This is a genomic window from Bacillus sp. FSL K6-3154, from assembly GCF_040869395.1.
Lineage (GTDB): Bacteria > Bacillota > Bacilli > Bacillales > Bacillaceae > Bacillus > Bacillus safensis.
This window is the reverse complement of sequence record NZ_CP152033.1, coordinates 915,196-972,866: the sequence shown is the minus strand read 5'-3', so window position 1 is coordinate 972,866 and position 57,671 is coordinate 915,196. Positions and strand designations below refer to the sequence as shown.

Annotated in this window: 58 protein-coding genes and 1 riboswitch (1 of these 59 running past the window's edge); of the genes, 44 read left to right on the top strand and 14 right to left on the bottom strand. The window is 42.2% G+C overall.

Annotated features, from left to right (window positions below; all coding sequences use genetic code 11):
• Positions 1 to 77: 77 nt before the first annotated feature.
• The 3 genes from MHH61_RS05290 (at position 78) to MHH61_RS05280 (ending at position 2,629) form a co-directional block, all read left to right on the top strand.
• Positions 78 to 506 carry a MarR family winged helix-turn-helix transcriptional regulator gene (locus MHH61_RS05290; RefSeq protein ID WP_024423455.1) on the top strand — a complete coding sequence of 143 codons (429 nt, stop codon included), beginning with the start codon at positions 78 to 80 and terminating at the stop codon, positions 504 to 506.
• A gap of 81 nt (positions 507 to 587) precedes the next feature.
• Positions 588 to 731: a small acid-soluble spore protein SspJ gene (gene sspJ / locus MHH61_RS05285; protein ID WP_024423454.1), complete on the top strand. Its 144-nt coding sequence runs from the start codon at positions 588 to 590 to the stop codon at positions 729 to 731.
• A 121-nt stretch (positions 732 to 852) separates the two neighbouring features.
• A riboswitch (Lysine riboswitch) is annotated at positions 853 to 1,031 on the top strand.
• A gap of 191 nt (positions 1,032 to 1,222) precedes the next feature.
• Positions 1,223 to 2,629, top strand: coding sequence for an amino acid permease (locus MHH61_RS05280; RefSeq protein WP_125586087.1), 1,407 nt, complete (start codon positions 1,223 to 1,225; stop codon positions 2,627 to 2,629).
• A 46-nt stretch (positions 2,630 to 2,675) separates the two neighbouring features.
• On the opposite strand, the gene MHH61_RS05275 is transcribed toward MHH61_RS05280, so the two are convergent.
• Complete coding sequence (locus MHH61_RS05275; protein ID WP_125586089.1) at positions 2,676 to 3,614, bottom strand: iron-hydroxamate ABC transporter substrate-binding protein; 939 nt, start codon at positions 3,612 to 3,614, stop codon at positions 2,676 to 2,678.
• Between the two features lie 259 nt (positions 3,615 to 3,873).
• Between MHH61_RS05275 and MHH61_RS05270 the strand changes: the two genes are divergently transcribed.
• From MHH61_RS05270 to MHH61_RS05210, 13 genes are all read left to right on the top strand, one after another.
• Positions 3,874 to 4,926 carry an iron ABC transporter permease gene (locus tag MHH61_RS05270; RefSeq protein WP_125586091.1) on the top strand — a complete coding sequence of 351 codons (1,053 nt, stop codon included), beginning with the start codon at positions 3,874 to 3,876 and terminating at the stop codon, positions 4,924 to 4,926.
• Positions 4,927 to 5,949: an iron ABC transporter permease gene (locus tag MHH61_RS05265; RefSeq protein ID WP_048237425.1), complete on the top strand. Its 1,023-nt coding sequence runs from the start codon at positions 4,927 to 4,929 to the stop codon at positions 5,947 to 5,949.
• A 20-nt stretch (positions 5,950 to 5,969) separates the two neighbouring features.
• Entirely contained in the window at positions 5,970 to 6,785 is an 816-nt protein-coding gene (locus MHH61_RS05260) for an ABC transporter ATP-binding protein (protein WP_024423449.1), read from the top strand.
• 174 nt (positions 6,786 to 6,959) lie between these two features.
• The gene (locus MHH61_RS05255) at positions 6,960 to 7,682 is read left to right on the top strand and encodes a response regulator transcription factor (RefSeq protein WP_024423448.1); all 723 of its coding nucleotides are present in this window, start codon (positions 6,960 to 6,962) and stop codon (positions 7,680 to 7,682) included.
• A gap of 3 nt (positions 7,683 to 7,685) precedes the next feature.
• Positions 7,686 to 9,440, top strand: a complete 1,755-nt coding sequence (locus MHH61_RS05250) for a HAMP domain-containing sensor histidine kinase (protein ID WP_125586093.1) — start codon at positions 7,686 to 7,688, stop codon at positions 9,438 to 9,440.
• 134 nt (positions 9,441 to 9,574) lie between these two features.
• Positions 9,575 to 11,002, top strand: coding sequence for a glucuronate isomerase (uxaC, locus tag MHH61_RS05245; RefSeq protein WP_125586094.1), 1,428 nt, complete (start codon positions 9,575 to 9,577; stop codon positions 11,000 to 11,002).
• A 66-nt stretch (positions 11,003 to 11,068) separates the two neighbouring features.
• Positions 11,069 to 12,079, top strand: coding sequence for a LacI family DNA-binding transcriptional regulator (locus MHH61_RS05240; protein ID WP_125586095.1), 1,011 nt, complete (start codon positions 11,069 to 11,071; stop codon positions 12,077 to 12,079).
• Positions 12,080 to 12,137: 58 nt separating this feature from the next.
• Positions 12,138 to 13,595 (top strand): tagaturonate reductase, encoded by a 1,458-nt coding sequence (locus tag MHH61_RS05235; RefSeq protein WP_125586097.1) that lies wholly within the window; start codon positions 12,138 to 12,140, stop codon positions 13,593 to 13,595.
• Positions 13,592 to 15,085 (top strand): UxaA family hydrolase, encoded by a 1,494-nt coding sequence (locus MHH61_RS05230; protein ID WP_125586099.1) that lies wholly within the window; start codon positions 13,592 to 13,594, stop codon positions 15,083 to 15,085. Before MHH61_RS05235 ends, MHH61_RS05230 begins: the two co-directional genes overlap by 4 nt.
• A 20-nt stretch (positions 15,086 to 15,105) precedes the next feature.
• Positions 15,106 to 16,521: a glycoside hydrolase family 28 protein gene (locus tag MHH61_RS05225; RefSeq protein WP_125586101.1), complete on the top strand. Its 1,416-nt coding sequence runs from the start codon at positions 15,106 to 15,108 to the stop codon at positions 16,519 to 16,521.
• A 147-nt stretch (positions 16,522 to 16,668) separates the two neighbouring features.
• Entirely contained in the window at positions 16,669 to 17,619 is a 951-nt protein-coding gene (locus tag MHH61_RS05220; protein ID WP_024426031.1) for an ABC transporter substrate-binding protein, read from the top strand.
• A complete protein-coding gene (locus MHH61_RS05215; protein WP_024423440.1) occupies positions 17,585 to 18,643 on the top strand; it encodes an iron ABC transporter permease in 1,059 nt (352 codons plus the stop codon). Before MHH61_RS05220 ends, MHH61_RS05215 begins: the two co-directional genes overlap by 35 nt.
• Positions 18,640 to 19,926, top strand: coding sequence for a heme ABC transporter ATP-binding protein (locus MHH61_RS05210; protein ID WP_125586103.1), 1,287 nt, complete (start codon positions 18,640 to 18,642; stop codon positions 19,924 to 19,926). The genes MHH61_RS05215 and MHH61_RS05210 overlap by 4 nt, the downstream gene beginning before the upstream one ends.
• A gap of 166 nt (positions 19,927 to 20,092) precedes the next feature.
• Here MHH61_RS05210 and MHH61_RS05205 read toward each other — a convergent pair whose 3' ends face one another.
• Entirely contained in the window at positions 20,093 to 20,407 is a 315-nt protein-coding gene (locus MHH61_RS05205) for a putative quinol monooxygenase (RefSeq protein WP_103131605.1), read from the bottom strand.
• Between the two features lie 295 nt (positions 20,408 to 20,702).
• Here MHH61_RS05205 and dapA point away from each other — a divergent pair, with 295 nt between their 5' ends.
• From dapA to pdxA, 7 genes are all read left to right on the top strand, one after another.
• Positions 20,703 to 21,602, top strand: a complete 900-nt coding sequence (dapA, locus tag MHH61_RS05200; protein WP_034623861.1) for a 4-hydroxy-tetrahydrodipicolinate synthase — start codon at positions 20,703 to 20,705, stop codon at positions 21,600 to 21,602.
• A gap of 7 nt (positions 21,603 to 21,609) precedes the next feature.
• Complete coding sequence (locus MHH61_RS05195) at positions 21,610 to 22,782, top strand: iron-containing alcohol dehydrogenase (RefSeq protein WP_034623860.1); 1,173 nt, start codon at positions 21,610 to 21,612, stop codon at positions 22,780 to 22,782.
• A gap of 63 nt (positions 22,783 to 22,845) precedes the next feature.
• On the top strand, positions 22,846 to 24,252 hold the full coding sequence (locus MHH61_RS05190) for a sodium:solute symporter family protein (RefSeq protein ID WP_024426026.1): 1,407 nt from the start codon (positions 22,846 to 22,848) through the stop codon (positions 24,250 to 24,252).
• Entirely contained in the window at positions 24,249 to 25,424 is a 1,176-nt protein-coding gene (locus MHH61_RS05185) for an exo-alpha-sialidase (protein ID WP_125586105.1), read from the top strand. The genes MHH61_RS05190 and MHH61_RS05185 overlap by 4 nt, the downstream gene beginning before the upstream one ends.
• Before the next feature lie 147 nt (positions 25,425 to 25,571).
• Positions 25,572 to 27,353, top strand: coding sequence for a sigma-54-dependent Fis family transcriptional regulator (locus MHH61_RS05180; RefSeq protein ID WP_169510656.1), 1,782 nt, complete (start codon positions 25,572 to 25,574; stop codon positions 27,351 to 27,353).
• Between the two features lie 25 nt (positions 27,354 to 27,378).
• Positions 27,379 to 28,722, top strand: a complete 1,344-nt coding sequence (locus tag MHH61_RS05175; protein WP_125586110.1) for a four-carbon acid sugar kinase family protein — start codon at positions 27,379 to 27,381, stop codon at positions 28,720 to 28,722.
• Complete coding sequence (gene pdxA / locus MHH61_RS05170) at positions 28,698 to 29,711, top strand: 4-hydroxythreonine-4-phosphate dehydrogenase PdxA (protein WP_111926701.1); 1,014 nt, start codon at positions 28,698 to 28,700, stop codon at positions 29,709 to 29,711. The genes MHH61_RS05175 and pdxA overlap by 25 nt, the downstream gene beginning before the upstream one ends.
• A 28-nt stretch (positions 29,712 to 29,739) precedes the next feature.
• Here the strand turns inward: pdxA and MHH61_RS05165 are convergent, their stop codons facing one another.
• Positions 29,740 to 30,486: an SDR family NAD(P)-dependent oxidoreductase gene (locus MHH61_RS05165; protein ID WP_024423430.1), complete on the bottom strand. Its 747-nt coding sequence runs from the start codon at positions 30,484 to 30,486 to the stop codon at positions 29,740 to 29,742.
• Between the two features lie 189 nt (positions 30,487 to 30,675).
• Between MHH61_RS05165 and MHH61_RS05160 the strand changes: the two genes are divergently transcribed.
• The 7 genes from MHH61_RS05160 to MHH61_RS05130 all read left to right on the top strand — a co-directional run bounded on the left by MHH61_RS05160 (position 30,676) and on the right by MHH61_RS05130 (position 35,946).
• Positions 30,676 to 31,245, top strand: coding sequence for a cob(I)yrinic acid a,c-diamide adenosyltransferase (locus MHH61_RS05160; protein WP_024426020.1), 570 nt, complete (start codon positions 30,676 to 30,678; stop codon positions 31,243 to 31,245).
• 162 nt (positions 31,246 to 31,407) lie between these two features.
• A complete protein-coding gene (locus MHH61_RS05155) occupies positions 31,408 to 31,800 on the top strand; it encodes a membrane protein (RefSeq protein ID WP_024426019.1) in 393 nt (130 codons plus the stop codon).
• A gap of 15 nt (positions 31,801 to 31,815) precedes the next feature.
• A complete protein-coding gene (liaH, locus tag MHH61_RS05150; protein ID WP_024423427.1) occupies positions 31,816 to 32,484 on the top strand; it encodes a stress responsive protein LiaH in 669 nt (222 codons plus the stop codon).
• A 104-nt stretch (positions 32,485 to 32,588) separates the two neighbouring features.
• Positions 32,589 to 33,458 (top strand): DUF4097 domain-containing protein, encoded by an 870-nt coding sequence (locus MHH61_RS05145; protein WP_125586112.1) that lies wholly within the window; start codon positions 32,589 to 32,591, stop codon positions 33,456 to 33,458.
• Positions 33,459 to 33,461: 3 nt separating this feature from the next.
• Positions 33,462 to 34,253: a cell wall-active antibiotics response protein LiaF gene (gene liaF / locus MHH61_RS05140; protein WP_169510657.1), complete on the top strand. Its 792-nt coding sequence runs from the start codon at positions 33,462 to 33,464 to the stop codon at positions 34,251 to 34,253.
• Positions 34,250 to 35,314, top strand: a complete 1,065-nt coding sequence (gene liaS / locus MHH61_RS05135) for a two-component system sensor histidine kinase LiaS (RefSeq protein ID WP_024426016.1) — start codon at positions 34,250 to 34,252, stop codon at positions 35,312 to 35,314. The genes liaF and liaS overlap by 4 nt, the downstream gene beginning before the upstream one ends.
• Positions 35,311 to 35,946, top strand: coding sequence for a response regulator transcription factor (locus MHH61_RS05130; protein WP_024426015.1), 636 nt, complete (start codon positions 35,311 to 35,313; stop codon positions 35,944 to 35,946). Before liaS ends, MHH61_RS05130 begins: the two co-directional genes overlap by 4 nt.
• 42 nt (positions 35,947 to 35,988) lie before the next feature.
• Here MHH61_RS05130 and MHH61_RS05125 read toward each other — a convergent pair whose 3' ends face one another.
• The 4 genes from MHH61_RS05125 to MHH61_RS05110 are packed head-to-tail and all read right to left on the bottom strand — an operon-like array spanning position 35,989 to position 40,018.
• Positions 35,989 to 36,357 carry a hypothetical protein gene (locus MHH61_RS05125; RefSeq protein WP_024423422.1) on the bottom strand — a complete coding sequence of 123 codons (369 nt, stop codon included), beginning with the start codon at positions 36,355 to 36,357 and terminating at the stop codon, positions 35,989 to 35,991.
• 37 nt (positions 36,358 to 36,394) lie between these two features.
• Positions 36,395 to 37,516: a Ger(x)C family spore germination protein gene (locus tag MHH61_RS05120; RefSeq protein WP_024426014.1), complete on the bottom strand. Its 1,122-nt coding sequence runs from the start codon at positions 37,514 to 37,516 to the stop codon at positions 36,395 to 36,397.
• The gene (locus MHH61_RS05115) at positions 37,513 to 38,607 is read right to left on the bottom strand and encodes an endospore germination permease (protein WP_024423420.1); all 1,095 of its coding nucleotides are present in this window, start codon (positions 38,605 to 38,607) and stop codon (positions 37,513 to 37,515) included. Before MHH61_RS05115 ends, MHH61_RS05120 begins: the two co-directional genes overlap by 4 nt.
• Positions 38,594 to 40,018 carry a spore germination protein gene (locus MHH61_RS05110; protein ID WP_125586114.1) on the bottom strand — a complete coding sequence of 475 codons (1,425 nt, stop codon included), beginning with the start codon at positions 40,016 to 40,018 and terminating at the stop codon, positions 38,594 to 38,596. Before MHH61_RS05110 ends, MHH61_RS05115 begins: the two co-directional genes overlap by 14 nt.
• A 112-nt stretch (positions 40,019 to 40,130) precedes the next feature.
• Between MHH61_RS05110 and MHH61_RS05105 the strand changes: the two genes are divergently transcribed.
• From MHH61_RS05105 to MHH61_RS05095, 3 genes are all read left to right on the top strand, one after another.
• The gene (locus MHH61_RS05105; protein WP_003213147.1) at positions 40,131 to 40,298 is read left to right on the top strand and encodes a YvzF family protein; all 168 of its coding nucleotides are present in this window, start codon (positions 40,131 to 40,133) and stop codon (positions 40,296 to 40,298) included.
• A gap of 89 nt (positions 40,299 to 40,387) precedes the next feature.
• Positions 40,388 to 41,782 carry a class II fumarate hydratase gene (fumC, locus tag MHH61_RS05100; protein WP_024423418.1) on the top strand — a complete coding sequence of 465 codons (1,395 nt, stop codon included), beginning with the start codon at positions 40,388 to 40,390 and terminating at the stop codon, positions 41,780 to 41,782.
• A gap of 154 nt (positions 41,783 to 41,936) precedes the next feature.
• Positions 41,937 to 42,242, top strand: coding sequence for a hypothetical protein (locus MHH61_RS05095; RefSeq protein ID WP_225315506.1), 306 nt, complete (start codon positions 41,937 to 41,939; stop codon positions 42,240 to 42,242).
• A gap of 23 nt (positions 42,243 to 42,265) precedes the next feature.
• Here the strand turns inward: MHH61_RS05095 and MHH61_RS05090 are convergent, their stop codons facing one another.
• Complete coding sequence (locus MHH61_RS05090) at positions 42,266 to 43,144, bottom strand: TetR/AcrR family transcriptional regulator (protein ID WP_024423417.1); 879 nt, start codon at positions 43,142 to 43,144, stop codon at positions 42,266 to 42,268.
• Positions 43,145 to 43,336: 192 nt separating this feature from the next.
• Between MHH61_RS05090 and spxO the strand changes: the two genes are divergently transcribed.
• Positions 43,337 to 43,501, top strand: a complete 165-nt coding sequence (gene spxO / locus MHH61_RS05085) for an anti-adapter protein SpxO (RefSeq protein WP_003212782.1) — start codon at positions 43,337 to 43,339, stop codon at positions 43,499 to 43,501.
• 20 nt (positions 43,502 to 43,521) lie between these two features.
• On the opposite strand, the gene MHH61_RS05080 is transcribed toward spxO, so the two are convergent.
• Positions 43,522 to 44,853: a HAMP domain-containing sensor histidine kinase gene (locus MHH61_RS05080; protein ID WP_034623848.1), complete on the bottom strand. Its 1,332-nt coding sequence runs from the start codon at positions 44,851 to 44,853 to the stop codon at positions 43,522 to 43,524.
• Complete coding sequence (locus MHH61_RS05075; RefSeq protein ID WP_024423415.1) at positions 44,850 to 45,527, bottom strand: response regulator transcription factor; 678 nt, start codon at positions 45,525 to 45,527, stop codon at positions 44,850 to 44,852. The genes MHH61_RS05080 and MHH61_RS05075 overlap by 4 nt, the downstream gene beginning before the upstream one ends.
• A 326-nt stretch (positions 45,528 to 45,853) precedes the next feature.
• On the opposite strand from MHH61_RS05075, the gene MHH61_RS05070 reads away from it, so the two are divergent.
• On the top strand, positions 45,854 to 47,254 hold the full coding sequence (locus MHH61_RS05070; protein ID WP_056765823.1) for a S1C family serine protease: 1,401 nt from the start codon (positions 45,854 to 45,856) through the stop codon (positions 47,252 to 47,254).
• Between the two features lie 46 nt (positions 47,255 to 47,300).
• Here the strand turns inward: MHH61_RS05070 and MHH61_RS05065 are convergent, their stop codons facing one another.
• Complete coding sequence (locus MHH61_RS05065; protein ID WP_125586248.1) at positions 47,301 to 48,140, bottom strand: oxidoreductase; 840 nt, start codon at positions 48,138 to 48,140, stop codon at positions 47,301 to 47,303.
• Positions 48,141 to 48,253: 113 nt separating this feature from the next.
• Between MHH61_RS05065 and MHH61_RS05060 the strand changes: the two genes are divergently transcribed.
• The 3 genes from MHH61_RS05060 (at position 48,254) to MHH61_RS05050 (ending at position 50,000) form a co-directional block, all read left to right on the top strand.
• The gene (locus MHH61_RS05060) at positions 48,254 to 48,700 is read left to right on the top strand and encodes a YusW family protein (protein ID WP_024423412.1); all 447 of its coding nucleotides are present in this window, start codon (positions 48,254 to 48,256) and stop codon (positions 48,698 to 48,700) included.
• 146 nt (positions 48,701 to 48,846) lie between these two features.
• Positions 48,847 to 49,677 carry an ABC transporter ATP-binding protein gene (locus tag MHH61_RS05055; protein ID WP_008347057.1) on the top strand — a complete coding sequence of 277 codons (831 nt, stop codon included), beginning with the start codon at positions 48,847 to 48,849 and terminating at the stop codon, positions 49,675 to 49,677.
• A gap of 71 nt (positions 49,678 to 49,748) precedes the next feature.
• Entirely contained in the window at positions 49,749 to 50,000 is a 252-nt protein-coding gene (locus tag MHH61_RS05050) for a YusU family protein (RefSeq protein WP_024423411.1), read from the top strand.
• A gap of 215 nt (positions 50,001 to 50,215) precedes the next feature.
• Here the strand turns inward: MHH61_RS05050 and MHH61_RS05045 are convergent, their stop codons facing one another.
• Genes MHH61_RS05045 through MHH61_RS05035 form a run of 3 tightly spaced genes read right to left on the bottom strand, consistent with a single transcriptional unit; the run spans position 50,216 to position 50,990 of the window.
• A complete protein-coding gene (locus MHH61_RS05045) occupies positions 50,216 to 50,563 on the bottom strand; it encodes a spore coat protein (RefSeq protein WP_024423410.1) in 348 nt (115 codons plus the stop codon).
• Positions 50,564 to 50,574: 11 nt separating this feature from the next.
• Positions 50,575 to 50,808: a hypothetical protein gene (locus tag MHH61_RS05040; protein WP_224426662.1), complete on the bottom strand. Its 234-nt coding sequence runs from the start codon at positions 50,806 to 50,808 to the stop codon at positions 50,575 to 50,577.
• Between the two features lie 44 nt (positions 50,809 to 50,852).
• Positions 50,853 to 50,990, bottom strand: coding sequence for a YuzL family protein (locus tag MHH61_RS05035; protein ID WP_003212904.1), 138 nt, complete (start codon positions 50,988 to 50,990; stop codon positions 50,853 to 50,855).
• A 199-nt stretch (positions 50,991 to 51,189) separates the two neighbouring features.
• On the opposite strand from MHH61_RS05035, the gene MHH61_RS05030 reads away from it, so the two are divergent.
• The 6 genes from MHH61_RS05030 to MHH61_RS05005 form a co-directional block, all read left to right on the top strand.
• The gene (locus MHH61_RS05030; protein ID WP_024426008.1) at positions 51,190 to 53,577 is read left to right on the top strand and encodes a 3-hydroxyacyl-CoA dehydrogenase/enoyl-CoA hydratase family protein; all 2,388 of its coding nucleotides are present in this window, start codon (positions 51,190 to 51,192) and stop codon (positions 53,575 to 53,577) included.
• Positions 53,578 to 53,589: 12 nt separating this feature from the next.
• Positions 53,590 to 54,765, top strand: a complete 1,176-nt coding sequence (locus MHH61_RS05025; RefSeq protein WP_125586116.1) for an acetyl-CoA C-acetyltransferase — start codon at positions 53,590 to 53,592, stop codon at positions 54,763 to 54,765.
• A gap of 14 nt (positions 54,766 to 54,779) precedes the next feature.
• Positions 54,780 to 56,561, top strand: a complete 1,782-nt coding sequence (locus MHH61_RS05020) for an acyl-CoA dehydrogenase family protein (RefSeq protein ID WP_024426006.1) — start codon at positions 54,780 to 54,782, stop codon at positions 56,559 to 56,561.
• Between the two features lie 111 nt (positions 56,562 to 56,672).
• Positions 56,673 to 57,029 carry an arsenate reductase family protein gene (locus MHH61_RS05015; RefSeq protein WP_024423406.1) on the top strand — a complete coding sequence of 119 codons (357 nt, stop codon included), beginning with the start codon at positions 56,673 to 56,675 and terminating at the stop codon, positions 57,027 to 57,029.
• A gap of 66 nt (positions 57,030 to 57,095) precedes the next feature.
• Positions 57,096 to 57,479 (top strand): glycine cleavage system protein GcvH, encoded by a 384-nt coding sequence (gene gcvH, locus MHH61_RS05010; RefSeq protein WP_008347039.1) that lies wholly within the window; start codon positions 57,096 to 57,098, stop codon positions 57,477 to 57,479.
• A 44-nt stretch (positions 57,480 to 57,523) separates the two neighbouring features.
• A protein-coding gene (locus MHH61_RS05005; RefSeq protein ID WP_024423405.1) for a YusG family protein crosses the window boundary here: on the top strand, positions 57,524 to 57,671 show its 5' portion. It continues 89 nt past the right edge of the window; only the first 148 of its 237 coding nucleotides appear in the window; it begins with the start codon at positions 57,524 to 57,526; its stop codon lies off the right edge, out of view.

Genomic DNA, 57,671 nt, shown 5'->3' with positions numbered 1-57,671 from the left:
AATGGTTGGCTGAATGGAAAAACATTCTATAATAAGGGAGAAGTCATGTTGATACTAACGATAAGGATGCGATTCGGATGGGTAATGCAGACATTTTAAAAGAAATTGTTCTTGTACATTATGAAGTCAGCCGTAAATTAAACCGCAAGTTACTTGAGTTAGAGAAAGACATCACGCCCCCGCAGATATATGCTCTTTCTATTTTGATACAAGGCAAAGTATCACATGCCGAAGAGCTGAAGCAAAGACTCTCTTTAAACCCTGGTGCAGCCTCTATTGCACTCAATAAATTATGTGAGCAGGGTTATATTCAAAGAGAACGGGACAAGGACGATTCATCACTTGTTCGTTTAGAAGTCACGGAAAAAGGGATGGCGATTTATGAAAAGCATACACGTCTTTTCGGAAAAGTGATTCAGCATATGATGTCAGACTTCACAAAGGATGATTTAAAAACCTTTCTGTCGTACTTGCAAAAAATGAGACAGACCTTTCATGATGATTGAGCCTCTTCCCTTGTATAATGCTGAGCGCTGTAGCGCAAATTAAACAGGCAACCGCATTATATGAAAAGGGAGGAAACAGCGATGTCATTTTTCCAAAAGGATAAAAAGGCGAAAAGTGAGAAAAACCATCAGCAGGTAGATCAGCTGTTAGAGGAAGCAAGTAAAGAGCTAGCAGGCGATCCGCTTCAGGAAGCTGTACAAAAGAAGAAAAACAACCAACAATAAGCAGGTAAAGGGCAGAGAAACCGTTCTCTGCCTTTTTTCTATGTTTTTCCCTTTGACAGATGTGAGAATGTTTGATAACCTTCGTGTAGTAAAAATGAATAGAAATCCTCACGCTATGTCTCAGTGAGGTAGAGGTTGCGCGGATGATGAGTCACTCATAGGAGAGATGGAATCGTAGATCATGAGAAAAAAGGCATCAGCGCCGAAGTGTAAAGAGAGCTCCAACTTTCTTTATGCTGGGTCTGCATTGAATAAATGCAGGACTGCCACGTCTTTGAAGCGTGGAGGGCTATCCGGAGATCAAGGTGTATGTTTTGAAAAGCATGGACTTTTGTTCAGGCTTTTTTTTATGTTCTGAGTAACAAAAATAAGGGTATGCTGTGAATAAGTAATCCATGATGAACATAAAGAATGCAAGTCATTGCTTCACAAATATATCAATGAAGATACTGCCGGGTCTGGTCCAAAGTGAATAAAACGGAGGTACGGAAATGGAACAGACAAAAAAATGGGGTTTTTGGTTATTGACGGCTTTTGTCGTCGGAAATATGGTAGGTTCAGGCATTTTTATGCTGCCAAGTACGCTTGCCCAGCACGCCAGTCCTTTAGGTGTGACGATGGCATGGCTTGTCACAGGCGGCGGTGTGCTGATGATTGCGCTTGTATTTGGGCATTTGTCCATTCATAAGCCGCAGCTGACGGCTGGACCACAGAGTTATGCAAGGGCGCTTTTTAAAGATCCGAAAAAAGGGAAAGCGGCCGGTTTTACAATGGTTTGGGGATATTGGGTGGCAAGCTGGATTAGTAATGTCGCAATTATTACAAGCCTTGCTGGTTATTTGACGACTTTTTTCCCTATTCTCACCGTGAAGACTGAAGTTTTTACCTTTGGAAAAGAAGCGGTCACACTTGGCCAGCTCATGACGTTTATCGTATGTACCCTTCTTCTATGGGGAACACATACCATTTTAATCACTAGCTTAAGTGCTGCAAGTAAATTGAATTTTATTACGACCTTTTCGAAGGTGCTTGGATTCGTCCTTTTTATTGTGGCGGGATTATTTGCATTTCAAACGGCATTATTTGAACATTATTACTTCCCAGTTGAAACAGGCGGAAAAGGAGTGCTCGGACTTGGTGGCCAAATTCATCATGCGGCTATTTCCACACTATGGGCATTTATTGGGATTGAATCAGCTGTCATTTTATCAGGAAGAGCATCCTCACAGCGTGATGTGAAACGTGCGACGATTACAGGTCTTTTAATCGCACTTTCGATCTACATGATTATCACATTGATTACAATGGGCGTTCTGCCGCATGATCAATTGCAAGGCTCTGACAAACCATTCGTGGATGTGCTTCAGCTTATTATTGGGCCAGCTGGCGGAATTGTCATGGCACTGCTGGCGATTATTTGTTTGTTTGGTTCGATGCTTGGCTGGATTTTACTTGGTTCAGAAGTACCGTATCAAGCAGCAAAGGCTGGTGATTTTCCAGCAGTATTTGCAAAAACAAACAAAAAAGGAAGCCCTGCTTTCGCTTTGACTGTTACAAATATTATGTCACAGCTGTTTATCTTCTCTGTGATGTCACGTACGATTAATGAAGCTTTTACCTTTTTAACCACATCAGCGACACTTGCGTATCTTATTCCGTATATTGTGTCTTCCATCTACAGCTTTAAGGTCATCATGCAAGGTGACACATATGAGCTTCAAAAAGGAAATCGAACAAGAGACGGTATCATTGCACTTGTTGCGATGGGATATTCAGCTTGGGTCATTATTTCAGGAACAGCCGACTTGAAAACTTTTGGTCTTGGAATCGGTCTATTCTTAGTGGGTATTTTGCTTTATCCACTTATGTCAAAAGGATTTGCCAAAGAAACGGTATAGGATTAGGATAAGGAAGACGTTTCTCCATCTCTGGAGAAACGTTTTTTTATGATGCAGATGTCAATCGGTCCACAATGAACTCTAGCTGACCTTCTAGTGACACTGGGTCATTAAAGAAGTAACCGACGGGATCTATTTCAAATACACGTTTATTTTTGACGGCAGGAAGTGATGTCCAAATGCTGCTTTGATATACTTGGTCACCATTACTTTTTGAGCCGCTCCATGGACCTGTGAAAATATAGTCGCCTGCGAATTCTGGCAGCTTCTCAAGAGAAATGTTTGCATAGCCGACACCGCTGTCGATCGCTTCTTTTTTGACGGCCTTCGGTGCTTTTAATTTCAGCTCGTCATAAATGATTTCGCCCCCGCGGCCGAAGGTGTTTCCAAAAATATAAATACCTTTATCAAATGGCGATACGATCGAAACCGTTTTGCTGCCGACCGCTTTTGTTACCTTTGGTTTCACCTCAGCAATTTTGGTATCCCATTTCGTGATCCATTCTGTTGCTTTTTTTGGTGTACCTGTCATTTTACCGAATTCTTTTAACTGGTCTTTGAAGGAATATTGGTTGTATTTAACCGCTACAGTTGGGGCGATTTTTTTGTATTGATCAAACTTCTCGTCTTCTCCCCATGCAATAATCATATCTGGCTTCAAAGCGGCTACCTTTTCGACTGATGGGGTCCTTCCGAGATTTTCCACTCCATCTGTTTTCCCTTTATAAAAAGGGTTTTTAAAGATGGGTGAAGTTGTAGCAACCGGCGTCTTGCCGAGCGTGACGAGGTCCCCGTAATAGCTTTCTGCAAGAAGCACTATTCGTTTCGGATTTTTCGGTAGCTTCACTTCACCTTTGGCATCCTGATAGGTGATCATGTCATTCTTTTTTGCTGCAGATTGTTTATTTGAAGTGCTGCCGCAGGCGGCTGTAAAGATCATAAGGATGGATAAAGAAATCAAAAGAAATCCAGTTCGTTTTTTCACAAAAGTTCTCTCCTATTCACTTTCCTTTGATAATGATTCTCATTTTCAATTTTATCGTAACATGGTAGGAACAAAAATGCATCGGCTAATTTAGAACCAAAAGAAAAATGATGAAATTCTCACAGTTTTTTGCCGAAAATAAAGAAATTTATCAGAACAGTGATTTCAAAAAGAAAAGAAAGTGATATACTAGACTTCGAGATTGATAATCATTATCACTAATACAGAATAGACATGAACGGAAAGGAAGAGACTGGTTTTGGGCTCACAATCGAATAAACAGCTGCCAGCCAGCGATGATACGATCGATATTGTCACGAAGCCTTTTGGAACAGCAGCTGTTATCATCATAGGAATGATCGCTTTAGCATTTGGTCTTTTTTTATCAGTATCATTAGGAGCGGCAAACATTCATCTACAGACTGTATGGGAAGCCGTTTTTCATTTTGATCCAGATCAAACTTCACATCAAATTATTCGGGAATTGAGGCTGCCGCGTACAGTTGGAGCTGCCCTCGTCGGTGCCTTTTTAGCCGTATCAGGTGCCATTATGCAAGGGATGACAAGAAACGCGCTTGCGTCACCTGAGATTATGGGCGTGACAAATGGCTCCGCATTTGCGATTGCCATTGCATTAGCATTTTTCCCTGGCCAATCTTCTTTTACATTAATTCTTTGGTCATTTGTTGGAGCCGCACTCGGTGCCTCTATTGTATTTGGTGTCGGTACTATGTCAAAAGGGGGGCTGACTCCTGTAAAGCTCGCACTAGCTGGTACAGCGGTTGGAGCACTTTTGAGCTCCATCTCCTCAGCCATTGCCATCCGTTTTGACGTCGCTCAGGATATGAGCTTTTGGTATGCTGGCGGAGTAGCAGGTGTGAATTGGAGTAACATTCATATCATCATTCCAGTTGCCATTGCAGGACTAATCATTGCAATGATCCTTGCCCGTTCGATCACGGTTTTGAGCTTAGGTGAAGAACTGGCGAAAGGACTTGGACAATATACAAAAACGGTCAAGGTGCTTGGTATATTGGTTGTTATTCTTTTAACGGGTGCTGCCGTGTCGGTAGCAGGCTCTATTGGTTTTATTGGGCTTGTGATCCCTCATGTCACTCGATTCTTGGTTGGAGTGGACTACCGCTGGATTATCCCATGCTCCGCTATTTTAGGGGCCACTTTGTTAATTTATGCAGACATTGCTGCAAGACTGGTCAACGCTCCGTTTGAAACGCCAGTCGGTGCCATTACAGCGATTATAGGCGTTCCTTTCTTCTTATACTTAGCTAGACGTGAAAGGAGCGGGATTTAAATGGAAATGGTGCAGCAAGCAAAGAAAAAGAAATATCAACGAACGATGCTCATGATCTTTTTCGCGATCGTAGCTGTGTTTCTCATTAGTTTAAATACCGGAGAAATTCGAATCTCTCCGATGGATACATTGAAAACACTTTTTGGATTCGGAAGTGAAATGGATGAACTCGTATTATTCGAGTTCAGGCTTCCAAGAATGGTCATCGCTTTACTTGTCGGCGCTTCTATCGCTGTATCAGGAGCGATTTGGCAAGGTGTTTCTCAAAATGGTTTAGCTGACCCGGGTATTCTCGGTGTCAATGCCGGTGCTGGTTTTGCCGTTGTGCTATTTATCTTTGCATTTCAAGGCACGATGACAAATTTAGGTGATTTTACGATTTTTGTACTGCCGCTTTTCGCGTTCGTAGGTGCAGGCTTTGCTGCATTTCTCATCTATGTGTTAGCGTGGAAAAAAGGCATCACACCTGTTCGATTGATTTTAACTGGTATTGGTGTGAATGCTGCGTTTTCAGCAGCAATTGTGGTCATCCAGTTGAAAATGAGCCCAAATGATTTTAACCAAGCCATCGTGTGGTTATCTGGAAGCATTTATGGCTCGAGCTGGACGTACGTCTTATCTGTTCTGCCATGGATGCTGATTTTCCTTATATTAGCGCTTGTCAGATCACGCTACTTAAACATTATGAATTTAGGTGATCAGCTGTCCTATGGATTGGGCATTTCTGTTCATAAAGAAAGAAGCCTTCTCATGCTGATTGCCGTTGCATTAGCAGGTGCGAGTGTTGCTGTTGCAGGAAGTATCTCTTTCCTAGGATTAGCCGCACCGCACTTAGCTAGAAAGCTTGTTGGGCCAAAGCATCAAGGAATGATACCGGCCTCCGCGCTGATTGGCGCGCTGTTATTATTACTGGCAGATACAATTGGCCGCGTCATCCTTGCACCATCAGAAGTGCCAGTTGGCCTTGTCGTTTCTGCTTTAGGCGCACCTTACTTCATTTACTTATTGATGAAATCGAACTAATGAGGAAGGAGAGACAACATATGAAATCACTCGAAACAGAAAAGCTTTGTATCGGTTATCAAGACCGTTTGATTGTAGAAGATTTGAATGTCAGTATCCCAAAAGGCAAGGTGACAACACTGATTGGACCGAATGGCTGCGGGAAATCAACCATTTTAAAAACGATGTCTCGTATAATGAAATCCAATCGAGGAGCTGTTTACTTAAATGGCAAGGCTATCCACGAGACGCCGACAAAAGAAATTTCAAAACAAATGGCGATCTTACCGCAAACGCCCGAAGCACCAAGTGGATTGACAGTGTATGAGCTCGTGTCATATGGACGTTTCCCGCATCAAAATGGGTTTGGCCGCTTATCAAATGAAGATAAACGAATCATTAGGTGGGCACTTGAGGAAACGGGAATGATTGCTTTTCATGATCGGCCAATTGAAGCACTTTCCGGTGGACAGCGTCAGCGTGTATGGATTGCGATGGCACTTGCCCAAGAAACAGAGCTGCTCCTATTAGATGAACCTACGACGTATTTGGATCTTGCACATCAGCTCGAGATTCTTCAGCTGTTAGAACGCTTAAATAGGGAGCAGGGCCGAACTGTGTTGATGGTCATCCATGATTTGAATCATGCGGCGCGTTTTTCACATTACATGATTGCCCTCAATCAAGGGAAAGTCATAAAAGATGGTACGCCTCATGAGGTCATGACCAAAGATGTACTCAGTCGGGTATTCCATATTGATGCAGAAATTGTGCTTGATCCTAGAACGAATAAGCCGATCTGTTTAACATATGACTTAATGAATCATGAACGAAAGCTAGAAGCTGTGAATGGATAATAGATGTATAGGAACCCGGTGCAGCTGCCGGGTTTTTTTGCATGTTTAAAACCTCCTAGTCCTGCCATTTTCTCCAGTTGATATTTTTTCGCTTTTATGCAGAAAAGAGGTACTTTTTTACTTTAGACAATGGTAATATACGGTTAGAGATCATGCTAGAAAGGAAAGAGATGCGTGGAAACAGCAAAAATATTGATTGCAGATGACGAAGAAGCAATTGTGAAAATGGTTGAACGCGTATTAAAAAAAGAAGGATTCAAGCATATTTATAAAGCCTACCATGCAGATGAAGCATTAGATATTGTCAAAAACGAGGACATCCACCTCTTACTTCTAGATGTAATGATGCCCGGTAAGTCTGGTTTTGACGTTCTGCCTGAAATCAGAAAGTTAACGAAAGTGCCTATTTTCTATTTAACTGCAAGAACGTCTGATGTCGATAAACTGACGGGCTTTGCACAGGGGGCAGATGATTACATCACGAAGCCATTTAACCCGCTTGAGCTAGTGGCTAGAATTAAGGCTCACCTAAATCGAACATATATCTCCTTACAGGAGGAGCAAGAAGACACTCAAAGCCAATATCATTATGCCCATTTCTCCTATCATCCTCATGCAGCCGAATTGAAAGTAAGAGGAGAGGTGACGGCATGTTCTGCTCAGCTTCTTTCTTTGCTGAAGTACTTTTGTGACCATCCGAATGTGGTACTCTCAAAAGATCAAATCTATGAGAAAGTATGGGGCGTCCCATCATATGGTGATAACAACACTGTCATGGTTCATATTCGAAAGCTGAGAGAAAAGATTGAATTAGATCCGAGTCAGCCAGAATATATTGTGACGATCCGTGGTATGGGATATAAATTTATACCCCACCCTGCAAAGGTCCTTCAATAATTTATGAATTTACGAGCAAAACTTTTCTTTCACTTTGTCGGACAAATGTTTATTGTGATTGCCATTCTGACGATCGGCAATACGTTCTCTGAGAACTTATATTTAAATAAATACTATGAGAACATGACCGAAACTGGTTTAACAAAAGCTGATGGAGATACACTCATGAGCTGGCTTTATTTTAACGAGGATGGAAAAATGGAAGCCGACGATCAGCTCAAGCAAGCAGTGGAAAAAAGAGACGGCTGGCTGCAAGTGATTGATTCAAAGAAGAATACCGTTTATAGCTATCACCGCCCTAAATCAATTCCAACATCTTATCAAAAGGATGAAATGATCAAGATCTTTGAAAAAAGACAATTTAAAGATTACAAGATGTACTTCTGGCCAATTGAGATTGATCAAGAAAGTTTTACTGTGTTATATGGGTTCAAAACGAACAGCACAAAGGTAGCCAATTATCTGAAACAGCACGAGAAAAATTTGGCTGCATTATCTCAATATTCGATTGAAACGAAAGAATTCTTGAAGAGAATGAATGGATCGGTTCATTTGTTCAATGACGAAGGAAAATATTTAAAAGGCATTCGAGCCAACACAGATTTGAAACATAACGTAACAGATGTTGAACTGCTCAAGTATCAATCGAAGCCTTGGGAGTTTAGAAGTGATCTGTCTTATATGAAAGTGAATAAAAACCTGTATATTATTGTTTCGGTACCAAATAAAGTATACAGCCCGGACGAGCTTTACGATAAAGAGAGAGACGCTTTAAATCAATATACAACCATCTTAATTGCAGGTCTTGCACTCACTATTATTATTGTCATGACATTATGGTATTCGTATCGTTATGGGCTGCCAATTTATCACATTATTCGCTGGCTGATTTTCTTATCAAAAAATAAATTGCAGGAACCAACAAATAGAAAGGGAATTCCAGTCAGCAAAAATAAAAAAGGCCGTATTAAACGGGAATACCGATTATTTGAGGATATCCTAAAAACAATGGAGCAGCTTACACTTACATTAAAAGAGAATGAAGCAAACCGAAGAAAAATTCAAACCACAAGGGAAGAATGGATTGCAGGATTGTCTCATGATTTGAAAACGCCTCTAAGTACGATATACGGCTATGGACTCATGCTTGAATCCGATCAATATCAATGGTCCAAGGAAGAAGTCATGGAAATGGGACAGGTGATTCGTGAGAAATCAGAATACATGTCGACACTGATTGAGGATTTAAACCTCACGTACCGATTGAAGAATGGTGCCCTGCCTATTAATCGGAAACCGGTTGAACTCAGTGAATTTTTAGCTTCCATTATGGACGAGTTTTCAAGAAGCTCTTCTTCTGAGGATTATCCATCCTCCTTTGAAGATCAAACAGATGGTGTCATATTTGAGATCGATAAAGCATGGTTCAGACGAGTGATTGAGAACCTGCTGGCGAATGCAGTGAAGCATAACGAAAAAGGCACACATATTACAGCTGTTTTATCTGAAACAAATGAAGAAGTTCGAATCGAAATGAAAGACAATGGCCGCGGAATGGCACAGGAAACGGTGGATCACCTATTTAACCGCTATTACAGAGGGACAAATACAAACGACCCAACGAACGGAACAGGTCTCGGGCTTGCGATAGCAAAAGAGCTCGTCTTGCTGCATGACGGTGATATTCAAGTTGAAAGTGAACTAGGCATTGGAACAACTATTGCGATTATCCTAAAAAAATCATCACCTGTAAAATAGTCAAAAAACGATTTTCTTTTCTAAAGGAGTCGTTTTTTCCTGTTTTAGGATTGAAATCAATTTTGTAAACGATTACAATAAAATTGTTAACGTGAACAAATCGATTTTATCTATAAGAGAGATGGGGGAGTTTGATGAAAGCCTTTTTAGATGAGCATTTTTTACTCAACAGTCAAACGGCGGAAAAGCTATACCATGAGTTTGCAAAGGACCTTCCAATTATAGATTACCATTGTCATTTAAGCCCCAAAGAAATCTATGAGAATAAAACCTTCCATAATATCACCGAAGCATGGCTTTACGGAGATCATTATAAATGGCGTGCCATGAGAGCAAATGGCATACCCGAATCGCACATCACAGGGGATGCCTCAGACTATGAGAAATTTCTGGCGTGGGCGAAGACTGTTCCCATGACCATTGGTAACCCGCTCTATCACTGGACTCATTTAGAGCTGAGACGATATTTTGGAGTTGAAGAACTTTTAAACGAAAAAACCGCACACATCATCTGGCAAAAAGTAAATGAAAAGCTGCAAGGAGAGGGTTTTGGTGCAAGAGACTTCATTGTGAAATCGAACGTTGAAACAGTCGTGACAACAGATGATCCAGTCGATTCGCTTTGTTATCATCAAAAACTGCGGGAAGAAGGATTCACTGTGCAAGTACTGCCCGGATTTCGGCCTGACAAGGCACTAGATATAACGAATCACCTATTTACAGGGTATGTTCACGAACTGGCAGAGGCTTCATCTACTTCAATACAATCCTATCAAGACTTTTTGACAGCTCTCCTCGCAAGAATTGATTTTTTCCATGAACAAGGCTGCTTGATCTCAGATCATGCTATTAACGAAATGACGTTTGAAGAAACGACGGAAGAAGAAGTGGAAGCCATCTTTCATAAAAGAATGTCTGGTCATTCATTGACAGAAAAAGAGAAGATCAAATTTAAAACACAAACATTCATTCAGCTAGGTCAGGCTTACTATGAGCGGGGTTGGGCAATGCAGCTGCATATCAATGCGCTTAGGAACAACAATACGAAAATGTTTGAGCGGCTTGGGCCAGATACAGGGTATGATGCGATGAATGATGAAGACATTGCCAAGCCGCTTTGCAGAATATTAGACCGTTTAGATCAAGAACAGGCACTGCCAAAAACCATTCTCTATTCCTTGAATCCTCGGGACAATGTTGTGATTTCCACATTGGCTGGAAGTTTTCAAGACGGGACGACACCTGGGAAGATCCAGCACGGCACAGCTTGGTGGTTTAATGATACGAAACAAGGGATGACAGAGCAGATGATGGCTCTATCCAGTATTGGACTGATCAGCCGTTTCATTGGGATGCTGACAGATTCACGAAGCTTTTTGTCGTATACAAGGCATGAATATTTTCGAAGACTGCTATGCGATATCATCGGAGATTGGGTAGAAAAAGGAGAAGCCCCTTATGATCTTGAACTGTTAGGGGGAATCGTGAAAGGAATCAGCTATGAAAATGCCAGGCAGTATTTTCAATTTGACCGGGCAAAGCAGCTCCAGCATCCAAACTGAATGACATGAAGAAAATGAAAGCGGTTTTATGATAAGATGGTAAAAAATCATAAAAGGCGGAATAGCATGACAGTCACAATTAAAGACATAGCAAAATTGGCAAACGTCTCTCATACCACGGTATCAAGGGCTTTGAATAACAGTCCTTTTATTAAAGAGAAGACAAAACAAAAGATTTTGTCGATTGCAAAACAGCTGAATTATTCACCGAATGTCCATGCGAGAGGCCTAGTATCACAAAAATCATTCACAATTGGTCTGTTTTTTACGAGTTTAACTGAAGGCACATCTTCAAGCTTCTTTGTGGATGCGTTAAAAGGTGTCAATAGCGTCATGACAGAGCATTATAATCTCTTTGTAAGAGGAATTGACGACTTTCACGATTACACAACCATTCATAAACAACGCTACGATGGCATTTTGCTCATGAGTCAAAGCGAACATGATGAAGCATTTATCCATCATGTGAAAAAACAGGGCATTCCCATCATTGTGCTGAATCGCCGTGTAGAAAGTCATGAGGTCATGAATATATTAGCAGATGATAGTCAAGGAGCTTACCAGGCTGCACACCATTTGATTCAGGAAGGTCATGAACAAATCGCCATCATTGAAGGGAAAGAAGGCTTTAAATCAACTCAAGAAAGAAAAACTGGTTTCCTGCAAGCGCTAATTGATCACCAAATACCTATGAAGAAAGAATATATGATGAAAGGCGATTATCATATGAAAAGCGGCTATGAATCAATGGAATCGCTGCTGGCCCTTGATGAACCGCCAACAGCGCTCTTTTGCTCAAACGATGACATGGCGATTGGTGCAATGAATGCATTATTTGCAAAAGGCAAAACGTGTCCAGGTGATATTTCTATTATTGGTTTTGATGATATTGCTTTTTCGTCCTATACCACACCTGCATTGACAACGGTGAAAAAACCGATTGAAAAAATGTGTGCACTTGGAGCAGAAGCTATCCTTTCAGTAATAAACGGTGAAGAGCAAGAAGAGGATCATATGGAAAAAGTGTATGTCCACACAGAGCTGATGATTAGAGATTCAGTCAAAAAGGTGCCGTAATCAGCACCTTCTTAGAAAAATGTTCACGTGTGCATATTTCTTGGAGAGGGGAATCCATTTGAAACGATTATCAAAAGCCATATACCCGGCGGCTGAGTATCCGGAAACGATTTTGCAGATTGGCGAAGGAAATTTTATGCGAGGATTTATCAATTGGCACATCCAGAAGCTGAACGACTGCACAGATTTTAAAGGAAAAGCGGTTGTTGTCCCTCCACGAAAAGGATCGGTAGCAGCCTTAAATGAACAAGATGGCTTGTACACATTATGTATTCAGGGATATCATGACCAGCAAGAAATGAATGAACGTATGATCATCCAATCAATTAGCAGAGGAATTAGTACGTATACGGATTACGAGGAGTTTTTACACGTAGCGGAAAACCCGAATCTTCGCTTTGTCTTCTCAAACACGACAGAGGCAGGACTTGTGTTTAGAAAAGAAGATCGTTTGGAGGATCGGCCGCAAGCCAGTTTTCCAGGAAAGCTGACATCGTTCTTGTATCACCGGTTTAAAGCATTTGCTGGAGATGAGCAGAAAGGACTGATCATTCTGCCTTGTGAATTGGTTGAACAAAATGGTGATCGATTGAAGAAATATGTGATCGGTATGGCAGCTGAGTGGGAACTGCCGCCTGCGTTTATTACATGGATTATGGAAGCCAACACGTTTTGTAATACACTTGTGGACCGGATTGTCCCTGGATTCTCTAAGGAAGCGGCTGAAATTGTACAAAGGGAGGAAGGGTATATCGACGAATTGCTTGTCACGGCAGAATATTATCATCTTTTTGTCATTGAAGCGCCTGCCTGTGTGCAAAAGGAGCTCCCCTTTCAAGAAGCAGGATTAAATGTACTTTTTGTAGAGGATATTGCGCCTTATCGTATGAGCAAGGTACGAATTTTAAATGGTGCACATACAGCGATGGTGCCGATTGCCTATTCATGCGGTTTAGAAACTGTAAAAGAAGCTGTGGATGATGAGCATGTTGGTCCGTTCGTCCGGCGTATGCTGGAGGAGGAAGTACTTCCAGGGCTTGAACTCCCTGAAGATGAGCTTCTTCTTTATACACAATCCGTTTGGGATCGTTTTTGCAATCCATTTGTAAAGCATCAATTGCTGGATATTGCACTGAATGGGGTATCCAAATTCCGAACCCGTAATCTTCCGTCATTGCTTGATTATGTTGAGCGAAAGAAACAGCTGCCAATGAAACTTGTGTTTTCACTTAGCAGTCTCATTTATTTCTACAGAGCACATGCAGGAAGGGTAAAGGATGATGAAACTGTGCTAACGCTCATGAAGGAAGCGTGGGAAGAGGAAAACCATTCTAATGAAGGAGTTGCAGCGAAAATTCTTTCATGCGAGTCATTATGGGGCAGAAATTTAACAGATATAAATGGATTGAGTCAAGCTGTAGCTGATCAGCTTACCCTCATACAGACGCATGGGATGAGAGCAGCTGTTCATCGAATGAGGCTTCATCAATATGAAAGTCAGGGGGAGAAAGCATGAAAGACTTTATTGTCATCCACCCTTCAGATAATGTCGGTATTGCTTTAAAAGGACTTGAGCAAGGGGAGGAGCTGCAGCATCAAGGACATACGATTATCTTAAAAGAGACCGTCGCCAAAGGTCATAAGTTTGCATTGGCTGAAATCAAGCAGAGAGAGAATATTATCAAATATGGCTATCCCATTGGTCATGCAGTGACTGCCATTTCTGCTGGAGAATGGGTGCATACGCATAATATCAAAACCAATCTATCTGGCAAGCTAGAATACGAATACCAGCCTTCATTATCAGAAAACCCCTATGAAAAAACGAATCTAACATTTAAAGGATATAAACGAAAAAATGGCGGAAGCGGGATCCGCAATGAGCTTTGGATTGTTCCTACCGTTGGATGCGTAAATGGCATCGCCGATCAAATGATCCAAATATTCACCGCTGAAATGGGTGGAAACATCCATCCTTTTGAAACAGCCCTTGTATTAAAGCACAATTATGGCTGCTCACAGCTTGGGGACGATCATGAAAATACCAAAACCATTTTACAAAATGCGGTGAAGCACCCTAACGCTGGAGGAGTACTCGTTCTTGGACTTGGCTGTGAAAACAATGACATTGAGGATTTTCAGTCCACATTAGGTGAATATGACCGTACGAGAGTGAAATTTTTAAGAAGCCAAGAGGTAGGAGATGAGATAGAAACGGGAGTCGCTTTACTCAAGGAAATTTATGATGCGGCGAAAGAAGATCATCGTGAAGACATTCCGTTATCTGAGCTGAAAATTGGCTTGAAGTGCGGAGGATCAGATGGATTCTCTGGTATTACCGCAAATCCGCTTTTAGGCAGACTGTCCGATTTTATTGTTGCTCAAGGCGGCACGACAGTGTTAACAGAAGTGCCTGAAATGTTTGGAGCAGAAACGATTTTAATGGAGAGAGCGGAATCAGAAGCGACTTTCGACAATATTGTGCAAATGATCAATGACTTTAAACAATACTTCATGGATCATCGACAGCCGGTATATGAAAATCCTTCCCCGGGAAATAAAGCAGGTGGAATTTCGACATTAGAGGATAAATCTCTTGGCTGTACACAAAAAGCAGGTACTTCTGAAATTAAAGATGTATTGAAATATGGAGAGCTGCTGAAACAAAAGGGATTGAACCTATTAAGTGCACCTGGTAATGATTTGGTTGCTTCATCTGCACTTGCTGCTTCCGGTTGTCAAATGGTCTTGTTTACAACAGGCCGGGGGACACCATTTGGTACGTTTGTGCCAACAATGAAGATCTCAACCAACACAGCCTTATATGAAACAAAAAAGCACTGGATTGACTTTAATGCTGGAGAACTGCTTGAAGATGTACCGGAAGATGTTGTATTAGAAAAATTTATTTCAACTGTCATTGATGTGGCGAGCGGGAAGCTGTTAAATCATGAAAAAAACAATTTTAGAGAGCTGGCTATTTTCAAAACAGGTGTCACACTTTAAGTCGACTGGGGGATGAGGAAGTGTCTAAAAAACGGGATTTGATGTATATCACAGCAGGAACGGTACTAACTGGAGTTGGAATTGCTCGGTTAGCAAAGCAAGGGAAGAAAGATAAAAAAGTAAACGGAATTGATCAAGTGCTAAAGCAGATAAAAGCACCGCAGTTCCCAGATCGTGAATTGAATGTGGTGCATTATGGAGCAGATGCGGAAGGGCAAGAGCTTTCAACAAATGCTATTCAGTCTGCCATTGATGATGCGCACCGGTTGAAAGGGGGGCGGGTGCTGATCCCAGCAGGGACATTTATGACAGGTGCTTTAGAATTGAAAAGCAATGTAGAACTTCATCTGCATGAGAAAGCCTATGTGACATTCAGCCAAGACCCAAAGGATTACTTGCCTCTTGTACTGACAAGATATGAAGGGGTTGAACTTTATAATTATTCACCTCTCATTTATGCACACCATGCAGAAAATATCGCTATTACGGGAGCAGGAACGCTTGATGGCAGAGGGGATGAGCATCATTGGTGGCCTTGGAAGTATGGGACAAATGGCCAGCCCTCTCAGGATCGGGATCGCCAGCTTTTGTTTGAAATGGCGGAAAAGAGAATACCGGTAGAAGAAAGGGTATTTGGAGAAGGTCATTATTTAAGGTCAAGCTTTATTCAGCCATACCAATGTCAGCATGTGCTAATCGAAGGAGTGACAGTGAAGGATTCACCGATGTGGCAAATTCATCCTGTGTTAAGTGATAACGTCATCGTCCGCGGCGTTAAAATCATTGGGCATGGACCAAACACAGATGGTGTCAATCCGGAGTCTTGCCGGAATGTACTCATTGAAGATTGTTATTTTGATAACGGAGATGATTGTATTGCCATCAAATCGGGCAGAAACGAGGATGGACGGAGAATAGGGATTCCATCTGAAAACATTGTCATTCGTAGAAATGAGATGCGGGATGGACACGGCGGTGTGACGATCGGGAGCGAGATTTCTGGTGGGGTAAAGTATGTTTATGCAGAAGATAATGTCATGGACAGTCCGAACCTTGACCGGGCACTGCGTATTAAAACCAACTCTGTCAGAGGCGGTACCATTGAACATATTTATTTTAAAAACAATACAGTGAAAAGTCTAAAGCATGAAGTGGTCTGTATCGACATGATGTATGAGGAAGGAGATGCTGGTCCGCACCGTCCTGTTGTACGTCATATTGAAGTAGAAGGACTCAAAAGCAGCGGCGGACGATATGGTGTGAAAATAGCCGCATACGCACATTCTCCTGTGACACATTTTAAAATGAAAGATTGTGTCATAGATGAAGTGGCGTATCCCTTATCTTTAGAGCATGCCGTTTCTCCTGCTTTTCAGAAAGTCGTCATCAATGGAGAACAAATCAATTCATTGAAGAGTGAAAAACAGTCTTTTTAGAGGCTGTTTTTTTGTTTTATGAACAGAAAAGACGCTTTTAGAAATCACATATACAACCTATCTGCACTGTAGTATAATATTCCCGAAATTAGAAAAGAATTGACGAAAGAGATTTCGTTAAGCAGTACATAAACAGGGGGTTCACTCATGAAAAAGTTAACAGCTATTTGGCTATCGTTATTGCTTGTGATGGGTGTTTTAGCAGGATGTGCAGGCGCTGAGACAGATCACAAAGCAAAAGGGTCACAAAATAAAGAAACGGCCACTGCGGCTTTTCCAGTATCAATAAAAGATGCAGCTGGCAAAACAGTTGAAATCAAAGAACAGCCTAAACGAATTGTTTCGTTAATTCCAAGTAATACGGAAGTTGCTTATGCACTCGGTCTTGGAGATAAAATGGTTGGACGATCAGACTTTGACAATTATCCAAAGGAAGTCGAAAAGGTAGAGAAGATTGGCGGACTTGAATTCAATGTCGAGAAGGTCATTTCCTTAAAGCCAGATCTTGTCTTAGCACATGCATCTCAGATGGGATCAAAAGATGGATTTAAACAGCTTGAAGATGCAGGGATCCAAGTGCTGACTGTAAATGATGCAACGTCCTTTAAGGATGTGTACAAATCAATCAATATGATCGGTGAAGCAGCTGGCGTGAAAGAAGCATCAACAAAGCTTGTAGACGAAATGAAAACAAAGCTGAATGACATCAAGAAACAAGCAGAGGGGATTTCGAAAGATAAGCAAAAAACAGTCTTTGTCGAAGTGTCAGGTGCACCTGAAATCTATACAACTGGTAAAAATACATTTATGGATGAAATGCTTTCTGTTATCCATGCCAAAAATGCTGCTGGCGATCAAACTGGCTGGGTGCAAATGACAGAAGAATCGATCATCAAGCGAAATCCTGATGTTATCGTGACAATTGATGGTTCCAGCTTAGCTGACTTGAAAAAAAGAGACGGCTGGAATGCAATGAAAGCAGTGAAAGAAAAACAAGTCTTTCAATTGAATACGGATCTCGCATCAAGACCGGGACCGCGATTGGTTGAAGGAGTCGAGGCTCTTGCGAAAAACGTCTATCCTGATACGTTCAAATAAATTGACCATCGCATATACACTAAGTGTTTTACTTCTTGTGATGAGCATTGGAATGGGAATCTCCTTTGGAAGCTTAGGGATTCCCATTCCTTCTATTCTTCGTATATTTGTTCATGAACTATTCGGCGTGCAGTTTGGAACCATTGATTCTATCGATCGCAATATTATGATGAACATTCGGCTGCCAAGAGTCATATTAGCGGCATTAGTCGGAGCAGCACTTGCGTTATCTGGTGCAGCTTTTCAAGGTTTATTAAAAAATCCTCTTGCTGACCCTTATACGCTGGGGGTATCTCAAGGGGCATCAGTTGGAGCCGTAGCGACCCTGTTTTTCAGCTTGCAGCTCCCGCTTTTTGGTAGTTTCACACTGCCATTATTCAGTATGACAACAGCGCTTGTGACCCTCTGTCTCGTTCTCTTTTTTGCGCGTCTTGTTCATCGGGGGATGAGCATTTCTTCTTTAATTTTGACAGGAGTAATTTTCAGCTCTTTTTTGGGTGCGCTCATTTCATTGATGATTGCTTTAACAGGTGATGATCTAAAAGAGATCATTCATTGGCTGCTTGGCAGTGTGTCCATGAGGGGCTGGCGTTATATTGTGCTTTTTCTTCCTTTTTTTCTTATTGGGACCTTTGCGTTAATGTTGATGGGGCGGGATTTAAATGTGATGACGTATGGCGAGGAGAAGGCAAAGTTATTAGGTGTACATGTGAAAAGGAGCAAATATATTGTGCTGCTGGCGGGCTCGATCCTGACTGGAAGTGCAGTTGCGGTATCAGGGACGATCGGTTTTGTAGGACTTGTGATTCCGCATTTTATCCGCCTCTTAACTATCACGGATCATCGGCATCTGCTGCCTTTGTCTATGCTGAACGGTGCTTCCTTTCTTGTATTAGCAGATGTGTTATCCCGTACCATCATCGAGCCGACTGAATTACCGATTGGCATCATTACTGCGTTAATTGGTGCACCTGTATTTGGCATCATCCTCATTCGTAAATATAGAGGGGGGACGCACATATGATTCAAGTGAAAGAAATCAGAGGTGGATATGGAGAGAAAGAGGTCATTCGTGGCATTAATCTTGAAGTAAAGCAAGGAGAATTTCTCGGTATACTCGGTCCAAACGGGAGCGGGAAGACGACCCTTCTTAAAATGATGGCAGGGATTTTAGCACCTATGAGCGGTGAAGTACGTCTCGGCGGTCACCTTATTCAATCCTATCAGCCAAAGGCGCTTGCGCAAAAGATGGCAGTTCTGCCGCAGAAAACGGACCAAGCTTTTTCATTTACGGTGGAGGAAACCGTCCAATTTGGTCGTTATCCATATCAAAAAGGGTGGCTGCAATCTGTCACGCAAGAAGATGTGCAGGTCGTCAGCAAAGTCATGGAACAAACGGGTGTTGCACAGTTTAAGAATCAATCCATCCATGAGTTAAGCGGAGGAGAACAGCAGCGAGTGTATTTAGCACAGGCATTGGCGCAGCAGCCTGAATATTTATTGCTGGATGAACCAACGAGTTTCCTTGATTTAGCCTATCAAAAAGATTTGCTTGATTTAATTAAAGAAGAAACTGCTTCCTCTAGGTTAACGGTCATTGGCGTATTCCATGATGTGAACATCGCCAGTTTATATTGTGATCGGCTGCTGCTGCTTTATGAAGGAAAGACTGACATGTTAGGAATGCCGCATCACGTCTTGACCACTGAACGAATCAACCGTGTGTATGAAACAAATGTGACACCGCTCCAGCATCCATTTAGGGCAAACCCTCAGCTGATGGTTGAGCCTGCAACCCCTTCTAAAGCATCAATTGTAAACATAGCGGATGGTTGGAGGACATATGGTTCAGAAGGAATGACGTTTTCCATTAATCAGCCTCTTCGCATCCTTTCCTCACATAAGAAAAACGGCGGGTTCTTTTGGAAAAGGTCTATTGGAACGGGGACGAAGACGCTTCATGAGCAGCTAGAGTCAGCTGAAGAAATGCTGTTTTTCGAGCAAGCTAACAAATTAGCACAATTTGCCGCCGAAGACGCCGAAGACGATATGATCCTTTACGGCATGCTTCAGCAGGAAGCGTTGACCATTTGGCTTATCCTAAAACGATCTTTAGCAGATGGCGCAGTTGTTCAGCTCATGGGGCAGCTTATGCACATCATGAAGCAAGAAACAAGTTATCCGATCCATCATCTGTGCATCGCTGCACCCAATACGCAAGAAACGGAAGATGCTGACCATTTACACGAAAGATTAGGACAAAAGGTACAAAGGCTTCTTCAAACGTTGAATGTCATTCAAAAGTGAATGTACAATTATATTTAGGTTAGTTGAGTAAAACAGTTGAAATAAAAGGACTACACATATCTAAAATGTGTAGTCCTGACAATAGTTCTTAATCTTTGCTTTAAATAAGAAAAAAAGCTGTCACAATGACAGCCAGTTCTAATTTTATGTCTAAGACGGTCGAATTCTAATTAGATGAAATGCCCTTTCCGCCTCGTGTTATTAAAGTATTGATTCTTTCCATACCAGTAATAATTGGTTTCGCACGACTTATTAATGTTTGGGTAGCTTCGAGACCTAGAGACGCTTGATGGGCATCTTCATTTGCCCACACTTCATAAACATAAACAGAACTTGGTTCATTCTCGGAAATATTCACAAGATATATTTCACATTCATCCAAATTCTTCATTGATTCTGCTGCTTCTAACAGAATATCAACCATTTTTTCTTTTTCGCCTTCTTTTACCAAAAACTTGTTAAATAAACTAAATTTACTCATACCATCCTCCTTCATTTTGTCTTAATCATATTTTAGGCATTAAAAACTATATCTTCAATCGCTATTTTATAATGAAATAAAAAGGATGGTACGTTGAATGTCATTCAAAAGTGAACCAAAATGGTTCGCTTTTTTTGTTGAAAACATCAACAGCTATATAAGAAAAGGACGGATTATAGTGAAAAATCAAAAAAAGTGTTGCTAATTTAATCGAAATCCTTTTATAATAAATAACATGAAAGCGCTTAATTTATAATATGTTTAAAAATGCAACATGTAAGAAAGGGAGGATCATTTGAACATTCAAGGAATTATACCCGCTATTTTGACACCGCTTACTGAGAAAGAACATTTTCATCCCGAAGTGGCAACGCAATTAGTGAATCGTTTGATCGACTCAGGTGTACACGGCATCTTTGCTTTAGGCACAAATGGAGAGTTTCATCTGTTTTCAGAGGAAGAAAAGCTTCAAATTGCTGAAACTGTCGTGAATGCTGTTGGCAGACGAGTACCGGTATTCATTGGAGCAGGTGAAAATAGTACGGAGGCAACCATCAGGCTGTCAAATAAACTGGCAGATCTAGGGGTAGATGTTCTGTCTATCATTACACCTTATTTTGTTGCACCAACCCAAGAAGAGCTGTATGAGCACTTTCGCCACATATCTGAGAATGTGAATATTCCGATTCTGCTTTATAACATTCCATCTAGAACAGGAGTGTCGCTAGCACCAGAGACGGTTGCGCGGCTCAGTGCACTGCCGAATGTGCTAGGTATTAAAGACAGCAGTGGAAACATTGAAAATATCAAGGCATATTTGGATGTCACAAAAGATGAAGATTTTGTTGTCCTTGCAGGTACGGACTCACTCATTTTAGATACCTTGAAACTCGGCGGAGCAGGGGCGGTCGCAGCAACTGCAAATGTACTGCCTGAAACTGTCGTTGGACTCTATGAATCTTTTCAAAAAGGGAAGCTTGACGAAAGTGAGCACTTCCAGAAGCAGCTGCAGCCATTAAGAGCAACATTCGGTTTAGGGACATTACCAGCACCTTTGAAAAAGGCAGCAGAGCTTTATGGAATTCCGGTTGGCCCGCCCAGAAGCCCTGTAAAAGAGCTGTCAGGTGAGGCATTGGAAGCTGTGGCACAAATGGTTGAAGACTATCGCAAACAAGGAAAAGCGGCAAAGGAGTAGTGAAGAGATGACGATCACGCATTATCACTTTCAGACGGCATCACACATTGTATCTGGCGCAGGTTCTTTAGACCTTCTTGGGGAGAAATTAGATAGTTTAGGGCTTAGCGGACTCACATCCATTTTTATATTAACGCAGCCATCTATCGTATCACTTGGTTATGCAGATCACATCAAAAGAGAACTTGCGAAAAAGGGGATAGCAAGTGAGATAAGTACAGAAATCAAACCTGAACCAACAGAAGAAAATATCGAGGGCGTATTCCACACCTTTTTAAAAGGAGAGCATGACGCCATTATTGGCATTGGTGGCGGGAGTGTCCTTGATGCTGCAAAAATTCTAGCTGTTCTTAAGACAAACAATCAGCCGATTTCTGCTCTCGTTGGCACAAACCTTGTGGAAAAAAGGGGAGTGCCGACGATTCTAATTCCGACAACTTCTGGTACGGGATCTGAGGTGACACCAAATGCAATTGTGACTTTTCCAGAAAAGGAACTGAAAATTGGAATGGTTAGTCCGCATCTTTTGCCAGACCTTGTCATCTTAGATCCTGCACTTACTCTCAACTTGCCGAAATCTATTACCGCAGCTACAGGTATGGATGCTTTTACGCATGCGCTTGAATCTTATATTTCAAATAAAGCCAATCCATTCAGTGACATGTTTGCCTTGGAATCGATGCGACTGATTTCAGGAAGTATTCAGGAAGCGTATCATCACGGGGATCATATGAAGGCAAGAGAAAATATGCTTGTTGGTGCTATGTATGGGGGAATGGCGCTTACAAGTGCCGGAACTGCGGCTGTTCACGCCATGGCTTATCCATTAGGGGGGAAATACAAGATTTCTCATGGTGTTGCTAATTCCATGCTGCTTCCGCACGTCACTGCTTTTAATGCAGATCATATCATTGATCGGCTTGAACATGTGGCAAGAGCAATAGGACTAGCGGGAGCTCACACAAAGCAGGAGCTTGCAGATCGTGTGATTCATCAAATTGAAGAATGGACAGCGGATTTACACATACCACAGCAGCTCAAAGCTTTTGGCGTGTCGAAGGAGGATGTACCGGCACTTGCTCAAGCAGCTTCAGAGGTGAAGAGATTAATGGACAACAATCCAAAGCCAATGTCTGTTTCCGAAATTGAACAGGTATACATGAAACTGCTTGACGCTTAATGCTTCATTGGATGGGACATGAGAAGTTGCTTCACACGGCTTGCACACAAAGGGGGATTTTAAATGAATGTCTTAAGCAGTTCTGTCATCACATTTATTTTGATCGTCATTATTCTCTATATACTATTTACGACTTGGCTGACGATGCGTTTCCGCAGTAAATCCAATTCAGAATTTAACAATGCTGCTAAGTCACTTCCAGCCATTGTAGTCGGTATCTTGCTCATGAGTGAATTCATTGGAACGAAATCCACTGTTGGAACTGCAGAATCTGCCTTTACGCATGGGCTTTCTGCTTCATGGTCTATTGTGACCGTCGCTATCGCCTTTTTTATTTTTTCCTTTTTCTTAGTAGGCAAGTTTTATCGAACAGGACAGTACACCATTTCAGGTATTATCGATCAGAAGTTTGGAAAATCAACGAAGCTAGTTGTTTCTGTTATTATGATTGCTGCATTACTGCTTGTGAATCTAGGAAACTATTTAAGTGGGTCAGCTGCTATTGCATCCATTTTAGGGCTTCCTTTAATGACCTGTGCGATCATTACGGCCGTTGTGAGTACATTTTATTTTACATTCGGAGGAATGAAAGGGGTAGCATGGGTCACGATCCTTCATTCGATCGTGAAGTATGCTGGGATTTTAATTACACTAGGGGTAGCCCTTTACTTAACAAAAGGCTTTGAACCGATGAAACAAACGATGCCTGATCATTTCTTTACATGGGACGGGACAATTGGATGGGGGACAATTGGAGCTTGGTTTATAGGAAACATGGGGGCCATCTTTGCTACGCAGTTTATTATTCAAGCAATCACCTCGTCGAAAAGTGAGCGTGAGGCAAAGAAATCGACACTTTATGCAGCTCTGCTTTGTTTGCCGCTCGCCGTTGCGATTGGTGTGATCGGTGTTGCTGCACATTATTTGTATCCAGACATTGATCCTATTTATGCCTTCCCTGTCTTTTTACAGCATATGAATCCAATTTTGAGTGCCATTGTGGCAACATCGCTTGTGGCATCCATCTTTGTCGGTGTGTCGACGGTCGCGCTTGCGACGACGACCTTAATTATGGATGATTTTTATGTACCGAAAATGAATCCAACACCAGAGCAGAGAATGAAAATCACGAGGTATGTGGCTGTACTCGTTGGAATTGTGCCTCTTGTCGGAGTGGCACTTGCGCCGGAGCTGCTGTCCCTTTCCTTTTTTACAAGGGCGCTTCGAACATCGATCGCCGTTGTAGCAGCAATGGGCTTTTACTTGCCATACTTTAATTCAAATAGAGGGGCGACCATTGGCCTTGCTGCTTCAGGTGTTACCACGACAGTTTGGTATTTACTCGATAATCCGTTCGGAATCGATAATATGTATATTGCCATTATCATTCCTTTCCTTGTGCTGGTAATCGATCGACTTATCAGTCCGCCTGCTAAAAAGGATCAATCATTGAAAGGAGAATTGTCATGACAAATGAAGAGACTGTGATGAAAATAGATGGAATTTTGCGACAAAATGAACAAGATACAGAGAGAAAAGAAGCCTTTCTGCCAACAGACTGTGTGCAAAATCATGCGGCCAATTTACTTGAGCTGGATAATGGAGATGTATTATGTGTTTGGTTTGGCGGAACGCAGGAGGGAATACCTGATATCTCAATCTATATGTCGAGACTCAAACGGGGAAGTAACAAGTGGACAGAGGCAGTGAAGTTATCTAACGATCCTGCACGCTCTGAACAAAATCCAGTTCTGTTTCAAGAGGGAAATGGCAGACTATGGCTGCTGTATACCGCGCAGCTATCTGGGAATCAAGATACCGCCATCGTGAGATACCGGCTATCAGAGGATAGAGGTGAGACATGGGGTGAGATTGATACTTTGTTTGAACAGCCGGGTACGTTTATACGGCAGCCGATTGTTGTACTGGATAATCAAGATTGGCTGCTGCCCGTCTTCTATTGTAGGACCATTCCAGGCGTCAAATGGACAGGGAACCGGGATGTCAGTGCTGTGAAGATTTCATCCGACCAAGGAAAGACATGGGATGAGGTCATTGTACCAAACAGCACGGGCTGTGTTCATATGAATATTGGAAAGTGTGCAGACGGATCCCTCATAGCCCTCTTTAGAAGCCGGTTTGCTGATTCGATTTATATCAGCCGTTCCGTCGATCATGGACGGACATGGTCTGAGCCAAAGGCGACGGAGCTGCCCAATAATAATTCATCCATTCAATTTACAGTGCTCCAAAATGGGCATCTTGCCCTTGTCTATAATCATATCAATGCGGATGAGCAAACAGAAAGAAGAGCTTCTTTATACGATGAAATTGAGGATGAAGGCGATACGCGCACGGCGGTTGATACAGAAGCACGTCCAGCGTTTTGGGGAACACCGCGTGCACCAATGACTTTGGCGCTCTCTGAGGATAATGGTCATACATGGCCTATCAGACGTAACCTTGAAGTGGGTGATGGATATGCGATGACAAACAATTCAAAGGATAAACTAAATCGAGAGTATTCTTATCCATCCATCACGGAAGGAAAAGACGGGAAGCTGCATATTGCGTTTACGTATTATCGGCAGGCGATCAAATATGTGTGTGTGACAGAAGAATGGGTCAATCGCACTTCTTAACTGCAAGAGGGCCCTGCTTCTGGTGAATTGTAACCCTCATTTGCTTCATTTATAATTGATGTTTGGAGGGTTGTCCCCATTTTCTATCGGCTGGACTCCCTCAAGGTATGTCTCATGATGAAGAGATAAAAAATGGGGGTCCTTTTCATGAATATCAAAGTGTTAGGTGTTGCGCCGTATAAAGGGTTGGGAGATGTGTTAATCGACCTTGCCAAAGAAGAAAAAAATATCACATTCCAGCTTGTAGTCGGAGATCTTCGGTCTGGGGTTGCTCTCGCAGAACAAGCAGAAGCTCAAGGGATGGATATCATTATGAGCCGGGGCGGAACAGCTGCGCTCATTCAAAAACATGTGAACATCCCAGTAGTGGATATCCCTGTGTCAGGGTACGACTTGCTTCGTGCCTTAACGCTGATAAAAGATTATCAAGGTAAAAAAGCGGTCGTGGGTTTTGAAAATATCACTCAAGGTGTCCGCACCATTGGGGAATTATACGGAATTAAAATTGATATTTACACAGTGCAGCAAGAGGAAGAGGTATGGGATCTCTTAAAACAATTACAAGATCAAGGGACACAGGTTGTGCTTGGAGATGTTATTACAGATAAAGCGGCTAAAGAGCTGGGAATGCAGAGTATGCTCATTACATCAGGTCGTGAATCGGTGAAAGAAGCATTTCATCAAGCAAAACAAATGTATCGTTTATATAAAGAGGCGACAGCTGAACAGCGTCTTTTTCGTGAAATGATTGATCAAGAGCCAAAAGGCATGCTGATCGTCGATCCACACAACAAACTTCATTTTATGAATCAACAAATGAAACAATGGACAGAAAAAGGATTATTTGCACCGTCTACTTCTCATGCCGATGTGATTACATGGTGTCCAGCACTTGAACCGGCACTAAAGGCGATTCGAGAAGGGAAACAAAATGGTTATTCTCAAATATCTCATCAGCAGCAAGTGTGGCATGTCAAAGGAAGCATGCTATCGAAAGGCGAGTTGCTTGTGACGATTGAAAGGCCTTCGGCTGTGATGAATCAAGAAGGTCATCGTATTTGGACGCTTGCGTCGCCTATTCATTCAGAACATCCATTTGCTCTTTTTACAGAACAGAGCCCGAAAATGAAAGATGTGATCAAAAGGGCAAAAGCGTTTAGCCAAACGGAGCGCTCGATTTGCCTGTATGGTGAACAAGGAACTGGTAAATCAAGCCTTGCATTTGCCATCCATCAAATGAGCGAGAGGAAAGATGAGAGCTTTACAACGGTACATTGCAGACGTTTGACAGAACCGGAAGATTTAAAATCAATCCCTCTGCATCAAAAAGGGACGATGTTTCTAAAGGATATTGAGAGCGTTCCAATGGATATACAGCAGCTCATTGCCGAGCAGATGCATCATCATCAGAATATTCGCTGGATGGCTGCTTCTCAAGTGGATTTGTTCAAATTGATGCAATCTGGAGCGTTTAGTGAGGAATTATATACGAGCTTACAGGAGCTCACGATTCATGTCCCTCCGTTATCTGAACGGCCAGAAGATATTGAGGACATGAGCAGGTTATTTATTGCGGAACTAAATTCTCTTTACGGGACGCAGGTGGTTGGGCTGTCAGCAGATGTGATTGAAGCCTTTCAACACCAGAAATTCAGAGAAAATGTCAGGCAGTTCAAGCGGATCATTGAGGAGCTTGTGCTGACGACAAAAAGTGGATATATCACGTTGAATAAGGCAAAGGCAGCAATTGATCAGCTTGCTTTTGAAAATGAAGAAAAACAGCTGTCCAGCTATTTGAATGGAACGCTTGATGAAATTGAAAGACGGATTATCAAAACGGTGCTGGAAGAAGAAAATATGAATCAATCAAAGGCGGCAAAACGGTTGAATATCAACCGTACGACGCTATGGAGAAAGCTAAAGGAATAATATGTAATGAGGCCGAGGTGTCTAAATGACAAACGATCTATTAAAAAAAGGAGCGAAATTAGAGCAAAAGGTAATCATTGTGGCGGATGATTTGACAGGTGCCAACGATACAGGTGTTCAATTTGTCAAAGCGGGCTTCACAGCCTCTGTCCTGTTTCAGCCGTCATTTGAAGGCATTGACAGGTATAAAGAGGATGTGCTGATAGTGGATACCGATTCACGAAGTATGTCTTCAGAGAACGCCTACCATGAGGTCAGCCAAATGGTGCAGCCATTTCTCCAAGATGAATCGCACCTTTTCTTTAAAAAAATAGATTCAACATTGAGAGGCAATATAGGAATTGAACTGCAAGCACTAATGGATATTGGCCCATTTGATGCGGCGGTTATCGCACCTGCCTACCCAGATGCACAAAGAGCAACCAATAATGGCATACATTATGTGGAAGGAGTGCCTGTTCATCTGTCAGAGGCAGCAAAGGATCCGAAAACACCAGTTTTGACATCCAGCATATCAGATTTAATTGAGGAGCAGACGAACGTCAGACCAAAAAACCTTTCTCAACAAACAATCGGTGAAGAGCTCAAAGGAACGAGTGCTGAGGTATCATCGTTATTGAAGCATGGTCACCAATGGTTTGTGTGTGATGCAGAAACAAGTGATGATTTAGGGCGGATTGTGGAAGTGTTTATGAAGATGGATGAAAGAATACTATGGGTCGGTTCAGCGGGACTAGCTGGTGCATTATCGGCATATGTCGCTAAACATAGAAATACTTCTCGCCTTAAAAAACAGAGACCTGTCCTCATCGTATCTGGAAGTGCCTCTCAAAAAACAAATGAGCAGTTTGCTTATTTAAGAGAAACTCACGATTGTTTTGAGATAAAAGTGAACCCGCTGAATGTATTAAACGGCCGTGAAGCATGGGAACGAAAATCAGTTCTCGATCAACTGCGTAAGCGTCAGAACGAAGATATTCTCCTTTACACAGATGCACGGCCAGAGATGGTTGAAAAGATGCTGGTTTACGGAGAAAAGAAAGGGCTGTCAAGACAAGAGGTTGGAGGTGCTTTGTCCGTCTTTCTTGGAATGATCACAAAAGACATTGTCACATTATCAGGAATGAGACGACTTTTCCTAACTGGCGGAGATACAGCGCGGGCGATTTGCCAAGAGCTTGGAGCAGGAGGTATTCGGCTGCTGAAAGAAATTGAACCTGGCATCCCGCTCGGTCAGCTTGTTGATACGAATTTATATGCGGTTACGAAAGCAGGAGCTTACGGTCAAAAAAATTCAGTACTCCACGCGGTAGAAGTGCTGAAAAAGATAGAGGGGGAAGTCGAATGTCAAAACCAATCATTGCTGTAACGATGGGAGATGCGGCTGGTGTTGGTCCTGAAATTATTTTAAAAGCTTTTCAGCAAACACGTTTACATGAAGAAGCCGTTCTATTTGTGATCGGAGATACCAGTATATTAAATAGGGCAAAAGACTTTGTGAGTACAGATGTGGAGATTGTAAGTATCAAAGAACCAGAGGAAGCGGAGCAGGTGAAAGCCGGAGCAGTTCCGTGCTTAGACCTTAAGCTCTTAACGAACGAGATTCCAATTGGGGACATATCAAAAGAAGCAGGAAATGCTGCTTTCCGATATCTTGAAAAAGCCATTAGTCTTGCAAATGACCGTAGAATTGACGGCATTTGCACAGCGCCGTTAAACAAAGAAGCACTTCATAAGGCAGGTCATATGTATCCAGGACATACAGAAATTTTAGCTGACCTGACAGGTACAGAAGATTATGCGATGATGCTGGCTGCCCCTAACTTAAAGGTAGTTCATGTCACCACACATATTGGATTAATGGATGCCATTTTAAAGATTAATCCTGAGCGTGTATACACGACGATTAAGCTGGCACATGATACACTCGTCCGTTCTGGGATCTCTGCTCCTAAAATCGCTGTATGCGGGATTAACCCGCATGCTGGGGAGAATGGATTGTTTGGGAACGGAGAAGAAGAGGAGAAGATCATCCCAGCGGTTGAACTAGCGCAGGAAGAAGGGATTCAAGTATTTGGGCCGCTGCCTGCTGATACCTTGTTCTTTAGGGCAGTAAGAGGTGACTTTGATATCGTTGTGGCGATGTATCATGATCAAGGGCACGGACCGATTAAGGTGCTTGGCTTAGAGTCGGGTGTAAACATTACAGTTGGGCTGCCGATTATCCGTACAAGTGTCGATCATGGGACGGCATTTGATATCGCAGGAACAGGAAAAGCTGATTCTGCGAGCATGGAAGAAGCTATTAGACAGGCCATCATGCTTTCTGGTACGAGAGAAAATCAATATGAAAAGTAAAAGAGCCTTTAAGAGAGGCTCTTTTTTTCTAGTTCATATACGTTCCGCCATTCATATTGATGGTTTCTCCTGTGATAAAATCCGACTGGTCAGAAGCTAAAAATGTCACAACATTTGCAACTTGTTCTGGTGTTCCAATCGTTTTCAAAGGAATTCTATCTAAAACCGAACGCCGATATTCATCGCTCCACTGTTTGCTCATGTCTGTTTCAATTGGACCAGGGCAGACAGCATTCACATGAATGTGGTGTTCTGCTAATTCTTTGGCAAGATGCATGGTTAAATAATTGATGCCTGCCTTTGATGCACCGTATGCAGGTGATGCATTGTGATGAGGGGTTTTGCCAGTTGTAGAACTCATATTAATAATCTTTCCGCCTTGTTGTTTGATCATGTCAGGAATGACCGCTTGGCACATGAGGAACGTGCCGGTCAAATTAATATCAATCAATCGTTTCCACTCATCAAGGGATGTCTCGACTGTGGATTTTCGTAAATTGATCCCAGCATTGTTGACCAGCAGATCAATCTGTCCAAAATGTGTTTTCGCTTGCTCCACGAGTGAAGAGGCTGTCTCTGGTAAACTAGCATCACCAGCAACATAAACGGCTCGTTTCTCTTTTTTATTCAGTGAGGAGCAAACCTCCTGCAGCAGCATGTCGTTCGTTCCATTGAGAACGACGCGCACTCCTTCGCAGGCAAGTGCTTCCGCAATGGCGCGGCCAATTCCTCTGCTTGCACCTGTAATGATTGCTACTTTATTTTGTAAACTCACGTACATCCCACCCCATCTCTCATAATTAAAAAGCGCTTTCATTCATTATAAAACGGGATGTTTCATCATTCAACATATATAAGAGGGTTGGAGTGATTTTCACCAAAAGTGTTTCATAATAAAACAAATACATCTTTTTAACTTCAGGTTATACTAGAAGGACAAAGCAGTAGAAAAGAGGGAAAACCGTTGAAACTTTATACGAAAACCGGGGATCAGGGCCAAACAGGCTTGATCGGAGGAAGAGCCGATAAAGATGATGTGAGAGTAGAGGCGTATGGTACGTTAGATGAGGCGAATAGCTTTATTGGACTCGCGCATGCAAAATTACGGCAGCATGGCGAATTGTTTCCGGACCTTTTGTCAGAGCTGATTGTTATACAGCATGAGCTGTTTGACTGCGGGGGTGATTTGGCAGCAGTCAAACCACGTAAAGAAGGCAAATTAACAGAAGCCTCTGTGACAGTCCTTGAGGAAAGAATGGATGTCTATGTAGAAGAAGCTGAGCCGCTTACTAAGTTTATTTTACCGGGTGGTCAGGAAGGCGCTGCTCTCTTACATGTAGCGCGGACAGTCGTCAGAAGAGCCGAGAGGCATATTGTGACGCTTGCAAAACAGGAGGAGATTCCAGCCGTTGCGCTCTCATACGTAAACCGTCTATCCGATTATTTATTTGCAGCCGCTCGAATCGTGAATTATCGGCTTGGTGAAGCTGATGTTGAATATGAACGAAGTGCCGATGTGTTTCGTTCAAAATAAGGAAAGCACTCTTCATAGAAGAGTGCTTTTTTATTAGGTTCTGCCGCTTAGTCTGAGCATTGTTACGACTCTAGTCGCAAACAAAGATCAATCTGTGACACGTTTTGCCGGCTTTCTTTTTTGACTATAGTTAAAGCAAGGAGCAAGAAAGGAGGCATGAAGATGAAAATAACAAGTAAAACCATTATCGGTTCAATTTTATTGTTTGTCGGTTTATCCATCTTCTTTGGTGGTTCATTTGGTGGTCTGATCCCGGTTTTGATTGGTGCAGGGCTCATCTATGTAGGTGTTAAAAAATACGAAAAAGGCAGTAAAACCTTAGGTGTCATTCTAGCAGTCATTGGTGTACTGATCGTCGTGCAATTTCTGCCGTTTATACTCGGCATCGCATTTGCAGGGGTACTTCTTTATTTTGGCTGGTCGATGATCAATGGTGAATCTACCGAAAAATCATCAAGCAGAGCCTATATGGAGCCAAACACGGCACCTAATACGGAAGAACCGATTCATACGTCTTTTGATCAAGAATGGGAAGACTTTTTAAAGAAAAAATAAAGGGAGGAATATCAAATGGTATTAAGAAGAGTAAGAGATATGTTTGTTGCAACTGTCAATGAAGGTTTAGATAAATTGGAGAATCCGCGTGTCATGCTGAATCAATACGTTCGTGATATGGAGGATGATGTTGCGAAAGCGAAACATGCCATCATCAAACAGCAAACGATTCAGCAAGGTTTCCTGCGAAAAGCAGAAGAGACGGAAGCATTTGCTGAAAAGCGAAAGAAACAGGCCGAGCTGGCATATCATGCTGGAGAAGAGGAGCTTGCACGAAAAGCGCTCACAGAAATGAAGTATTTTGAAGAAAAGCACAACGAATATCAGGAAGCCTACCAGCAATCTGTGAAACAATTGAAAGAGCTGAAAGAGCAATTGCAGCACTTAGAAACGAAGCTGCGTGATATAAAAGACAAGAAGCAGGCACTGATTGCAAGAGCCAATGCCGCACAGGCAAAGCAGCATATGAATGATTCCATCAATAAAGTAGACAGTGAAAGTGCATATAAAGAGTTTCTTCGAATGGAGAACCGTATTGAAGAAATGGAAACAAAAGCAGGCAGCTATGCACAATTTGCAGATCAAGGGGCATATGCTCATTTAGACTACGCCGATGAGGTTGAAAAAGAATGGCAGAAGCTGAAACTTGAGAAAAAGCCTGAACAGCAGCAAGCAAACGTATAGAGGTCAAATCGGAAGAAAAGCAGGCTTTTTCTTCCGATATTTGATTTCTTTCTGTTTCGCTTTTCCTTATAATGAAAAGGTCAGAAGATAAAGGGATGGTATAAATGAAGCGATTAATCGGTCTAATTTGTATACTTGTAGGTATCTTTTTAATGATTGGCATGCTTTTCAAAAATGAAAATCTCTTTCATATAAGTTTTTCCCGTGAAAAACCAGTGACAACAGCTTCAGCGAAAAAAGAGGAGATTGATCAATTAGATATTTCTCTTTCTGGGTTTCGCGTGAAGGTAAAACCTGAAAATCGTTCCGATATCTCGGTGACTGCTGTCAATGGAAAAGGGAAAATGTATGCGGAGCAAACAGGCGGTACGTTCAAAATTCGTGCTGAAAATAAAAGCTTCTTGTTTTTCACTCAATTTGAAAAAGGAGAGCTTTTAGTTAAAATTCCAACAGATTATCATAAAAATGTGAAGATTACGGGTGGAAGCGGCGTTAGTGAGATTGATGGAGAAGGAAAGCTGTCCCTTCAAGATGTGATACTCAAATCAACGAGTGGAAACCTCACAGCTGAGAATTTCTCAGCCAAAAATGTGGAAATCAAAGCAACCTCTGGCAGGCTGGCAGTGTCGCACATCGATGCGAAGGATAGTGATATTGGGGCAACTTCAGGGCGTGCCGATATTAATGATGTCAAAGGCGAGCTGCAATTGGGCATGACAAGCGGCCGGTTGACAGCAAGTTTTGATACAATTGAGTCACCTGTCTCCTTTCATATGACATCAGGGAGCGCGAAATTTAATTTGCCAGATGACGGAGATTTCAACGTTCAGGTGAAAAAAACAAGTGGAAGCGTCGATCACTCGTATGACTTTGATCAAGTGGATAGTGAAGGTCGAGGCTTTACAGGTACGCGGGGAAAAGGGACTCATTTAGTCGATATTGAAATGACAAGTGGTAACCTCAAGCTGCGGTAATGAATGAAAGAAAGGAAGGAGGCGAGTCAACTGCGTTTTACAAGGAATCAAATTTTAGGCATCATTGTTGTGATATTTGGTATTAATTTATTTCTCAAAATTATTGGGATCGGAGCAGATTTGTTTTGGCCTGTGTTTTTTGCGCTGGCGGGTTATTGGCTGCACTCACGATCCAAACGTTGGCTCGGTTCAGTTTCCTATATTTTTGCCGGCTTTCTCTTCTTAAAATTTCTGCTCAATATTACATTTAGTTTAACAGGTTACCTATTTGCGGCCTTTTTGATTTATGCCGGCTATCGCTTATTGAAAAATAAACCTGTTTTTGATGTCGATAAAAAGGAAACATCAGAAGACGGGAAGCCTTCACTGAAAGTCAATCTTGAAAAAAAGAGCGATCAGAAGAAAACAAAAAGCCAGACAAAGCCGCGCAAAGAGCATGACTTTTTTATTGGTGAAGTCAGGCTGATGAAAAAGCCGTTTCAATTAAGTGATTTGACGATTTCAGGCTTTATTGGCGATGTTAAAATCGATTTATCAAAGGCGATCATCGCAGAAGAAGAGAGTACGATCGTGATTAGCGGGCTGATCGGAGATGTGGATATTTACGTACCGCAGGATATTGAAGTATGTGTGAGTGCTTCCGCCGCGATTGGTGATATGAAAATCATAGATGAAAAAAGAAGCGGGTTTGGCAGTAAAGTGTACGTGATGACCAACGATTACGATGAGAGCAAACGAAAAGTGAAAATCTCCATCTCTCTGCTGATCGGGGATGTGGATGTGAGATACTTATGAGGAAATTGCATTTAGGTCTCCAGTGGCAATCTGTTCGTCTTGGCGTCGGTATCTCGCTCGGTGTTGTGACGATGACGACACTGCCGATGTTTTTTTATTATCAGCTTGATCCGATGATCCTGCTTTCTACCCGCTGGTTTGGCATACCGTTTTTTTGTATTTTACTCATCGTTAGTCTTGCGATTGGGATTTCTGCCGGGAGTGTATTTGGCTATCAGCATAAGAAACGCCTCGATCAGCTTGTTGAGTCGATTTTGAAATTTGAAAATGGAAACTTTGCATACAGACTGCCGTCTCTTGGCGACGATGAAATTGGCTTAGCCGCCGATCAATTAAATGAAATGGCGAAGCGGGTCGAAGGGCAAGTAGCCTCTTTGCAAAAGCTTTCAAATGAACGGGCTGAATGGCAGGTTCAAATGAAGAAATCGGTCGTCTCAGAAGAGCGGCAGCGGCTTGCACGAGAGCTCCATGATGCGGTCAGTCAGCAGTTATTTGCGATTTCAATGATGACTTCAGCTATTCTTGAAGGCATGAAGGAAAAGGACGAAAAGATATTAAAGCAAATGCAGCTTGTCGAACGAATGGCTGGCGATGCACAAAATGAGATGCGTGCTCTTCTGCTTCACCTAAGACCGATCACGCTAGAAGGAAAAGACCTGAAAAAAGGCTTAATTGAGCTGCTAAATGAGTTCCAAGCAAAGCAGCCGATTGATATTGATTGGGAAATCGAAGATGATGTTCCGTTATCTAAAGGAGTAGAGGACCACCTCTTCCGAATTGTGCAAGAAGCCCTGTCTAATGTATTTAGGCATGCAAAGGCGACAAAGGTAACTGTGCGCCTGCTCATAAGAAACCGGCAAGTGCAGCTAAAGATTATTGATAATGGTATCGGCTTTCAAACAGATCATGTGAAGACAGCCTCCTACGGACTTGAATCGATTCGAGAGAGAACAAGTGAAGTAGGCGGTGTCGCAGAGATTATGTCATTTGAGGGAAAAGGCACACAAATTGATGTGAAGGTTCCCATTTTTGATGAAGGAAAAGGAGAGAACGTTCGATGATTCGAGTGCTTTTAATCGACGATCACGAAATGGTGAGAATGGGTCTTGCGGCCTTTTTAGAGGCGCAGGCTGATATTGAAGTCATTGGTGAAGCGTCAGATGGACAAAAAGGTGTAGAGCTAGCCGTTGAATTAAGGCCAGATGTGATTTTAATGGATCTTGTCATGGAAGGGATGGATGGCATCGAAGCAACGAAAAGAATTTGTCAGGAAATTGAAGATGCGAAAATCATCGTTCTGACGAGCTTTATTGACGATGATAAAGTCTATCCAGTGATTGAGGCGGGTGCTTTAAGCTATTTATTAAAAACATCCAAGGCAGGAGAAATTGCTGATGCCATCAGATCTGCAAGTATCGGCGAACCAAGACTTGAATCAAAAGTGGCTGGAAAGGTCATGAATAAACTCCGTCATTCATCAAATGGGTCCATCCTTCACGATTCATTAACAGCAAGAGAAATGGAGATCTTGAAGCTGATTGCGGATGGGAAATCGAATAAGGTCATTGCCGAGGAATTATTTATTACAATTAAAACGGTGAAGACCCATATTACCAACATTCTTTCCAAACTTGATGTGGAAGATCGAACGCAAGCGGCTGTGTATGCGCACCGTCATAAGCTGATTCAATAAAAAAACAGCTTTCAGGTGAAAGCTGCTAGAACATGCGTAAAATTAGTCCTTCTGTCCTGTGATCGGACGTTCGGATAGTTGATGGAGCTCAGGAACTGGAAAAGCCTCCTGCTCCTTGGCCGATTTTTCTTCCAGGGTTTTCTTCATTTCGGATAAAAGCTTTACGCTCTCCGTTGCTGCTGCCGCTTTTTTTTCCTGCAAATCAATGATCTGTGAAAGTCCGACGAATAATCCGCCTCCCAACAGAAGGAGCGCAGGGGTTTGTCCATAATAAACCACGATCAAAAATGTGCTTGAAAAGCTGTCGGCTTCAATGAAGAAATCTTCTTTTGATTGCGTGAATACAACGATTAACAGAAGTATCCCTAGAATCAAAAATAGAATGCCGGCCGAAAGTAAAGCTCGTTTCATGATTGACACCCTTTTTTTCTTACCATTTTAACATACTCTATAAAGATTGTGTTGCGCCCTTAGTCCCGAAGTCACGGATTTTCACATTTGCCTTGTAACGAATGTCCGATTCACTAAAAATTTCATCCCAATGCTTCGCTTCTTTTCGAAAGTCCTTCGGATACGCAATACTCGCTTTTTGAGAAAACCCGCAAATATCTGCTTTGATCTCATGCTGTAATTCCCCAATGAAATCTTTTACGTTTTTCTCTATTCGACGCTCCACGACACCTTCAATCTCTTGGAGATACTTTTCATTAAATGCATTTTCCCGCTCATTCCAATCCTCAGACAACCTTCCTTCAAGCGCCACTGACACATTAAATTGATATTTTCCGCTCGCTGTTTTATTCGTTTCAATGTTGTGTTTCAGTTTAAAAATCTCAAACGAATAGATGCTGTGATCATATTCAAATTCAATCACTCCGCCTTTTCCGTCCCCAGTCAACAGGTTGTATGACTGCACGGCTAACGGAGAGATGCTGGTGAGAAATCGTCTGTTCTTAATAATAGAGGCTCCGTCGAGTATTAATTTCCCTTGATCCACACCGACTTTCGGAACAGCAAAAGATACGTTGTTTTGCATAGCAGAAGAAATATCTCCTAATGAAACGGGCTTGAACATACGTATGGTCGACTTTGTATTCGCAGAAAGATCATATAATGTAGAAGAAGCTGGCTGACCAGCGTCATTGATTTTCAGCAAGTCCCCAGGCTTTTCTGAGGTCATAAAGACGAGGCTTCCTCTTCTCGTTTCATTGTCGCGAATGAATTGATTAATGACGAGGTCGAAATTATTCTCATTGATGAGTTCCTCAGAAAATAAATACACCCTCAGCTGCTGGGCGAAAATCCGGTGACTTTTGAGTGTCGTTGTTCGGAATATTTGATGTACGGAATCACCACTAGTTTCTATAATCTTTGTTGGGTCTTTTACGCTGGATTCTTGTTCAATTTTTTGAGGAACAAGGACTTGCATTGATATTTTAAGCTTATGACCGTCATCTCCTTTATCTAAGCCATAACCAATCGCCATGTTGAGTTCCTCAATATTGGTACTATCCCAGCATCCACTTAATAGAAAAAGGGTCATTAATGCAAAAACCGCTTTCTTTTTCATGCCGCTTTCCGCCTCCTTTTAAAAAACACGATGATGAATAAGAGAAACGGGAGAATGCCGAATAAAAGGAAAAATAAATTGTTCACATAGGTTAAATAATCACGCACTGTATCAACATCCTTTGGGAAAACGGCGGCAAAGTAGATGACAATTCCCATCAACGTGAGTACGACTTTTTTGGGTAATTTTGTTAGTTTGGATACCCCCATTGCAGCAAAAAACGTATATCCTACAAAGCTCGTATAAAGCTGAACAAGCCAAACGATAAGCAAAAAAGATTCAATCCGCTCAATAAAGATCCCCTGTATATCGAACGATTGAAATAAAGCAATCGTCGGCCAAGTCAACGTCGCAGTTTCTTTCACAGTGAACGCACCAACGACAAGAATATAGGTGAATATATAAATGATCGCAGGAATCAAAAAGCCGATTGCGCCATAAGCAAAGGTGTGTTTTTGCGTGTTCATATAGACAGGCATAAACAGCATCATTTCAATGCCGACAAACGAAATGGCTGATGCATTAAAGGATTTGAAGACAGGTGAGAAGCCCTCGCCTAAAACAGGCCGGAGGTTATCTAACTTAAACTCTTGAACACTGAGTCCGTAAGCAATAAATAAGATAATCAGGGTGACAATGAGGAAAAAAGGGCACAGTCTGGCAAAATCACCAATCCCGCCGACGACAAGATAAAGACCGACCAAAATAAAGCTGATCATTGTCACCGCTACGGGAGTGTTTTGAAGCAAAAAGAACTTCACCATTTCCGACATAGCCCGCACTTCATAGCTGGCAACGCCGAGAAAATAAATAATAATGAGCAGGTTAGCAAGGGCACCGATCCACTTGCCAAGCCCCTCGTTCGTATAATCATAGTAAGAGGAGAAGGGGACTTTTTTCATCATAAGGACATTCGCAAAAATAAATACAATGTAAATGCCACTCATGAGTAAGAGCGCAATCCAGCCGTCAGGTGTAGCTGCAGCCTGAGCCATTGCTCTTGGCAGAATCATCATACTTGCACCTAATGTTGTATTGGCAATGATGGCACTTGCCTGATAGCTGGTGATCGACTCTTTATGATTGACCATATCGTTCTCCTTTCTTTTGATTTTTTAAAGGCAATCGAATGATGGAATTGTCTTCGTTTTTATAGCTGAACACAAAATCTGGTGAGAAATAAGGCGTCCCAAAACTTTTTTGCCGTGTTAAATGAGTAAGGAGAACGAGCATGAACAGCACAATCCCATATAAACCAAAGGTAGCTGCTGTAAACATGGACACAAACCGGAGCACGCGGAACGACATGCCCATCCCATATTGCGGGACAGTGAATGATGCGAGGGCAATCACACTGACGATAATCACCATGATCGAGCTCACAATATGAGCCTGAACGGCCGCCTGCCCGATGACAACTCCGCCTACAAGTCCAATCGTTTGCCCGAGCGGATTTGGCAGCCTTAAACCGGCTTCCCGCAGTAGTTCAATCGTTATCTCCATGATCAGTGCCTCCACAATAGGCGGAAAGGGGACGTTTTCTCTAGTGCTTGAGATTGAAATAGCAAGAGTTGTTGGTAAAAGCCCTTGATGGAAGGACACAAGCGCAATATAAATGGCTGATAAAAATAATGTCAGAAAAATAGAGGTAAACCGCAGCATCCGAATGAGAGAGGCAGCGATCCACCTTTCATAATAATCATCGGGTGATTGCATAATCGTCGCGAGAGAAGCAGGTACAATTAACACAAAAGGTGAATGGTCAACAAAAATGGCGACACGTCCATTATTTAAAGCAGATGCCACTTTATCCGGCCGTTCTGTGTTTTGTATTTGCGGGAAAGGAGAGTACACATTGTCCTCAATCAGTTCCTCAAGAACACCGGAATCTTGTATATCATCAATAGTGACTTGCTTGAGCCGTTTTTTCACTTCTTTTAAAACAGATGATTGAGCCATACCGTCAATGTACATGATGGTCACTTTGGTGTACTTTTTTTGACCAATCTTCATGTCGACGGTTTTAAGATCGGGGTTTTTCAAGCGCTGTCTTACAAGAGCTAAGTTCGTATCTAAATCTTCAATAAAGCCAATTTTCGGTCCTCTCACAACTGTTTCAGAGGTAGCATCCCCTATACTGCGTTTCTTCGTTCCATGCGTTTCTAAAATATACGCATGCTGAAATCCGTTAATCAGAACAACACAATGCCCATCAAAAATCGCATCGACCAATTCCTCAGAGGTTTTCACCGAACGGGTGGTCATCATCGATAAATTGGATTCAAGCTTCTCTTTTGTGAGAGACGTATGATCTTGGAGAAGCAGATTTAAAAAGGTTTGAATCTCCATCTTTTCGTTCATTTCTTTTATGTATAAATAGTAAACCACCTGTCCGTGAGGCAGCGTTTTTTTCTCATGGACCAAATCGTCCATTTCCTTTAATTGTGGAAGGATGACGGAGAGATTATCGTATAAGTGCTCTTTTAATGGAGTTTGATTCATTCGGATCACCCGCCTCAAATCTTTTTCTTAGCATTACCTGCTTGAAAAAACAATATTCTGTGTTACATTATTTTGTGGTAAAAGAAAGAATGAGGGTTTTGGAGGAAACAAGATGGCACAAATTCGTTTAGCAGGAACAAAAGAGGAGATCGACCGTATTCTACAGTCGTTTGACAAGCATTATGAGGTGACATATACATCAAAGGATTACGGAAAAACGAACCCAAAATACAAATATTCGAAGGATGTTCGCGTTTATATTGAACTAAAATTAAAATAAAGATAAAATTTTAATTGAAAACGCTTAAAGGATTTTCGTTTTTTGTATAGAATAGAGTTGAGTGATGAGAAGCTATGGAGGGATACATAATGACGGAATTTAGAATCGAAAAAGACACAATGGGCGAAATCAAAGTGCCGAAGGACAAGTTCTGGGGTGCACAAACACAACGAAGCAAAGAAAATTTCAAAATCGGTTCTGAGAAAATGCCAAAGGAAGTTGTGAATGCGTTTGCAATTTTGAAACGTAGCACAGCGATTGCGAACGAACGTCTTGGCAACCTTGAAAGCGAAAAAGCAGAAGCTATTGCTGCTGTATGTGATGACATCATCAGCGGAAAGTATGACGAGCATTTCCCGCTTGTTGTTTGGCAGACAGGCAGTGGAACACAAAGTAACATGAACATGAACGAAGTCGTTGCAAACAGAGCAACTGCTTACTTGAAAGATAAAAATAGCGAGTTCAGCATTCATCCGAATGATGACGTTAACCGCAGCCAAAGCTCAAATGATACATTCCCTACGGCTATGCACGTGGCAGCTGTTTTAGCTGTGTACAAAAAATTATTGCCTGCAATTGACCAGTTAAGAACAACTCTTGATGAGAAAGCAAAAGCGTATCAAGAGATTGTGAAAATCGGCCGTACGCACTTGCAGGATGCAACACCGCTGACAGTTGGCCAAGAGATTAGCGGCTGGGTATACATGCTGGACCGTTCAAAAGAAATGATTCTAGAATCAACTGAAAAAATGAGAGAATTGGCCATTGGCGGAACGGCTGTTGGTACAGGCATTAACGCACATCCTGAGTTCGGTCAATATGTTGCTGAGGAAATCAGCCAGCTGACAGGTCAAACATTCAATTCTTCACCAAACAAATTCCATGCGCTGACAAGCCATGATGAAATTACGTATGCACACGGAGCCTTAAAAGCACTTGCAGCTGACTTAATGAAAATTGCCAATGATGTGAGATGGCTTGCAAGTGGTCCTCGCTGCGGAATTGGTGAATTGATCATTCCTGAAAATGAGCCGGGAAGCTCCATTATGCCAGGAAAAGTCAACCCAACCCAAAGTGAAGCTTTAACCATGATTGCAGCACAAATCATGGGGAATGATGCCACAATCGGTTTTGCGGCAAGCCAAGGAAACTTTGAGCTGAACGTATTTAAGCCAGTCATTATTTACAACTTCCTGCAATCAGTTGAACTGCTTGCTGACGGCATGAACTCATTCCATGACAAGTGTGCAGTTGGAATCGAACCAAACCTTGAAACGATTGAGAAAAACTTGAACAATTCATTGATGCTTGTGACGGCACTAAACCCGCACATTGGATATGAAAATGCAGCGAAAATTGCGAAGCTTGCGCACAAAGAAGGATTAACACTAAAAGAAGCAGCACTTCAATTAGAGCTGTTAACAGAAGAGCAATTCGAGCAATTTGTGAAACCAGAGGAAATGGTGACACCGAAAGCAAAATAAGAAACCAGGGGCGGCTGCCCCTGGTTTTTGTGTGGGAAGATATTTGAGGTGAATACTTGTGAGAACATTAAAGACAAGGTTTATTAGATGGTTGAGGACACGTGATGTTGAATTCTTTCAAGTAATGTCCCAAGATACGGAGGAGTCAGCTTTTTTGTTATACATTGATCAAAGACGGCCTGAGGGTGGGAATCATATTGATATATTTTTGATTTCTCATTTTGAGCTGTCAGAAGAGTCGTATGAAGATGTTCTAAGTTTCAATAATGATATGCTTGGCTTTAAACCAACCTGTTCGTATTGTATGGACACACTGTCGATAGAGGAAGAATTTGAATTTGATTTTCCTTGTGACATGCTTGCTGTTCAAAGATATGTAGATGACTTACTAAATAGAGTTCAAGCCAGCAAACTTCCTGAACTGACACATAAGGATTTTGATTTTTTATCACAACAATAAACCCAGGGAATCCCCTGGGTTTTTTACAAATGATCCTCTTTCAAAATGCGCAAAAGAGATTCGGAGTTGGTTTGAAGCGGTGCATATAATTTCAATTGGTACAGCATGCCTTTCACGATGACTTGTCTTGGTTTTTGTTTGTTTAATTCATTTTCCAGAATGCCAAGTGCTTCAAATAATTCAGGCTCGTCTTTCACTTCATAGTGTGCTTCAGCCATCTCTCTTAATTCCTGTAAAAGAGATTCTGTGAGCGGATCGAATGACCTTTCATAAATCGGACCAAACCAATCGCTCGCTTGATCTACAGAAATGAGAGGAAGATCATTTCGCTTCATCATACCGCCCATCAAATCATCGATACGGTGAATCATGGTTGTGGCAAGCTCTTCTGCTTCCAGCTGAAAATCATATAAAATCGCAAGCTCGAAATAAACGTGGCTCATGCCCTCAATCGTCAAACATAAATCAGCCATATAAGGAATGGCAGCGTCTCCATACACTTGTTTAATATTATCGATATGAAGCTGAATCGTCGCAAGCCTAATTTGTTTTGCGAGCTGCTGCGTTTCTTGAGTCATAGGAAGCGCTCGATCGCTCAGCTGCATTTTAATAAAATCCTTTTGCTGCAAAATATTATCGTAATAGACAGTGAGCTGTTTGCGGTAGGCTTCTTTTGGTGTGCCGCCCTCTGTTTGAACCTCATGAATCCGGGTAAATACCTTATCGTAATAGTAATGAAGGATCGAAATGAGCAATGCTTCCTTTGATTTAAAATAAAGATAAAAAGCACCCTTTGACATGTGGCATTCATCCGCAATTTCCTGAACAGACGTTGTGTTGTAGCCTTTGCTGGCAAATAATTTCATGCCAGCCTCAATGATCATTTTTTCTTTCTTTTTCAATATGAATGTCATCCTTTCTTACCGAGAGACAAATGTCTTAGGAAACGTGCGCAAAGAGATGTGACTTATTGGTCATAAACGACGAAAGTTTTCAAAAATTAATCAGATTGTAACTTGTTTTTTACAGTGTAATTCTTTATATTATAAAGTAAGGTGACCAACTGGTCAAAATATGTGAAAGGATGATGTTCCATGAGAGAAATCGATGATATGATTAGACGCTTGCGAACAAAAGGGATTCAAGTAGAAAAAGTCAAAATGCCGAAAGAGACAACCATTGAAAAGAAATGGATGTATCAAGCTGGCAAAAAGATCAAAGCCACATACCGTGATTTCAATGGGTATTCATTCATTTAAAAAAGACTGCGGTCAAAAACCTACAGTCTCTTCTTAGGAACCATGATTGTATAACGTACACCTAGATCATCATTTTCAATAGATATGGACGCTTGATGCATTGAAAGAATTCTTTTGACAATGCTTAATCCAATACCGAATTCGCCCTTTTTTCCCTTACTAAAAGGTTCGTATAGGTTGGACAGCATATGTTCTTCAATTGGAGGACCGTCATTACGAATGACAATGCGGATTTGATCCTCTTCTTGTTTCATCTGAATATCAATCTTACTTTTTGCGTAGCGAAGTTGATTTTCTAGTACATTCTCAAATAATTTGCTCCATTGTTCTGGATCGCCTTCAAGAGCAGCCTCATCATCTAAGTCCACGTTCCACTGCAATTCATTTTTCGACCAGCGTATTCGGTCGACCACTTCCAGCATCGTATTACTGAGTAGGAAGGAAGAATGTGCGGGATGTTGTTTAGATAAATAATCAAGCTTTGTTAAGTACAGCAGATCCTTGATTTTCTTCTCAAGCTTTTCCGCTTCACCTTCAATGACTTCCACCGTTTGTTCAAGATCTCCCTTAGGAAAAATACCATCTTTAATGGACTGCGTGTAGCCGCGGATGACCATGACAGGTGTTTTTAAGTCATGTGAAATATTCTGCAAAAGTGTCCGTTCTGTTTCATCTTTTTGAATGAGTTTTTTTCTCATTTCTTCAATGGTATGACCAAGTTTGCCAATTTCATCTTGCCGGTCAACGATGACAGGATCGTCCCAGTCCTCTTGTGCAATCCGTTTGACGTGCTTTTCAAACGCAACGATTGGTCGGGATAGATAGCGGGCAAGCCAAATCGATGGAATCCAGCTTAGTAATATAACAGTGCCTAAGATAAAGATCAGCTGTTTAAACAGCGTAAAGGACAGGTCATCTCGATAAGAATCTGGTGCATAGGACAGAAGAATATATTGTGTATTGCCTGATGATACTTTTTTGATGACAAAAAAGATATGCTGGCCGTTCACCTCTTCAGAATACCGTTTCGTTGCGCTTTTTTGTTTTTTCACAAACGATTGGATTTTCTCAATAAAGGCATGCGGGAAAAACTGCGCCATTTGATCTAATTCATCTGATGGGATCAAAATGTGCTGCACGGAGCGGTTTTCCGGTGTCGATTTTGGCGAGCCGTCTCGGTTCAATGGATATTCTGTCAGCACTTGCTGTTCATTTTCGATATTTTTATAAATTTCATTTGTGAAGAAGTCACGTAATGTATTGGAAAATAGAATAATCAGGACAATGGAAATGGTGAGCAAAATGCCAGAGATCACAGCCCAAATTTGAAAAGCGAGCGGTTTGTTCTTCATCCTTTAAGCATCCTATAGCCAAATCCATAGATGGTCTCGACCTTTAAGTCGGGCATTTTTTTGCGCAGCCGTCTGACAAGGTCATCCACCACACGATCTGTCCCGAAGTAATCGTGTCCCCAAATCTTGACGAGGATATCTTCACGAGAAAAAGCATGTCCCTGGTGATGTGTAAATAAAAGCAGCAAGTCAAATTCCTTAGAAGTTAAGTTAATGAGCTGCCCCTCTTCATAGACCTCTCTTACATCCTCATGAATGACATAAGAAGAAACTGAAGTGACGCTTTGCTGCTGCGGGGTATCGCTGTTTTTATACACAAGCTCCAGCAGCTTTTGAACCCGAATGATCAGCTCACGAGGAAGAAACGGCTTTGCAATATAATCACTGCTTCCCAGCTCTAAACCGAGGACACGGTCGATATCTGCATCACGTGCTGAAATGAAAATGACCGGTACGTCAGGTGATGCGGCTTTAATTTCTTTTATGAGGGTATAGCCGTCTGTATCAGGCAGCATGATATCTAAAATCCATAGATGCGGCGGCTTGTTTATGGCCTCGCGTGCCGCTTCTCCGGTTAAAAAAGAGGAGACATTCCAATCTTCACTCTCTAAATATTTGGTTAACAGTTCATTTAAATTTTGTTCATCTTCAACTAAATAAATGGTGTACGACAAAGTCTTCCACATCCTCTCAACGTCATTATAACGGGATACGAAGGCGGCATGTCAACAATCACACGCTTTTTTCACAATTTCACATATTCTTCTCATCATTATCCCATAATGTTTGATTATGATAAGGTCAAGGGAAAAAAGGGCATAGACAAAAGGCGGATGAATAGGTGCTTTTCATCAATGTGCGCACCTTGCTTTTTTTCTATGAATAAGTATTATATAATTTGACATATTGCCATAAAGTATTTTTCAATGATCTTTCCATTAAGAGGACCTGAGTCCTATCTAGAGATATGAATGAAACATGATGTAAAGGAGTGCAAGCGATGGATTTCCGAAGAGAAGATGAAGAGAATAAGATGAATCATCCAGAAAATCAAGACAATGAAATGAATCATCAAAAAGATACCCATCAAGAGAATGAGAAACAAATAGACGCACCAGAAAAAGAGAAGGAACTCGTTTTTCACCAGCATGAAAATGAAGCATCTGCCTCGCAGGAGAGTGTGACAAAGCATTCTCCTCAAATGGTGGATGACCGTGCGTCGAAAAAAGAGAAAAAGCGGAAGGCGGCATGGCTCAGTCCAATTCTTGGAGGGATTATTGGCGGGGGTCTTGTACTTGGCATTACACCGCTTTTGCCGCAGTCACAGGATACAGCTGCCAACACGCAAACGCAGACCGCATCAAGCGAGCCGGCAGCCTCAGATAATTTCTCGACAAAACAAATCACCAATGCCACAAATGTGGCTGATATGGTAGAAGATTTAGAGCCCACTATTGTTGGGGTCTCAAACTATCAATCTACACAAAATTCGTTTGGCTTGAGCGGTGATCAAACAGAAGCTGAAGCTGGAACAGGCTCTGGTGTCATCTTCAAAAAAGATGGCAAAAAAGCGTACATTATTACAAATAACCACGTTGTCGAAGGGGCCAATAAAATCAAGGTCACCCTTTATGATGGAAAAACAAAAGACGCAAAGCTTGTCGGCAGTGATGTCATGACCGACTTAGCCGTTGTTGAAATGAACGCAGACGGCATTGATAAAGTGGCAAGCTTTGGTGATTCTTCTAAGCTTCGTGCTGGAGATAAAGTCATTGCCATTGGGAATCCGCTCGGTGCACAGTTCTCAGGTACTGTGACAGAAGGAATCATTAGTGGTCTTGATCGTACTGTAGAAGCAAATACGTCATCTGGTACGGTGGAGATGAATGTACTGCAAACAGATGCAGCCATTAACCCAGGAAACAGCGGGGGGCCACTGATCAATACAGATGGTCAAGTCATTGGCATTAACAGCTTGAAAATCAGCGAAAGCGGTGTGGAATCACTCGGATTTGCGATCCCAAGTAACGATGTCAAACCGATTGTAGATGAGTTGTTGAAAAATGGAAAAGTCGAACGTCCATACCTTGGCGTACAAATGATTGACCTTGAGCAAGTGCCTGAGACGTATCAGGAAAATACGCTCGGCTTATTTGATAAACAAATCGGCAAAGGCATTTACGTAAAGGATGTTTCAAAAGGTTCACCTGCTCAAAAAGCAGGCCTGAAATCTGGAGATGTCATCATTAAGTTCAAAGGAAAAGACGTAGTGAACAGCTCTCAGCTGAAAGAAATTCTTTACAAAGAAACAAAAGTCGGCGATAAAACTACAATGACTGTCATCCGTGAAGGAAAGAATAAAAATCTAGATATTACCCTTGGACAGTCAGATAGCGAATAAATGAAAAAACAGGTGGATGTCAACATGTCCACCTGTTTTTTTGTGCTTATTTTTTTGAAAGTGTACGTAGTATGATCTGTTCCCACATGTTCCACGGCAGAAGCTGCTTTGCTGTGAATGAAAGTCGTACACCTTTTCCAACAAGATATCTCAGCCGTTTCAGCCGTCTCTTTTCTGCTAAACGTACAACAAGCTCTGCTACTTCACGAGGATCTCCATAGTTGGATTTCTGGGCATCAATATGGGCCATCCTCTTTTGATAGAGTTTTGTGTATTTCGATCCTTCTGCTGGCTGAATCATTTGTTCGTTCATGGAAGTGTTCCAAATATTCGTCTGGAAAGAGCCCGGCTCGATCAAGGCCGCCTGTATACCGAACGAAGCCAGTTCAATCCGCAAGCTTTCTGTATAGCCTTCCAACGCAAACTTAGATGATACATATGGAGAAAGTGCAGGCATTCCCATTAATCCGCTGATACTGCTCATATTGAAAATCTTTGCACCACTCGTCATAAACGGCAGCACGGCTTGGGTCATTTCCATCACACCGAAGACATTCACTTCAAATTGCTGGCGGTATGTATCGACAGGAACCTCCTCCGCAAAACCAGCAAAGGCTGTTCCCGCATTGTTCACAAGCAGTGTAATGGGTGCATAAGCATGAAGCTTCTTCTGAAATGCTTGAATCGACTGCGTATCGGTCACATCTAACGCTTCAATATGTATCATGCCAGATAAAGAGGCTTCCTCGATTTCTTCAGCGAGCTTTTTTGCATTGGTTTCCTGTCTGACGCCGGCAATCACTGTATAGCCCCGCTTGGCGAGACACATCGTGATGAGCTTGCCAAAGCCGCTATTGGCACCAGTTACAATGGCTGTTCTTTTCATCATCCGGTCCTCCTTTTTGTTTCAATTTATCATAGTGGGCTGTTTTATTGAATAACAAAAAGGAGCCTGGAGAAGAATAAAAAGCGATGCTGTGAAATAGGAGGAAACACATGATGTGTTGGAAGAAGGCGGGACGAATAGGAGTGCTGCTCTTTATGCTGTCCGGCTGTCAATCAGTTGAACCGTTACAACAAACACATGAAGCAGAAGCAGAAAGTCTGTCAGCTGTTCAAATGAAGGAACTGCCATTTCAGCATGTGCATCTGCTTGTCCAATATGGACAGAAAAACGAATTATATGAAGCGACCTACCGTCAGGCAAGAGGCAAAGAGGAAGCAATCATTCGTGATCATATGAATGGAGCCCGCTATGAAGGAGAAGAAGCTTTGCGCGAGATGAAGATGAAGCTGAATGATATGTCGATTCCTAGTGCAAAGATCAATGAATCGTATGTAAATGAACTATTAGCTGCTTTTAATTTAGATGATGATTATCAGCGGATTCAGATCGATTTAAAGCTCGAGGATGGGACCAAACGTACATTCCAAAGGAAGAAATAAACGAGACTTTCTCATTTTTTAATTGAAAATGATTTTCAAGATCACTTAAATCTGATACACTAAATTGAGATAAGTGATCTTTTACGTCTGTACATAGACGATATTTCATATAAAAATTTGGATGAGAAAAGGAGCGTTTGAGCGGAATGAGTGCCATTTCTACTGAAGGTTTAAGCTTAGGCTACGGAGAAACAATGATCATCGATGAACTAAATGTATCAATCCCTAAGGGTGAAATCACAGTATTTATTGGCAGTAATGGATGTGGTAAATCCACGCTACTGCGCTCTTTGGCCCGTCTCATGAAGCCAATGGGTGGTTCTGTCCTGCTTGAAGGTCATTCCATTGCAAAATTACCAACAAAAGAAGTAGCGAAACAGCTCGCCATTCTTCCACAAGGACCAGAAGCGCCAGAAGGATTAACCGTGCATCAGTTAGTGAAGCAAGGCAGATATCCTTATCAAAATTGGCTGAAGCAGTGGTCGAAGCAAGATGAAGAAGCTGTGAACCGCGCATTGAAGTCAACAAAGATGGAAGATCTTGCTGATCGGACCGTTGATTCATTATCAGGTGGACAAAGGCAGCGTGCATGGATTGCGATGACGCTGGCCCAAGAGACCGATATTATTTTGTTAGATGAGCCGACGACATATTTAGACATGACGCATCAAATCGAAATTTTGGACCTTCTGTTTGATTTAAATGAGAAAGAGCAGCGCACGATTGTGATGGTTCTTCATGATCTCAATCTTGCATGCAGATATGCTCATCATCTTGTCGCGATTAAAGACAAGTCAATCTATGCAGAAGGCAGACCAGAAACAGTGATTAATTGTGATCTCGTGAAAAATGTCTTTGATATGAATTGCCAAGTGACAACAGATCCTTTATTTGGAACACCATTATGTATTCCGCACGGTAGAGGACGCTGTATTGTGCAGCAAGCGCAAGCTGAAACGTTTCTTGCTGCAAGATAATCGTATGTCAAAAGCCTGACATCTGTGTCTCACAGAGTCAGGCTTTTTTCTGAAAAAGGAGCGGAATATCAATGGGAAATGAATTAGATGAAAAGCTGGAAGGCTTGCTTGATAAATATACAGAGCTGCTGCTCGGTGAATCAACAGACGAGCTGAAACAAGATGTGAAACAATGGGTGATCTACTCCCATATCGCAAAAAGCATGCCGCCGCTAGCAAAGCATTTCAATGAAACGTATCCAGAAGCAAAAGAAGAAATCAAACACACGATTCAACGAATCAAACAGTTGAACGAAGCTCACCGTGCCAATAAAGACCGTTAAAAAACTGCCAGCAGCGTGTAGACAAACCCTCGCATTCTTTGTCAGTCCTGTGCGCTGGTGCTCACGAATGTTCAATTCGCTCCGCAAAAGTAGCCGTCCTTCCTAGACTGCAAAGGTTTTCTATCACGCTGAAAAGAAGACAAAGGGCTAAAATAAAAATCATTTTAGCCCTTTATCAACAATTGACTGCCAGCACTAGACTGGCAGTTTTTTTCTTATGACATTTGTGATGAACCGTACGGAGATTGATCTGTCAGTGTTTGCTGGAACTTCTGGTGTGCCTGCTGGAGCTTTTGCTGATCAGCGGCTTCAACAGAATACCAGCCATATCGGAACATGACATCATATAAATGTCTTTGTGTTTTCTGTGTTTCCAGTGCAATTCGCTGAATATCCTGATAAAGAGATTCATGACTGAATTCATTGAGCGCTGTATTGTATCCACTTGTCATATATTTTTCAGTCGACAAGAGATCTGTGACAAAATCACGATCGTTCATGTTGGTTGTTGTGGGAACCGGAGTTTGTGGATTCCCGATTTTTTGTTGGTTTTGCTGTTCCATGTTTTTTCCTCCTATTGCATAAAGCCAGTAGACTGGCCTTGCCCTGAGCTGCCTAAATGCTGAAGAATTTGTGTGTAATGCTGATGATGCATTTGCCCAACTTGATTTAATTCTTGTTTCAATGTTTGGTCCTGGCAATGCTCGGCCATAAAATGAGCCTTTTTCATGGCAATCAAGTTCCAGTTGAGCATATCCTCTAAGTACAAGGAATCCTTCACTGAAATGACTTCTGGGGGCATATTCATTTGCTGATTGTTCAACTTGTGTTCCTCCTTACGAATTTGTTTCCTTACTGATTCTTTTTATATTGCTGATTTTGACTGGTTTTTTTCCCGCCTAGGTCTGCTTCCTGTGATGGACCTGCGTTTCCTTTTACACTTGCAGCACTAACGCCTGCTTTCGATGGGTTTTTCTTCAAACGAGACATGTGGACATCACCTCCATTCTTACAATTCCCTCTCATCTTTAATTCATACGCCGCAAAATAAGGCACACGAGAATGTGTAAATTTTTGAAATCTGCTATTGAACTGTTTCGGAAAATCTTTTAAGATAAAGAAAGAGGCATTGCTTTTTTTTGGACAAAAAATGAATGACTGTTCATTCAAAATGTTTAGGGGGATATTTATGGGCAAACATATTCGCAAGGCGGCTGTCATTGGTTCAGGTGTCATGGGCTCAGGCATTGCTGCACATTTAGCCAATATTGGGATACCAGTTACACTGCTAGATATTGTGCCAAATGAACTGACAAAGGAAGAAACGGCGAAAAAGCGGACGCTTGATCACCCTAGTGTTCGGAATCGATTAAGTCAAGAAGCGATGAAAAAATTGTTAAAGCAAAAGCCAGCACCTCTTACTTCAGCAAAAAACCTATCATACATCACACCGGGAAATCTCACAGACCACCTTTCCTTATTACACGATGCTGACTGGATCATTGAAGTCGTCACTGAAAAGCTCAGCATCAAAAAGCACGTATTCTCTCTCATCGACGAACACCGCAAAGAAGGAAGCATCGTATCAAGCAATACATCCGGTATTTCAGTTGAAAAAATGGCAGAAGGCCGATCAGATGATTTTAAACGCCATTTTTTAGGCACACATTTTTTTAACCCAGCTCGTTATTTAAAGCTCTTAGAAATCATTCCTATTCAAGAAACCGATCCAGAAGTACTGTCATTTATGAAAACATTTGGCGAGGATGTACTCGGCAAAGGTGTGGTTGAAGCAAAGGACACACCGAACTTTATTGCAAACCGCATTGGCACTTATGGACTTCTTGTCACAGTGCGTGAAATGCTTGAGAACAAATACACCATCGGAGAAGTGGATTCTGTCACAGGACCTCTCATTGGAAGACCGAAAAGTGCGACCTTCCGTACACTGGATGTAGTGGGACTCGACACGTTTTCTCATGTGGCACGAAACGTATATGAACAGGTAGAAGGAAAGGAAAAAGAGATTTTTCAGCTGCCTGAGTTTATTGAAAGAATGCTCGAAAAAGGATGGATTGGCAGCAAGGCAGGCCAAGGTTTTTATCAAAAAAATGGGAAGGTCATTTTAGAGCTTGACCCAGTGACGCTCACATATGGTGAACGCACAAAGCTAAGAGATCCAGGCATTGAAATGGCGAAACAGCAAAAGGGTGCAAAAGCAAAGTTGAAAGCGCTTATTTATCAGGATGGCCGTGCAGGGCAACTACTTTGGAATATGACAGCGCCCGTACTTCTTTATTCAGCTCATCTAAAAGGTGAAATTGCGGATGATATTCAGTCTATCGATAACGCCATGAAATGGGGATTCGGCTGGCAGCATGGCCCATTTGAGCTGTGGGATGCAATAGGTGTCAAAAAAGCTGCCGAACGCATGGAAGCAGAAGGCCACAGTATTCCAGCATGGGTGCAAGACATGCTGTCAAAAGGACACGAGACATTCTATCAAGAGAATGCTGATGGAGAGCGAGCGTTTTATCATAACGGGGCTTATGAACAGGAAAAAGGAAACGACAAACATATATCTTTAGCTAGATTGAAAAAGAAACACGACGTCATCTTCAAAAATTCTGGTGCGAGCCTGATCGATATTGGTGATGATGTCGCCTTGCTCGAATTTCACTCTAAAAGCAATGCCATTGGACTAGATGTCATTGATATGATCAATCGCGCTGTTGATGAGACGGAAAAGAATTATAAAGGGCTTGTCATCGGAAACCAAGGGAAGAACTTCTGTGTTGGCGCAAACCTTGCCCTGATTTTAATGGAAGCACAGGATGACAATTTCTTTGAAATTGACTTTGTGATCAGACGCTTCCAGCAGGCAATGATGAAGGTGAAATATAGCAATCGCCCAGTCGTAGCCGCCCCGTTTGGGATGACATTAGGAGGCGGAACAGAAGTTTGTCTGCCGGCAGCAGCTATTCAGGCGTCCAGCGAAACTTACATGGGACTTGTGGAAGCGGGAGTTGGACTGATTCCAGGAGGCGGCGGAAACAAAGAGTTATATCTTCGTCACCTGCAAGGATCAGCGAAGCCGTCGCAGACGGCTATACAGGATGCCACGCTGAAAACATTTGAGACAATTGCAATGGCAAAAGTATCGACTTCAGCTGAGGATGCGCGGGATATGAATATGATCCGCGTGAGCGACCGGATCAGTATGAACGGGGATCACCTGATCTATGATGCAAAACAACTGGTGCTCTCTCTTGATGAAGCCGGTTATCGTGCGCCGCTCAAGCAAAAGGTGCCGGTCATGGGAGAAACAGGCTATGCAGCGATGATTTTGGCTGCTGAAAATATGAGACTGTCAGGATACATTTCAGAGCATGACATGACCATTGTAAAAAAATTAGCTCATGTCATTTCCGGCGGGAAACTGCCATTTGGAACCGAGGTAGAGGAGCAATACTTATTAGAGCTTGAAAGAGAAGCCTTTTTAAGTCTTGTAGGAGAAGTGAAATCACAGGCACGTATGCAGCACATGCTCGTCAAAGGAAAACCTTTACGTAACTAAGGGGGAGTCAAAATGAGAGAAGCAGTCATTGTCGCTGGCGCAAGAACACCAGTAGGGAAGGCGAAAAAAGGATCGTTAAAACATGTCCGGCCTGATGATATGGGCGCATTATGTGTAAAAGAAACGTTAAAGCGTGCCGGTGAATACGACGGTCAAATAGATGATTTGATCATTGGCTGTGCAACGCCAGAAGCAGAGCAGGGGTTAAATGTGGCCCGGAATATTGGGGCATTAGCGGGACTGCCTTATACGGTACCTGCCATCACCATAAACCGTTACTGCTCGTCTGGTCTTCAATCTATCGCTTATGCGGGTGAACATATTATGCTCGGGCAGGCAGACACGATTTTAGCCGGAGGAGTCGAATCGATGTCGCAGGTGCCGATGATGGGGCATTCCATTCGTCCAAATGCTCTCTTGGCAGAGCAAGCACCTGAATACTACATGAGCATGGGGCACACGGCAGAGCAAGTGGCGCAAAAGTATCAGGTCACACGTCAAGATCAAGACGCCTTTGCGGTGAGGAGTCATCAAAAGGCAGCAAAGGCACTTCAAGAAGGGAAATTTTCAGATGAAATTGTGCCTGTTGATGTAACAGAGCGACGGGTAGGAGAGCAATATCAATTAGAAGAGCATCAATTCACGTTCTCACAGGATGAAGGTGTGAGAGCAGGCACAACGGAGGAGATTCTTTCCACATTGCGTCCAGCCTTCTCAACAAAAGGCACGGTGACCGCAGGGAACTCGTCTCAAACAAGTGACGGGGCTGCATGTGTGATGATGATGGACCGCGAGAAAGCATCCTCACTTTCTCTTCAGCCGCTCGCTAAATTCAGAGCATTTGCTGTTGGCGGTGTACCGCCTGAAGTGATGGGGATCGGTCCGGTTGAAGCCATTCCGCGTGCGCTGAAAATCGCTGGACTTGAGCTGAAGGATATTGGCCTGTTTGAATTGAATGAAGCGTTTGCTTCTCAGGCAATTCAAGTCATTCGTCATTTAGGAATTGATGAGGAAAAGGTGAATGTCAATGGCGGGGCAATTGCGCTCGGACATCCGCTCGGCTGTACAGGAACGAAACTAACGCTGTCACTGATTCATGAAATGAAACGGCGAAACGAGCAATTTGGCATTGTCACAATGTGTATCGGCGGGGGCATGGGAGCAGCAGGCATTTTTGAATTGATCTAAAGGGGGAAATCAGGATGAAAGCATTGGAAGATGTAAAAAAGGGTGGAAGCTTTTTAATTGATGAGACGAATTATGAGCATATTTTTACACCGGAGGATTTCTCTGATGAACATCAAATGATTGGAAAAACAACAGAGGATTATATTTTACAAGATGTGGTTCCGCATATTGATCAAATTGAAAACCATGAGTTCGAGCATTCGGTCAGGCTTCTCAAAAAAGCTGGTGAGCTTGGGCTGCTTGGAGCTGATGTGCCTGAGGAATTCGGCGGGCTTGGATTAGATAAAATCAGTTCAGCTATCATTACTGAAAAATTCGCTAGAGCAGGAAGTTTCTCACTTTCCTATGGTGCTCATGTCGGTATTGGTTCTCTGCCGATCGTGCTCTTCGGGAATCAAGCGCAAAAGGAAGCGTACCTGCCTGGACTCGCCTCTGGTGAAACCATTGCAGCGTACGCACTCACTGAGCCGGGATCAGGTTCTGACGCTCTTGGAGCAAAAACAACGGCAGTTCTGAATGAAGCAGGTACCCATTATGTCCTCAATGGAGAAAAGCAGTGGATCACAAACTCCGCATTTGCCGATGTCTTTGTTGTGTATGCGAAGATTGATGGTGAACACTTCTCTGCTTTTATTGTCGAAAAGGATTTTCCAGGTGTCAAAACGGGGCCTGAAGAGAAAAAGATGGGTATTAAAGGATCATCGACAAGAACATTGATTCTTGAAGATGCCCAAGTACCGAAGGAGAATTTGCTCGGTGAAGCTGGCAGAGGTCATGTGATTGCGTTTAACATTTTGAATATTGGGCGCTATAAGCTGGCAGTCGGCACAATCGGTGCATCAAAGCGCGTCATTCAATTGTCGGCAGAATATGCGAACCAGCGTAAGCAGTTCAAAGCACCAATTTCTCGATTCAGCTTAATTGGTGAAAAAGCAGCCAATATGTCAGCAAAGCTCTATGCGATGGAAAGTGCTGTTTACCGTACGGTTGGATTATTTGAACAGCGGATGGGGCTCTTAAGTGATGAAGAGCAAAAAGACGGCAAACAAATTGCCCAATCCATTGCGGAATATGCGATTGAATGTTCTCTCTGTAAAGTGCTTGGCTCTGAAACGTTAGATTATATTGTGGATGAAGGCGTGCAGATTCACGGCGGATATGGATTCATGCAAGAATACGAGGTCGAAAGAGCCTATCGCGACTCACGAATTAACCGGATTTTTGAAGGGACAAACGAAATCAACCGTTTGCTTGTACCAGGTACATTCTTGAAGAAAGCGATGAAAGGAGAGCTTCCGCTGCTTCAAAAAGCGCAAACCTTACAGGAAGAGCTAATGATGATGATGCCGGAAGAGCCAGGCGATCAGCCGCTCGATCAAGAAAAATATTTGCTCGCCCATGCGAAAAAGATCGCCTTAATGGTGGCTGGTATGGCAGCCATGAAATACGGGAAAGCCTTAGACAAAGAGCAAGAAATTCTTGTGAACATAGCCGATATCGTCAATGAAATTTTTGCTGCTGAATCAGCGATTCTGCGTACAGAAAAGGCAATCGCTGCAACAGGGGCAGAAAAGAATGAACAAAAGCTTGCTTACACACAAATTTTCACGCAGGAAGCTTTCTTAAAGATTGAAGCCCATGCAAAAGAATCCTTGATTGCGATGGAGGAAGGAGATTCACTCCGTATGAGCCTGTCAGCCCTTCGCAAGCTGACACGATTTACGCCGATCAATGTCATCGCCAAAAAGCGCGAAGTGGCAAAACGAATCTTTGAAGCAGAGAAATATATCGTATAAGGACGGCTTAAAAGGTGCGGATATTACTCCGCACCTTTTTGTAAGCATACATTTAGGTTTTTAAAATATTTTGTGATAAAATGTTGTCACAATTTGCAGGAGGTGAAAATGGTGGCTTTAGATTTTTACGAATACCCATCTTGCGGTACATGCCGAAAAGCAAAAAAGTGGCTGGAAGCACACAATAAAGACATCAACAGCATACATATCGTCGAAGAGACGCCTGATAAAGAAACATTAAAAGCCCTTTACGAAAAAAGCGGTTTAGAGCTGAAGAAATTCTTTAATACAAGCGGACAAAAATACCGGGAGCTGCAGCTAAAAGATCAACTTCCTGCAATGTCAGAGGACGAGCAGCTAGAATTACTCGCGTCTAACGGAATGCTGATTAAGCGCCCGATTACAACAGACGGAAAACGAGTCACGGTAGGATTTAATGAAGATACATTTAAAAGCGTCTGGAAATGATGTAACTTTCATTCAGATTGTGGTATCTTCAATATAGATTGTAAGAAAAGACTGGAGGGGTATTGAATGAGCACACCAAAAGATTTACGTTATTCAGAAGAACATGAATGGGTCAAAGTAGAAGGAGATAAGGTGCGTATCGGTATTACGCATTTTGCTCAATCTGAGCTGGGCGATATCGTGTTCGTTGAGCTTCCTGAAGTAGGAGACAAAATCACAGCGGACGAGCCTTTCGGAAGTGTAGAATCAGTGAAAACCGTTTCTGAACTTTATGCACCGATCAATGGCACAATCGTTGAAGTGAACGATGAGCTGGATGACAGCCCAGAATTCGTCAACGACTCTCCATACGAAAAAGCATGGATGATCGTTGTAGAACCAGCTGATGCTTCTGAAATTGAGAACTTAATGACGGCTGAGCAATATGAAGAAATGACAAAAGAAGACTAATTCATGAGAAATTGGACACTCTACCTTTATGGGGGGTGTCCAATTTGTCTTTTCAAAAAGAACACGTGGATATAACAGAGCATGTCACTGGACGATTCAAAGAAAGCGGCATGGTGCTTTATCATCAAAATGAAGAGATTGGCACGATGATTAGTGAAAACCAATATGAGCTGAAATCGGGATATTCCTATG

Coding starts and splice junctions, on each gene's coding strand:
- MHH61_RS05175 (WP_125586110.1), top strand. CDS start 27,379: ATGACAAACGATCTATTAAAAAAAGGAGCGAAATTAGAGCAAAAGGTA.
- MHH61_RS05185 (WP_125586105.1), top strand. CDS start 24,249: ATGACAAATGAAGAGACTGTGATGAAAATAGATGGAATTTTGCGACAA.
- MHH61_RS05155 (WP_024426019.1), top strand. CDS start 31,408: ATGAAAATAACAAGTAAAACCATTATCGGTTCAATTTTATTGTTTGTC.
- MHH61_RS05280 (WP_125586087.1), top strand. CDS start 1,223: ATGGAACAGACAAAAAAATGGGGTTTTTGGTTATTGACGGCTTTTGTC.
- MHH61_RS05230 (WP_125586099.1), top strand. CDS start 13,592: ATGAAAGACTTTATTGTCATCCACCCTTCAGATAATGTCGGTATTGCT.
- spxO (WP_003212782.1), top strand. CDS start 43,337: ATGAGAGAAATCGATGATATGATTAGACGCTTGCGAACAAAAGGGATT.
- gcvH (WP_008347039.1), top strand. CDS start 57,096: ATGAGCACACCAAAAGATTTACGTTATTCAGAAGAACATGAATGGGTC.
- fumC (WP_024423418.1), top strand. CDS start 40,388: ATGACGGAATTTAGAATCGAAAAAGACACAATGGGCGAAATCAAAGTG.
- MHH61_RS05190 (WP_024426026.1), top strand. CDS start 22,846: ATGAATGTCTTAAGCAGTTCTGTCATCACATTTATTTTGATCGTCATT.
- MHH61_RS05220 (WP_024426031.1), top strand. CDS start 16,669: ATGAAAAAGTTAACAGCTATTTGGCTATCGTTATTGCTTGTGATGGGT.
- MHH61_RS05070 (WP_056765823.1), top strand. CDS start 45,854: ATGGATTTCCGAAGAGAAGATGAAGAGAATAAGATGAATCATCCAGAA.
- MHH61_RS05180 (WP_169510656.1), top strand. CDS start 25,572: ATGAATATCAAAGTGTTAGGTGTTGCGCCGTATAAAGGGTTGGGAGAT.
- MHH61_RS05130 (WP_024426015.1), top strand. CDS start 35,311: ATGATTCGAGTGCTTTTAATCGACGATCACGAAATGGTGAGAATGGGT.
- MHH61_RS05110 (WP_125586114.1), bottom strand. CDS start 40,018: ATGAATCAAACTCCATTAAAAGAGCACTTATACGATAATCTCTCCGTC.
- MHH61_RS05040 (WP_224426662.1), bottom strand. CDS start 50,808: ATGAATATGCCCCCAGAAGTCATTTCAGTGAAGGATTCCTTGTACTTA.
- MHH61_RS05045 (WP_024423410.1), bottom strand. CDS start 50,563: ATGGAACAGCAAAACCAACAAAAAATCGGGAATCCACAAACTCCGGTT.
- MHH61_RS05290 (WP_024423455.1), top strand. CDS start 78: ATGGGTAATGCAGACATTTTAAAAGAAATTGTTCTTGTACATTATGAA.
- MHH61_RS05125 (WP_024423422.1), bottom strand. CDS start 36,357: ATGAAACGAGCTTTACTTTCGGCCGGCATTCTATTTTTGATTCTAGGG.
- MHH61_RS05265 (WP_048237425.1), top strand. CDS start 4,927: ATGGAAATGGTGCAGCAAGCAAAGAAAAAGAAATATCAACGAACGATG.
- MHH61_RS05065 (WP_125586248.1), bottom strand. CDS start 48,140: ATGAAAAGAACAGCCATTGTAACTGGTGCCAATAGCGGCTTTGGCAAG.
- MHH61_RS05060 (WP_024423412.1), top strand. CDS start 48,254: ATGTGTTGGAAGAAGGCGGGACGAATAGGAGTGCTGCTCTTTATGCTG.
- MHH61_RS05250 (WP_125586093.1), top strand. CDS start 7,686: ATGAATTTACGAGCAAAACTTTTCTTTCACTTTGTCGGACAAATGTTT.
- MHH61_RS05020 (WP_024426006.1), top strand. CDS start 54,780: ATGAAAGCATTGGAAGATGTAAAAAAGGGTGGAAGCTTTTTAATTGAT.
- MHH61_RS05240 (WP_125586095.1), top strand. CDS start 11,069: ATGACAGTCACAATTAAAGACATAGCAAAATTGGCAAACGTCTCTCAT.
- MHH61_RS05080 (WP_034623848.1), bottom strand. CDS start 44,853: ATGAAGAACAAACCGCTCGCTTTTCAAATTTGGGCTGTGATCTCTGGC.
- MHH61_RS05120 (WP_024426014.1), bottom strand. CDS start 37,516: ATGAAAAAGAAAGCGGTTTTTGCATTAATGACCCTTTTTCTATTAAGT.
- pdxA (WP_111926701.1), top strand. CDS start 28,698: ATGTCAAAACCAATCATTGCTGTAACGATGGGAGATGCGGCTGGTGTT.
- MHH61_RS05115 (WP_024423420.1), bottom strand. CDS start 38,607: ATGGTCAATCATAAAGAGTCGATCACCAGCTATCAGGCAAGTGCCATC.
- MHH61_RS05035 (WP_003212904.1), bottom strand. CDS start 50,990: ATGTCTCGTTTGAAGAAAAACCCATCGAAAGCAGGCGTTAGTGCTGCA.
- liaF (WP_169510657.1), top strand. CDS start 33,462: ATGAAAGAAAGGAAGGAGGCGAGTCAACTGCGTTTTACAAGGAATCAA.
- MHH61_RS05260 (WP_024423449.1), top strand. CDS start 5,970: ATGAAATCACTCGAAACAGAAAAGCTTTGTATCGGTTATCAAGACCGT.
- MHH61_RS05205 (WP_103131605.1), bottom strand. CDS start 20,407: ATGAGTAAATTTAGTTTATTTAACAAGTTTTTGGTAAAAGAAGGCGAA.
- MHH61_RS05145 (WP_125586112.1), top strand. CDS start 32,589: ATGAAGCGATTAATCGGTCTAATTTGTATACTTGTAGGTATCTTTTTA.
- sspJ (WP_024423454.1), top strand. CDS start 588: ATGTCATTTTTCCAAAAGGATAAAAAGGCGAAAAGTGAGAAAAACCAT.
- liaS (WP_024426016.1), top strand. CDS start 34,250: ATGAGGAAATTGCATTTAGGTCTCCAGTGGCAATCTGTTCGTCTTGGC.
- MHH61_RS05195 (WP_034623860.1), top strand. CDS start 21,610: ATGACGATCACGCATTATCACTTTCAGACGGCATCACACATTGTATCT.
- MHH61_RS05210 (WP_125586103.1), top strand. CDS start 18,640: ATGATTCAAGTGAAAGAAATCAGAGGTGGATATGGAGAGAAAGAGGTC.
- liaH (WP_024423427.1), top strand. CDS start 31,816: ATGGTATTAAGAAGAGTAAGAGATATGTTTGTTGCAACTGTCAATGAA.
- MHH61_RS05030 (WP_024426008.1), top strand. CDS start 51,190: ATGGGCAAACATATTCGCAAGGCGGCTGTCATTGGTTCAGGTGTCATG.
- MHH61_RS05055 (WP_008347057.1), top strand. CDS start 48,847: ATGAGTGCCATTTCTACTGAAGGTTTAAGCTTAGGCTACGGAGAAACA.
- MHH61_RS05025 (WP_125586116.1), top strand. CDS start 53,590: ATGAGAGAAGCAGTCATTGTCGCTGGCGCAAGAACACCAGTAGGGAAG.
- uxaC (WP_125586094.1), top strand. CDS start 9,575: ATGAAAGCCTTTTTAGATGAGCATTTTTTACTCAACAGTCAAACGGCG.
- MHH61_RS05105 (WP_003213147.1), top strand. CDS start 40,131: ATGGCACAAATTCGTTTAGCAGGAACAAAAGAGGAGATCGACCGTATT.
- MHH61_RS05050 (WP_024423411.1), top strand. CDS start 49,749: ATGGGAAATGAATTAGATGAAAAGCTGGAAGGCTTGCTTGATAAATAT.